This is a genomic window from Microbacterium sp. ET2 (genome assembly GCF_030347395.1).
GTDB lineage: Bacteria > Actinomycetota > Actinomycetes > Actinomycetales > Microbacteriaceae > Microbacterium > Microbacterium albipurpureum.
Map to the genome: position 1 here is coordinate 1586083 of NZ_CP128170.1, position 57671 is coordinate 1643753.

Sequence of the window (57671 nt, forward strand, 5' to 3'; positions counted from 1 at the left end):
TGTAACGCACACGCCCGCCGCGCTCCCATTGCTCCCGCGGGGGGTCGGCCACTAGCAACCCGGTATCGAGCATCTTCTCCAGCGCATTGAAGACGGTCGGCGAGGGGACCCCGAGCGCAGCAGAGATCTCAGCGCGAGACGAATTTGGATGCTCTCTCAGGTAGCCGATGATCCCGGTGCGTAGCCGGTTCCCGAACGCTTCGATGGGGTCCTCCGCGCGATCACTGTTCGCGGGGCGGGCGTATTTAGGCACGCCCCATTCTCTCGACAGACCTAGGGGTCCGTCCAGACAACCGCATGAAAAAATGCTTTGCTCAACTGAGTGTAGCTATGTACCATGCACTCATGTCAAGGTTCACGGCGCCGCCTCGAGCACATGATGCTCGACCGGCGCGCTCACCCTTGTCCCCCAAAAGACCTACAGACACCGCCATAAGGGCCGACATAACATCGGGACTCAACGCGACGATGCCGACCCCCGGAGCTCATCGCGCTCTTCCAATGCACTCAATAAATCCCAGATCAGAATTATTTTCACGATCCACTCCTTGCGTGCTTAGGATGCCGGGACAGCGTCTGTCACGACTCGTGACCTGGGTCAGCACATTCGCTGCTCCTAAAGGCGAGGAGCGGACTTGATGGCACGCACGAACCGGCGCAGCATCGCGTGGGCAGTCATCGGTGCAATCGTCCTCATCATCGGCATCGCGGCGCTCACAATCGCCTCGCTGAGCAATGCCGGCTCCACTCCCCCAAGTCCCGAGCCGACAACGACTTCCGCCAGCACTCCCGACCCAACTCCTACGCTCGCAACCGCAGTGGTCGACGAGTCCGTCATCACCCGCGGGTGGGTGCCCGAGCCGGTCACCACGGATCCCGAGACCTACGTCCGCGCGGCACTCGCCGCCGCGGGCACCTTCGACACCACGAAGGCCGAGTACGAGGAGTGGATCGCCTACCTCGGCACGTGGTTCACGCCAGACACGCGCTACGCCTCAGAAGCTGACCGGATCGCCGAACTTGAAGCGGCGAAGCTCGAGACGCGCCAAACCGTCGTTTTGCCTGAAGCAGAGTGGGATTCTCTGGCAGGCGAGAACGGCAGAGTCAGCTCTGTGACGACGGGGGACGTCTCCTTCTCGCCCGTTCCCGAGGACCAGTCGGGGGACATGTCGAGCGGCACAGCCGACATCACCATCACCTTCACGCGTTCCGACGGCGCCGGCGGCGAGGTCTCGTACGAGGAGCAGACCCGCCTCAGCGTGCAGGTGCTGTGCGGAGGGGCATCGGTTCCCACACCCGATTCCAGCCAAGCTGCCGGGGACTGCAAGGTGGTCCGGCTGTTCTCGGAGCCGGTGGAGCCCTGACATGCCGGCCCCGGTTACCGCGATCGCCGCCCTCGGCCGAACGAGGATCGGTCACAAGATCGCGATCGGGGCACTGACCCTCGTTCTTCTCATATCGGCGTTCGCTGCCACTCCGGTTATCGCCATCCCCCTCGCGATCGCGGGCAGCTCGGTCGCAAGCGGGCCTGACACCACACGCCCAGTTCCCGCGGCCAATGGCGATTGGGGCTTCCCTATGGCCGGCCCGTATTCCTTCGGTCGCGGCTTCGGGCACAACCCCGTCACCGGATGCGGGTTCTGCTCCGTCCAGCACAAGGGGTACGACATGTCCCAGGGCTGCGGATCGCCGATCTTCGCCGCCGGTCCAGGCACGGTGCTCAGCGCCGGTGCCCTCAGCGGGTGGGGCAACACCGTCCGCATCGACCACGGCGACGGCCTCATCACCCTCTATGGGCACATGCAGTGGGGCTCACTCCGCGTCAGTGAGGGGCAAGCTGTGACAGCCGGCACGCCCTTGGGCGCCGAGGGCAACACCGGCCGTTCGTTCGGGTGCCATCTCCACTTCGAAGTCATTCACGACGGGGTATCGATCGACCCCGTCCCGTTCATGGCCGCGCGCGGCATCCTCCTGACCTGACAACGAACAAAGGAACCCCTGTGACCGGCATCCTCTCGACCGACGTCGACATCCCCGACATACAACCCGACTTCTCTGCGCCCTTCTTCCAGGGATTCCAGGTCATCGCGTCCTACATCCTCGCCGGCGCGATGCTCGTCGTCCTGATCATGCTGATCATCGCAGGAGCGGCTCTTGCCTTCCGAGGGCTGGCCTCCGACCGAGTCCGCACATGGGCTGGAGAGAACATCCTCTGGATCTTCATCGCTGCCGCGGTCCTGGGTGCCGCGTCTGGGCTCTTCGCCTGGTTTGTGAACTTCGACTTCGGCTTCTGATGAAGCTCTGGCGCACCATCGCGGCTGGGGTGACCCTCGGGCTGACTCTCACGGTCGGCGCGCTGTCGCCTGCGCTGGCAGTCGAAGCGGATGCCGCGTCCCCGCGCGCCACGACAGCGACCGAAATCTCCGGCGAAACGTGGTCGGCACCGTCACACCCGGTCAAGTGCCTCAAGGCCGGCGGACAGATCAGCTGCACTCCCACTGACCCGTCACTGGTCAAACCGCAGCAGTGCTTGATTGGACTCATCTCCGATGGGACCCGCGCGACCGTCTGCACGACCTACGAGGGGCATGTTGATGCCCTCAAGGCGTCGGGCGGTAAGCCCATCACCGTTGCGTACGGCTGCAGCATCGGCGACGTCGTGTGCGTCACGTTTGAGAACGCCGGCCGAGGGATGGCGCTGAGCGCGACCGGAATGATGTTCCTCGTCGCTCAGAATATGCAGTTCGATACGAGCACGTTGCTATGGACAGCAGCGGTCAGCGAATGGTCGTTCTGGCAGTGGGCGATCCTCATGGTGCTCTTCGGTGCCATGGTGTGGGCGTTCGCGGCGGCGATAGTCTCCGGCGATCGTGAGCAGCTCGTCGGCGCACTCCTCCGGTCGTTCATCGCGATCCCCGCGGTTCCGCTCACGCTATGGGTCACCGGGCATCTCCTGAACGCGATCGACGACATGACGTGGTACATCCTCGGCGGGCAAGGCCCGTTCGAGATCTTCACGACCCTGCAAAGCGTCATGTGGGCCGGCGGGCAAGCGAACTACTTCTTCGCCTTCCTCATCCACGGCCTCTTGCTGATCGCCATGCTGCTCTTGGCGCTGGTCTTCGCGTTCCGCAACATCGTGTTGGCCGCACTGATCGCGGTGGGGCCCGTGGCATGGATGCTGTTCCCCGTCCGCGGGGTCGGGCCGCAGTGGGTCGTCCGCTACGTGTCCGCGGTTGTCGTTCTGCTGCTCACCGGCCCGTTGACCGTCGGATTCGTCACCCTCATCATCAACGGGCTCGCTTCGGTGAAGACGATCTGGGACCCGCAAGCGTGGCCACTGCTTATCGGACTCGCCCTCGTTGCGTTTTCACCGTTTGCGATCTTTGGACTGTTCAGCTTCGTTGGAGCGGTCGCCGCGGATGGCATCGGCAGCCGACTCGGCTCGGGTGCCGGGAGGGTCGCTTCCTCCGCCTCTCGCTCGGCCATGCAGCTGCCAACCCGACTCGGCTCGGCCCCTGCGGGGGTAAGCACGAGTGGGGGGCGTGCGACAGCCGGCACAGCACCCTCGGCGCGAGGGCCTCAGACACGTTCGGGCTCGACGCCGTCGGCCCCAACGACCACAAGCGGTCCAGCAGAAAGAAGTGCTGCATCCACGCCGCGACCCACGTCACCTGCGCGGCCGCAGCCCGCCGCACCACCATCAACTCCGCGCCCCGTTGAAAGGAGTCCGCGATGACTTCGACCTCTGACTTGACCCGCCCAGTCCGGCTCCCCCGTCGATCGCGGCAAGGCGTGGTGCTCGGCATGGATCCCTGGCAGCTGGCATTCATCGCCGCCGCTGGCGTCGTCATCCTCATCAGCGTCAATCGATTCGGGCCACTCGGGCTGTTGTGGATGGCCCCTCTCTATCTCGTACTCGGCGCGACGGCGCTGATGACCGTGCACGGCATCTCGGCACCTCGGATGGCGGGGACGTGGGCTATGAAGCAGGTGCGCCACGCGATGGGGGCGACCGCCTACACCTTCCGGCCCGAGCAGCCCAAGCTCATGGGCACGCTCAACCTGCCCGGAACGCGCGCGTCACTGCAACTTTGGGAGAGCGACGGCATCGCGTGCGTCTACAACCCCCACGACCGGAGCGTGTCGGTGACGGCCGAACTCGAGGTGCAGGGGTTCCTCATGCACGACACTCCAGAACGGTTTGATCTCGCGCAGCAGTGGTCCAAGGTGCTCGCTTCGTTCACACAGCGCGCCGGAATCAAGCGGATCACCCTGCAGGAGCGCACTCTCCCGACGACGATCCGAACGGCGCGCGACCACTATGACACGGTCGTCAGCCGCCGAGGACTCAACCCCGCATCGCCCGCGGCTGCCAACTACGAGGAAGTGATGAATCGCTCGGAGCGGTTCGCGGTCGCCCATCGCAACTACCTGACCTTCACCCTCGACCTCGTCTCTCTCGCTCCCCAGGTGAAAGCACTCGGGGGTGGAAAGGACGCGATCATCGACCTCGCGCGGCTAGAGGCCAGCAATCTCGCCGACGCCCTGCAGTCGGCGAAGGTCAAGGTGCGGCGCTGGCTATCTTCGCGTGACCTCGCTGCGCTCAGCCGCCTAGCCATGGATCCGGAGTCGGCGCCGAATGTGCAGAACCGGCCCGACATCCGTGGCGGCGTAGACCCCTCCGCCATCGGCCCCATGTTTCTGGAAGAGCCAAAGGGACGAAACGGAATCGTCTGCTCCGACTCCGGCGTGCACACAACCATGTGGATTCACGAGTGGCCACGCTCCGACGCGCCGGTGGGGTTCGTGGCCCCCCTGGTGTTCGCGCGGCATCCGCACACGCATGCGGCCGTCACCCACATCTTCTCTCTTGTTCTCACTCCTGTCCCCGTGGCGAGTGCATTGCGACGCATCCGCGACGAGAAGAAGGTGTGGCGCGGCAACGAGCGGCTTCGCGCCAAGCGAGGCGCGGATGGATCTGCCGCGGATGCGGCGGACTGGGCCGCCCTTGAGAAGCAAGAGGAGGAGATCGTCGCAGGTCACGGCGAGTTCCGGTACGGCGGATATCTCACAGTGAGCGCCCCGGACGAAGAGCACCTTGACCAGGCCATCGCCGGCATGCGCAACGCGCTCGCGCGTGCGGGGATGGAGGCGCAGATCTTGTACTGCCAGCAGGCGGAAGCGCTCATGGTGAATGCCCTGCCCATCGGCTTGGGGATGAAGTGATGGCTCGCCGTGCCGTCGTCTTTGCTCCGGCCGGCCTCACCGACGAGGAACGCCGCGCCCTCCGACGAGCCGTCTGGGACGCCGAACATAGGCGCCCGGATGCCCGCCCTCCACGACGCGAGCGTGGACTCCCCGAGCCAGCCGTCCCCGGTCCATTCGGCCCCGGCCTGGTAAACGACAATTACTGGAACCTCGTTCGTCCCTCCGTTCCACCCCATCAGGCGACGTCTCAGCACATCGCAGGGATTTACCCGTTCGTGGCCGACGCTGGCCTCGGCTCGCGTGGCCCCATCGTCGGAGTCGACTTAAACGCTGATTCCCTGTGGCACTTTTCCCCGTGGGAGTCCTATACCGACGTCACCGAGCGCGGATCGTTCTCAACCAACATCCTCGTGCTCGGCGCCTACCGGGCAGGGAAGAGCGCCGCCGTGAAAACCCTGGTCACCCGGTCACTCGCATTCGGACACCAGGCCGTCGTCCCCTCTGACGCGAAGGGTGAGTGGGTCGTCATCGCCGACGCCATCCCTGGTGGCACCGTCATCCGTCTCGGCGACGGCACCTCCGCCCGGCTCAATCCGCTCGACCGTGGCCCCCGGCGCAGCAACTCAACAGACGACCAACACGAACAGATGGTCCGACAACGCCGCATCGCAACACTCATCGCCCTCGTCGAGATGGCCCTGGGAAAGACCCGCCTCACCGCCGTCGAGCACGCGGCGATGCATGAAGCGCTTGGCCGCTGCATCCATGACACCAATGACCGCCCGACGCTCCGGGGCGTCTACGACCAACTCGGGCTCATGGTCGCCGACACCGGCGGCGATTTCCGGCTCTCCGAAGGCGCAGTGCAGCCGCGCTTCGTGCTGCGCCGATTCGTTGACGGCGACCTGTCCGGACTCTTCGAGGATGAATCCACGGTGTCGTTCGATCAAGATGCTCCGATCGTCGTGGTCGACACCTCCGAACTGTTTTCGCGTGGTGATCTCGTGGCACAGCTCACTCAGGTGTGTACGACGGCGTGGATTCAGGCGGTCGTCTCCGACCGCTCGGCGAAGCGCACGCGTTACGTCATCCGTGAAGAAGGATGGCGCGACATGACCTCACTGGCTGCTCTGCAGATGTATCAGCAGTGGCTCAAGCTCTCGCGCCACTACGGGATCAGCAACATCGTCATCTTGCACAAGATGGGTGACCTTGACGCTGTGGGCGACGCCGACTCGCAGGAACGGAACCTTGCGTACTCGATCGTCGGTGACATCGAGAACAAGTTCATCTTCCGCGTCAACCACCAGGAGCAGTCCAGCCTCCGCCAGCGCCTGAACATGCTGACCCCGCATGTCGACATGGCGAGACAGCTCGCCAAAGGACAGTTCCTCGCATACGTCGGTCAATACTCCTACCTCGTCGACTGCTTCGCGACGTCCACCGATTGGGAGTACGAGCTGTTCAAGACTGACGAAGCTGTGCAGACCGCAGACCGCCTCGATGCCAATGCTCCGTTGATGGATGCCGCGGAGCTTGGCACCGACTGGCTGAACGCAGCACGGGACGACCCAGACCGGCTAGCGCTCAGGCGGGAAGAGAACGCACGATGAACCAGGGACTGCTCGGCAAGCTGATCGCCATCCTCATTGCGGTTGTTGCCGTGGTGGGACTGGCGACGACCTTCATCGCGGACGCGATCACTTACTGGGTTTGCGGCGAACGGGGTCTGGGGTCGGGCCCGCTTTCCGGACTCTGGCTCGCGCTCACCGGCGACCTGTCAACCTACACCGCGCCCGCCGGGTGCGCGCTTCCCCTTTGGCAAATCCGCGTCGCCGACACGCTCGCCCTGTTCATCGTCGGCGTGCTGGTGATCCTCATCCTGGTCAAGGTTCGGCAGTACCAACAGTCGGATGCGTCTTTCATTGCGGATCTGCGCACGCGGCCCGGGTTCGCGCGCACGGGTGAAATCCGCGAGCACCTGTCCGCGAGGGCCGTTCTCAAGCGCGCTCGTCAGCTGCGACCCGATCTGACGCACCCGCTGCCGTCCGACGTGGGATGGCGGGTCGGGAAGTCGCGTGGCATGGACGTGTACGTGTCGATCGAAGACTCCGTTGCGCTCGAGGGGCCGCCGCGCTCGGGCAAGGGATACCGAGTGTTGATCTCAGCGATCCTCGACTGGTCGGGCCCGCTGGTCACGACCTCGACGACGAACGACAACCTCACCGCCACGATGCGCATGCGACAGAGCCGCGGCGATGTGCACGTCTTCGACCCCCAAGGGCTCTCCGGCATCCGCCACCCTCTCCGCATCAACCTGCTCACCGGGTGCGAAGACCCGCTCGTGGCGATGCAGCGCGGCACCGCGATCATCACCGGGACGGCACTCGGCACCTCGTCGACGAACGCCGAGTGGGCGCAGGCCTCGGGTGTCGTTCTCGGAAGGCTGCTGCACGCTGCGGCCGTCGGAGGGTGCTCGATCGGCGATCTCTACTCGTGGGGCAACAGCCCCACTCTCGCCCGCGACGCGATCGAATACCTTCGCGACGGTGGCGCACCGGGCTGGGCTGAGAGCCTGGAGGCGACGATCGCGGGCGACGACAAGCTCGTCTCATCCATCTGGTTCGGCGTCTCGGGAGCCGTCGCCCCACTTGCCGTCCCCCAGATCCGCGACGCACTCATGCCACGGCCGGGCGACCCCGTGTTCGACGCGCGCGAGTTCCTGCAGGCCCCCAACACCCTGTATCTCATCGGCTCGTCGTCGGGCGCGTCCGCGATGGGCGGGTTTCTCGGAGCGATCGTCGATGACATCGTCGAGGTCGCTCGAGTCCGCGCGCTCGCTTCGCCGGGTTCGCGTCTCGCTCTCCCGCTCGGACTGATCCTGGACGAGATCGCCAACATGTTCCGGTGGGGCAATCTGCCCCGCGTAATGGCCGACGGCGGAGGGCGAGGCATCTGCACCTTCGTCGTCCTGCAGGCCCTCTCACAGGCCGAGACGGCGTGGTCTCGCGCCGAGGCCGACACCATCTGGGCTACGGCGACCGCGAAGGTCCTGCTCGGCGGCGCGTCGCACGTAGATCACCTACGCGATGTGGAGACACTGCTGGGCTCGCGCGATACTCGGCGCACCCAACGGTCGTGGTCGACCCGCGAGGCGGGCCACAACACCAGCGAACAGCACGAACGCCGGCCGCTGATGTCGGTCGACGAGATTCGACGGATGCCGCAGACCACCGGCCTCCTTGCCTACCGCAATCGCCGCGGGGTGCTTCTCGACCTCGCCGGATGGGACGACCGCCGCGACGCGCGGGCAATCCAGTCCGGCAAGCGCGCGACCGAGCAAGAGCAGCAAGGAGTGTTCCGCGACACAGCCGACCGTCCGATGACGGGCCACTCCGCTGATGCCGCCGCAAAGATCGAAGCGCCCGAATGAGCAATCGCCGTGTCACGGGTGCCACCACCTATCGGTCCGATTACCTCCGGTCTCAAGCATGGTTTGCCCGCCGAAATCGGTGGTTCCTGACGGAACAGCGCCGCGGGCGGACCCCGATGTGCGGAGTCTGTGGGGGCGCGGCATCCGCATCGAATCTCGAACTTCACCATCTGGACTACGCGGGGGTGACTCTCGTCGCCGGGAGGTGGCGGGCACAGGAAAGGCACACAGACCTGGTGGCGATGCACCCGACTTGCCACGACCTGGTCCACCGCCTGATCGACCGTGACACAGTCCTTTCGCGCCAACGCACCCGGCGTGACGCGACCACGATCGCCGCTGCACGGATCCGTGATGCGCTCAAGTCCAAGGAGACGCGGTGACCGGCGACGACTGCCAGCCCAGCCGCCTGTTCGCCGACGACGCGGCGGGTCTGCCGCAGCTCCCTGACGACTACCCACGGCCGAGCCGCGGGCCATCGGCGATGATCGGCGGACGTGCGACGAACTGGCGCACCATGAGTGACGAGCAGGCACCCGCCGAGTGGGCAGCATTGCGTGATTGGACCGAGTGGTTCGTGCGTCGATACCGCGTCGCCGAGACAATCGTTCCGCCTTGCTGGTTCCGGCACGGCCAGCTCGTCGAGGAAATCTCGGCCCTCCACTGCGCCCATCGAGCAGCCTATGACCCCTCTGACAGCGGCAACGGTCCGATCGGATGGCACGAGCGGCTCGCTCTTGCGATGCAACGGCTGGCGAAGGCATACGCCGGCGGATGCAGCAACGGACACAGAGAGCATCCCTCCCGCCCGTGGCCGAAGGAGGCCGCCGAGGAGGAGTGGGACGCGTGGATCACACAGAGCCACGCTCACTGAGGCACCGCACGGTGTCACTACAGAAAGGAAGAAGGATGACCACGAAGATTCCCGTCACCATTGAGGGCAACCTCACCGGTGACCCTGAACACGGTGCGAGCGACGCCGGCAACGAGTACGCCCGCTTCACGGTCGCAGTCAATGACCGCCGTCTCAACGAAACGACAGGTCGTTGGGAGGATGCTGGCACGGTCTACCACCGCGTGGTGGTGTTCAGTCAGCAGTCGCGCCACGTCTCCGAGTCGCTCCGCAAGGGAGACAGCGTGATCGTCGCCGGCGATCTGCGGTTTGGGTCGTACACCGACAAGGAGACCGGACAGACTCGCGAGACGCGAGACATCGTTGCGGACACCGTCGGCGCCTCGCTCAGATACACGAGCGTGGACGTGGCGCGCGCCCCAAAAGCAACTAGCCCCGAGACTGGCGCCTCGGGGCCGGTAGCAACACCGGCCTCGTACGCCGGTGCTGGGGTTGCGCGCTGACCCATCAGGACAGGAGAGCGGCGCGGGAGTCATCGTACTCCCGCGCCGCTCTTTGCCTAGGCCTGCCCTCGGGAAACAAGCGCAGCTGGGAGCTTCCTCTCTGCGAGCTGAGCCACGTACACATCTAGAATCTTGGCCGGTTGCCGGCAGCGAGACAGGGAGGCTGCTCAGGTCCATGGCGTTCGGCGCGCAGATGCGTATCAAGCGGCGATGGGTCCGCTATGCGCGCATGTTCCTTGTCCCAACGACGCCACTTCGTCGGCGTGTCGGTCCGGAGTACTGCGGTGAACCTAACGAAGGACCTCGCCGTGCATGAGTCGTTGGTAGGCCGCTTCAAAGGGTTCGTCTACTTCGAGATCGAATAGAACCCGGAGGTGCCAACCAGCGTCAAGGGGGTTCACTCGCTCAACGTGAGCGTGGCACCGACCCGAATCTGAGCGAGTGAACGGTTCAACAAGTCGCGCGAGCCAGTTCGGGAGGTAGCCAATCGCGTCGCCGGTTGGGGTAACCAGGAGTGCAGCGGCAGGATCCCATGTGTTTCCGATCTCACGCGTGACGTGCAGTTCGTCACCGGCGTGGAGGTCCGAAAGCAGTCTCTCCAGTCCTTCGGCTGAGTAGCGACCACTCCGGGTGGAGCCCAGATCCACCTCCTTGAGCGCGAGATGCCTTACGCCGGCCACCATCGCACGGCAACCCCAGCCTGCAGATGTTTTGCGAGGAAAGGGCTGCAGCTGGAGTGTGTCGCCAGCCGACTCTCCGCCAGACCGTGTGAGCAACTCCCACGGCGTGGCGCGCTCCGGGTCTAGATCGAGCTCGGTGACATACCGGGCATAGTCTGGCCGGGAGGGGTCGAGGACTCGCTCCTTGAAAAGGGTGAAGAGAGCCGCACTTTCGTATTTCTTGTCGAGATCCGGGAACCCCATGAGCGGGCGAAAGCCTGCGAGATCGTGGACGCTAGACAGATAGGAGAAGCGGTAGACCTCGCCGTCGAAGGAGAGGACGCCGACGGGGCGTAGAGCCCGCGTCGATGGCTGCTGCCATTTAACGAGCAGCTGAGCAAGGTGCGTGTCAGCCGCAAAAGGTTCAGCGACTGCAGTCGATGGCATCAGCGATCCTCCTTGCATTGACGGTTAGTAGAGCTACTGCGAACATACGCGTGGCCTCGGACACTGCGTCGGACTGCGGCACCACGTTCTCAAAGTTCTCCGCCGCAACGTCGTCCACGAGCTGGTCCAGGCGACGTCTTCCGGCATCGCTCGTAAGGCGATACATCCGGGCGGCGACGCTTACTAGCGTATTTCTCCGGTCGCCGTCGAGGCGCTTCGCCAGTCCGTTGCGAGCGTAAGTCCGACACCCATCAAAAAGATGTCGCTTGCGATCGATGTCTCGCAGCTGGAACCCGAGCGAGTTTTCCATGTCGTATGAGGGCGCCAACGAGTCGTCCATCGGTGACTCGCCACGCAAGATGGACCAGTTCTCTTCATGACGGTCCCCGTTGGCGATGAGTGTATCCAAGAGCAGGAAGGCCGCGAACAGGTCCGACGCCGTGCACCCACCCCATGAGGTGGCTGATGGCGGCGGACGCAACCCGTCGAGCGCGACGATGATGTTATCGATGGAGTGACCGATCGTCGCGGGCCCGTCGTGAACTTCGCGCCGGAGCTCGATGCCGCGATCGAGCAGGGCCAATGTGCCGCTGTGCATCTCGTACCCCAGCGGGCGAACGTTTCTGACGAGAACACCCTCCTCGCCGTCACGTGACGCAAGGCGTGCTTCGGCTGAAGGCAACCGAAGCCGAGCGGCGACGAGAGACGCGATCACCTCGGTCCAATCGCCTACCTGGCGTGTACCGTTCGCGTGGGTATGGACCGGCTTGAAGAGCCACTCCGATTGTGGGTCGGTCCGGCTACCTCCGTCTTCGAGTAGCCAATTCTTCGCCGCCGCGCCACGCTGTTCGACGCGAAGCACCTCCCAGTCGTCGACAGACTGTCGCACAACGGGGTTCATGCTTTCAGCCTATTGAGCCACGGTGACTCCGACGACGCAACGCCGCGGTTCCGAATTGTCGCAGGCAAAGCACTACGGCGCTGAACGGTGAGCGCATCCGGCAGAACATGACGCGTCGGCGGGCTCGCATACTCGGCAGCAACGCGCATGAGCCGCAACCGACGCAGTGGGCACCGCGCGGACGGCTCCCAGAGGTACGCGAGTGGATCCCATGGGAAGACGAGCCCACCTCCCGCATCCCAGCCAAAGCTGACGGTTGGAACAACCGCGTCGTCACCGTCGATTCGGAAACCGCCGACGGTCGACGCAGCGTTGTCGTGTGGCGCAACCCGGTCACGCACCGCCCTCCCAAGTGAACATGGAAGTGATCGCGTGGCCTTCAGGTCACGACAGCCCCGGCGTCGGGCCACTTCGCGGCACCGTCGATCCGGCGAGGACGTAGGGCCCTTCCGAATCCACGAATCGCGCCGCCCGCCGCAACTCTGTAATCGCCGACGCGCGGGAGTCTTCGATCGACACCACAATCGGGCTTCGCGTCATACTCTCCGCGATGGCCGCGACAGCGGCATCCCTTGTCCGGGCGATAGCGATCGCCTCGTTGTGGACTCGACCGCGTGTCATTCCGACATACAGCCCCGACGCATCCACACCCGGACCGACGATTGAAGCATCGGTCGTCTCCCCTTGTATGCCGTGGACTGTGGACGCGTAAGCGAGATGCACGTGCGAGGCGGCGTATTCAGTGGAGATGCGACGGATGTCAGCGCTATCGGTGAGGCTGACGAGGTCGATGCTGCCGGGACGGATGCGACGGATGGTCCAGACCGCGCGATTCTCAACGTCCGTGGCCCTGTCGTTGCGGCGTGTCTGCACGACGTCGCCTTCAAGCAGTCGTTGCTCGCCACGTCCGACGGCCACCCGGTTCAAACGCAGCTGGCCGAGGTCCAGCCGCCGCTGTTGGATCGCGTCGTTGACGGCGTCTGCTTCCTCGTTCGTTTCGGTGACGAGCGCCGCTCGCTTGTGCCGACTCGCCCACCGAAAGTACGCCTCGACCATCAGGCCACGGGCACCGCTCTGGTCATCGACGCGATGTATGAGTCCTCGATCGTCCAATTCGGCGGCGACGGCGAGCGCAGCATCCATCGATCCTGGTTCCCTGAGCCGGAGTGTCAGCGCCGCGTACTCCTGGTCGCTGAAGCGATGCACTGCGCTGAGTTCGACGACAGAACCGCTGCGGCGAGCCATCGTCGCCATGGCACCCGAGTGGCCCACGGGCATGGCCTGGAGATGGTCACCCACCATCGCCAGGCCAGCGCCAGTCTCGAGAGCGAGCGCGGCGAGGGCGTTGGCCGTGTGGAGATCGAGCATGCCGGCTTCGTCAATGACGATGCGGTCGTCGTGGTTGATTGGGTAGCGGGTCGACCCCGGGTAGGGAGCGCCCGTGGTGGGGTCGATGTCGCCGGGGATGAGGCGTGTCCAGGTCTCCGCCCCGGCGGGGTTGCGCCCCCAGCGCCATCCATGGTCGGCAAGTAGCGCGTGTACCGACGAGGCGGGTGCGCCGACCTCGCGACCCGCAACCGAAGCCGCCTTCCGAGTCGGCGCGACAACGATGAGCCGACGACGCTGGAGGGTGAGTGCGGCGTACGCGACACGGAGCATCGTCGTCTTCCCCGTGCCAGCCGGTCCGGTGATGGTCACGAGCCGGTCAGTGCCGGCGATGGCACCAGCGGCCTCAGCCTGCGCGGAGTCGAGGACGACACCTGGTGGCAGTTCTGGCTCTGAGACCAGTCGCATCGCCTCGGGTGACAGCGCGGCTCCAACGATGTTGAGCGAGTCGAACCGGCGGGCAAGCTCGACCTTGAGCGCAGCGGTGAGCGCCGCCATGTACCCCTTGATGTGTTGAGGCCGGTCTACGGCGTCGTCGAGCAGGTCGACCGTGTGAGCGAGCGAACGCGATACGACAGCGTCGATCGTCGCCTGAAGCGCGTGACGGTGGGCGACGACCCCGGATGCCGCCACCGCACGCGTCGCTCCCGCGCGGAGATCGTACAAGCTAAGGCGCCCGCCGTAGCCCGCCGAGCGGTCATCGGCGTCCACGATCGCTCGAGCGGCGAGCAGATCGAGATCGATGTTCTCGACGTCGACAGCCCGCACTGCGACGGACGCGCGTTCCGCCAGCAGCCCGGGGTCGATCGCGGCTAACTCATCGCGGACCGTCTGCTCCCAGGCATCCTCCTTCAGTCCCTTCGGCTTGCCGGGCCGCTCCTTCGCCCACGCCCGACGATCGATCTGCTGCAGGATGTCACGGCTGGGTTCTTGTCCCGGGTGATGGTCGCGCCACTCGGCAAGAAGTGTCGCGCGGTTGGCTTCGATCTGATTGGACCGGCGTGACAGGGCCGGCCTGGCGTGTGCGACCTGCGCGACTTCCCCGTCAGCGCCGAGCGTGTAGCCGTGTCGCGCCAGGGCGGCGATCCACCCGGGGTCGGTGCGGGCCGCGACCTCTCCTTCAGCGTTGATGAGCGTGTGCAGCCGCATCGCCACGCGCGAATCGACGTTCGACCACTTCCCGTCGTCCCCGAGAACCTTGACGCTGAGCCAAAGGTGCCGGTGCACGTGCGGATCGAGTGCCCGTGACCGCCGATGCTGGAGCTCCACAACCTCGATCTGATGGAGTGGCTGTCGGATGCTGCCGCCCGCCCCTCGACGAGCGTTCAGCTCATGTTGCCACGTGGTGATGATGCGATGTCGCAAGCGGTCCTGCAGGGCCTCGAACTCGGCTGCCAGCTCTGGATGCAGCAGCGCGACCAGGCTGTACGACTTCGGGGCGTTGATCGTGCCGTCGAGCACGAGATCGGCGTCGGGTGACAGGAGCTCGCGTCCGCGGCGCTCGCCGGTGAGAGGGTCGCGCCCGTCGACCCAGTCGGCAAGCTGAGGACGATTCAGCTGGTCGGCGGCGACACTCCCGCCAGCAACAATGAATCGGGTGACCACTGCCTCACCGCCATACTCCGTCAACGCGTCGACGCCGCGCGACAGGCGCGATGTGGCGTCACACCCTCCTGTCAGCGCGTATGCGATCGCGGAGCGGATGCCGTGAGACTCAATTCCACGCTTCCATCGTTCGAGCCCGCCACGCATAAGGCCAGGGTACTTGTTTTTGCGATACCGCAACACTGATTCACGTAAAGTGCCTGCGTGCATCGTTGTTCTGGTGGGCTAAGGGGGCGGCACTGGCCGGGCTGTGTTTGGGACCTCGGGTTGCCGTCGGTGGCGCATGAGCGTCGATCTTCGACCGGCTGTTAGGGTTTCGATCTCATGGTCGACGATCCGATTGCAGACGGGGTGACCCCGCGCTGCCCCGAGTGCGGGGCCGTGCTGCGGGATGCCGGCACTGCCTACGCGTGCCACTCCTGCCGCATCGTCGTGGTGAGCACCATCCCCGTGTTTCCTCCCCTCAGGCGCCCGTCAGCAGCGGGGTGATCCAGCCGACCGAAGTCTCCCGTAACGGGAGAATGGCGGCACGAGGTTTCAACGTCCGCATGCCGCACCCTGATCGGTCATTGTTCCGTTCGGTCATACGTTTATGGCCGGGAACTGCCTACGGGATTAGCGCGCCCGACACGGGCCCGTGCGGTGAGCGACGCGTCTGCGAACACGGATATGCCGTTGAGCGTTGGACTCCCAAACCACCACTGGGCCGCTATCAGCACGTGCCGCCGCGTAGCGGGTGCCCTAATTGCCGCCAGTGCCAAGCTGTTTGACGAACTCGTCTGCGCCCACATCGATGGCTTTTGTGGTTGCGGCGGTCGCGCCTACCCAGAACAACTTCAGAGCGGCACCCCAGAATCGCTGGGCTCGAGTGGGGTTGTCCTTGGCGTCCTTGACCGCTTGTCCGAATAAAACGCCAGCTAGCTCAGTGCTCACTCGGCGCATGAGAGCCGTCCCGAAAACGTCGGCGTCGTTCAATGCTTGTTCCAGTTCAGTTGCCAACGCGAGCAGATATCCGCGCGACTCACGGTCCAGATCGGGGTAGTCCGTAAGCAGTGACCTCACGATGCCGATAGATTCACCCACCGTCGCGCGGAGATCTTCAGAATCGGGCACGCCGACGTTCATCGCGTGAAGGACGTCTGACAAAGAGCGCAACTGGCCGATGGCATTCTCATCGATGATGTGGCGCCCTTGGCTCGTCGTGCTTCTGAATGGGACGGTGTATCCGCCGATGGCTCCGTAGATCGCTGGCAGATGACGGCGATAATGACTTGTAGGACGGCCGTTCTGCTCCAACATACCGAGCGCTCGTTCGACCTCACGAACAAGATCGAGGGCCCGCGCGTGGTGGCTCCAGAACATCACATCGGTCGCGGGATCGCCAAGTTCCCGAACACCTTCTGCGGTTGCACCCGGTGGTACCACACGCCACTGTTCGAGAAGATCAGCGAGCGCTGCAGCCGCGTCTTCCATCATGACGGCAAGCCTAGCGAGCGTCGTAGTCACGGCACGGTTTACGAGTGCCGTTCCGTCGAGTTTGGTCGATCGCGACGACAAGACGAGAAAGCCCCAGCTCATGTCGCCACGCAAGTCTCAGCGAGCGCCTCGTAGTGCCGCCGCTTATCGGTCGGCCCCGTACCCGGCGCGTGCATGGATGCCGGCCGCGCGCCTGCCGCCGGGCCGCAACAGCACCTCGTGCGTGCAACTCCCGGTTAGCGATCGATCGGAGAGCAGTTCGTCGCACCTCACATCCACCTCGCGGATTCGGGTCCGAGGCGGCCAGGAGATCGCCGCGTCGAAGCCCGGTCACCGGCCAGGCATGGTGTGCTGAGATTCCATCGCGAGGGGGAACAGCATGCGCCTACGACGCCAAACGGTCCTGTTTCGGGACACAGCAATCGAGTCGCTGACTCTGAGCATTGAGTTGTTCAACCGACCATCGCCGCTGGCAAGGAATCACGCGGTAGTGATGATGCTGGCTCATGCATTCGAGATGATCCTGAAGGCTGTCATTTATCAGCGGCGGGGGCGGGTCCGCGACAAGGGCGATGAGCTAACGCATAGCTTTGCGCGATGTATCGCGATCGGCGTAGACGACCTGCAAGTCCTCTCGCACGACGAGAAGGCTCTCCTGCTCGCGGTGAAGCAAGATCGCGACTGCGCTACGCACGACACCATCGCGATGAGCGAAGACCTTCTGTGGATCCACATGAGGGCCGGGATCACGGTACTGCGACGTCTGCTCCGAGACGAGTTCGACCAGGAGCTCACCGAGCAACTCCCGGGACGCGTCATCCCCGTCAGTGCAGCTCCTCCACGAGACCTAGGTGCACTCATCGAGCAGGAGCTGGCTTCGGTCAAGGCGTTGCTGGCGCCGCGAACGCGAAAGACTCCTGAGGCACGAGCGCGTCTGCGACCGTTGTTGAGCCTCGACGGCGCTGCTACCGGGCGGGAAGACCCGCCTACCGAACAAGAAGTGTCCCGCGCGGAATCGGCCCTCCGAGCAGGGAAGGACTGGCACAACGTGTTTCCGGGCCTCGCGGAGCTGCATATCTCAGAACCTCGGCCCGGCACCGATGCCCAAGAGGTGGTGTTGCGTCTCGGGCAGGATCGCGAGGCCGTGCCAGTTCGCCGTGCAAGACCCGACGAAGCTGCGCTGACGTATCGGACAAGCAATCCATTTCGCGAGTTCGGGATCAAACTGAGCGACTTTGGCGCGAAGCTCGGGCTGAATCGTAATCAGGGTCTCGCTCTAATCGAGCACCTGAACCTGAAGGCTGACGATCGCTCCTATTTTGTTGAACGGACTGCGACCGGCAATGTTGCGTTCCAGGGCCTAAGCGCGCGCTCGCTTGAACTCGCTCGTAGCGCAATAGCGGCTTCGGACTTCGACATCGATGCGATCACCGCCACGTATAACGACGCTCGCCGTCACGCGCGAAATCGTCGGTGACGACGAGGTCAAGCAGATGTCTACCCGGGTGAGGGTGACAACCACTTCACATTCGCTACGACGATCTCGCTGTCCGATTCAGGCAACATCGACGAGAATCTCGAGGTGGACGAGGGCTTAGGCGACCGGCTCGGCGGTTGACGCCTGGCATTCGGTTCACCGAGTTTCATATACCGACCGGTAGCGGGTTCGCAGCTGAGCTCACGCTCGCTCGAGGGCGCCGGATCGTGCGCAAGCTGTTCACCACGGGCATTCCACTTTTGGGCAAGGGCGTGCGCGTCACGACCGGCTTACGTTCAGCGATCGAGGTTGGCTCGCGTCGCTCGCCCGGCGAGACGACCGGGTCGATGAGGTCTTCGACGATCACCGGCTACCCTCGGAGCGAGTCCAATCCGCGCCCCCGACGATCCGGGCCTGCCGCGGTCCGAGCGCGAGATCGGCTACCGTCGGGCGCGCCTTTCCGCCGCTCTTTCTGCACCTCGTCGGACGGTCGCCAAGGAACGTTCCCAGTCCGCGGCGAGCATCGCCCACGAGAACGGGAGTGGATCGTCGCCGAACGGCCAGCATTCCCCTAGATATCGCATGAACGTCTCTGCCCGAAGGATCCGATCCTCGATATCAAAAACATCGCGGATTTCGCCTCGGGTGGTCGGATCGAGGATCGGCGTGTCGACAATCACCGCATCGACGTACGGGAAATTGCTCGCCAGCTTTTTGTGCAGGTATCCGCCGGCCGGAGTGATCCGAACAAGTTGGCCAGTGTCTGCGTGATCGGAAACCTCGAGCAGGAGGCCGGCGAGCGCTCGTTCAACCCCGAACTCGATTTGCTCGGGCAGGTACCCTAGCGCCTGCAATTGGCCTGTCGTAGACCGCAGGTCAGTGAATCCGCCCGATTCACGCTCACCAGCTTGCTGGACTGTCGCAAGCAAGAGCGGCAGGAGGAAGTGCTCCTTGGCGTCGCTCGACGACACCGAGAAGAGATTCGGAACGGGGGAAGTGTGCGGGTCGTAGTACTTGTGATCGCCGTAGAGAATCGCGCGGATGAACTCGTGCAAGGGGACCACGTACGGACGACCGGTCTTGTGAGCGTCGAGCACTCGCGAAGTCTGAACGTACCCGCTACCAACAAAGGTGGACACAAAGTCGAGCGCGCGTCGGGTGTTCCCGGAACTCAGATTGTCGACCAACTCCACTAGAGGCTCATTATTTGCGAAGGCGTCGAGCAGGACGTCGATGTAAATGATAAGACTCTGCGAGTCGAGAGTGAGTCCAGCCGGAAAGCCAGGTAGCCGGCCCGCCTCCATGAGTTCCCTGCGTGCAAACTCAAGCCTCTTCGTGATCACGAGGTCGCTGCGCGGGGGTGAAACCGTGAACACACGAGGTTGGTATGCCGCGAGGGCGCCTGTCCGCCGCGATTCGTGGAAGGTATCGGGGCGCAGCGACATGAAGACGGAGATTGGCCAGGTATCCGCGAGCGACTGGCCAGCGATGAATATCTGGTCCTGAAACGAGGGCTGGTGCTGATCAACGTTGTCGAGGACGATTACGAAGTTCATTCGCCTCGAAGCTTGCAGATAAGTCAGCGCACGTCGCGAGTGTTCATACCTGTCGGACAGATGGCCCGAGAGCATTTCGATCTCTCGCACGCGGAACGCATCAGGGCTCGTCTCTGCGAGCTCCCCATATATGCCGCGGCCAAAATCTGCCAGCTCCTTCTTGTAGACCGCGCGAACGAACCCGCGCTCCTGAACGTCAATATCGTGGTCGTCACGCAACACCGATGAGACGGTGGTCACGATGTAATCGGAGACGTCCTCGACTAGACCTGAGTGCTTCAGAAAATCGACGTAGAAGACGATAGTGCGATCGAGAATGTCCTTTGCGTCGACTCGAAATAGATGCTTCAGGAAGATGCTCTTGCCCACCCCGACGTCACCGACAAGGACGATCGGGCGCCTCGTGATCGCACCGGCAATCACGTCGTCCGTCAGCTTCGAGTTCGGGCCCCTACGGTCTCTGGCCGACTCGGTGTTCACCACTCCGCTGAGAACCTGGTACCTAGTTCGGAGAATCTCCTTGCTGACCACTGCGTACTGCGAAAGCGCGCCGCTAGAGCAGTAGCACTGAGTAAGGAACTCGTCGGTGATAGTTTCCTCGCGTACGACATCTTGAATGAACAGATCGCCCAGGATTCGGAGGTCTGTCTCCATCTCGCTGCCGATCCGATACCCGGGATATGAGCTGATGCGACTTGATAGGGGTGGTGGCGGTGGTAGCGTCGCGACACGCGCCGAGAGTGCCCGCACGAGATCTCCACGCTGCACTCCCGGGTATGACAGGAAGTCCCACAGCTCATGGGCCACATTGAGCATGTCTTCGAGGCTTGCGTAGTAGATCGCGCGGCCTTGCGTCGGCCTTTGGCCGTCGGATCGGCTGCCCAGAAACAGCAGAAGTTGGTAGCCGTTGGAGAGTACCGCGATCCCGACCCCGGACTTTTGGCAGTAGCCGAGAACCTGATCGACCGCGTCCTTATTGGAGGTTGAGTACGCACGCACCGTACTCAGGTCGGTAGTTCCGGATGTGCTGCCTGCGGGCATCTCGAAGGTCCGACCGGTCCGCTTGGCCTCCAGGACAACTCGGGCGTGAGGAGCGCCGAGCGTGTAGTCCGTGTAGTCGCCCTCGACGTGCTCTTCACAGGAGACTTGGCCGTCCGGCCAACCGAGCACGTCCTTGAGGAGACCGTCGATGATGTTGCGGCGAGTCGTTGCTTCGTTGAGATCGACGTCTCCCAGGCGTTCCGCGAGCGCACGCAACGCCTCACGGCCCCGTTCGAACTCCGACACCGCTAGCGCTCCTCACTTCAAGTGCCCCGTCGAGCAGTGACGTGTGACTGCCGGACTGCAATATATCGTCCCCCGTATTCGGCATGATCCGGGTTGCTGCAATCGTGACGGCGTGTCGCTGCTTGGCTTTCTAACCTAGTCACGCGGAGCCTCGCCGCACGCGACGAATTGGTGCGCGGGAAGTGCCCGTAAGGGGATCCTGTCGACCCATCGGTTGGATCCGAGACTCATTCGACTCCTCGGTTACGTCCGCCCTCGGCCGGCGTGATCGGAGTCCGGCTGTGTCAAGGCGGTAGCGACCGCGTTCTGTGTCGTGCTCGTCTTGAGCGACGGGAATCGCAGTTTCAAAGGAGAGTGAAGTGAACGAGATTGAGACCTTCATACGCGCCGATCGTGTGCTCGCGGACGTCATCACTTACATCCCGCCCGACCTGATGAAACAATCTCTCCCCACCGGCTTCCCCACGCGCGACAACAGCACCTACACCTATCGGCAGATGTTGAACTACCAGGCCTACGACGAGGCGTGGATTCCCGACATGATGGCCGGCCGCACCCTCGACGATGTGGGTCAAGACGTTCATGGCGGACCACTCGACAACGATCTTCTCGGAACTGATCCGTCCGGCCGCTTCCGCGACCTCGTGGAGAAGTCCATCGCATCGGTGCGCGAACTGAGCGAGTCCGAACTCGACACCCGGACAGTTCATTACACCTATGGCGACTACCCGCTTCGGGAGGCGCTTTGGCACGCGATCGTCTTCCGAACGACCAGAGCCTTCGATTACGCAAGAGTGATCGGAGCGGGCGCCGTTCTACCCGACGACCTCGTCGAATCGGTGTGGGCAATCGTCGAACCCCACGCGGAGGAGTGGCGCAGCATCGGGGTCTTCGGTCCAGCCGTCGATATCGACGCACAAGCACCCCTCCAAGATCGACTTATGGCAATCACCGGGCGCCATCCGTAACGCCCGATCGGCCACGAACGAGGCATCAACGATCCGGGGCAACGCCCAGCATTCAATGCAGAGCCGACCCCGTCCGATCCACGCCCGATTAGGGATCGCAGCGCGCGTCAACTTCGCAGGTATCTCGGCCGATCAGCCTCGTTCACTCTCTTGTCGAGCGCACCTGCTCGCGGCGCCGTACGAGGCGGTTGAGACTCTCGGACATGAGCAGGCCCACACCGACCAATGAGGCGAGGAAGAGCGGGAAGATCCACAGGCCGGTCCAGGTCGAGATCACGCCGAAGAGCGGCGGGATGAACGTCGAACCCGTGTAGGCGGCGGCCATCTGGATCCCGACGATCGCCTGCGAGTTGCGACGGCCGAAGTTGATCGGGGTCGAGTGGATGATCGCGGGATAGATGGGAGCACATCCAAGACCGAGGATGACGAGTCCGACGAGCGCGATGGCATTCGGCTGCGGCACCGCGAGGAGCACGGTTCCCGCGGCAACGGCTAGGAAGCCGCCGCGGATCATCCAGCGGTCACCGACCCGGTCGGCGACGAACCCGGCGGTGAATCGACCTGCCGTGACCCCTAGGAGGAAGAGCGACGCGAATGCGGCCGCGGTCGCGACGTTGACCCCGCGATCGGTCACCAGGTAGGTCGATGCCCACAGGATCGCCGTACTCTCCAGCGCGCAGTAGGCGAAGAACGCGGTCAGGATCAGGACGACGCCGGGAATGCGGATCGCGCGCGCGAGGGGAACATGGGTATGGCCCCTCTTCGCCTCGCCGTCAGCGCCGAACCCATAGTCGGCCTCGTCGTCCGCAGCGGCAGAGGCGAGGGGATTGACCCTGCGCCACAGCGGGATGCTGATGAACAAGACGAACGTGAGGATGACCTGGAGGAGCCCGACGATGAAGTAGGCGCTCGACCAGCTGTCACCGCCTGCAAGCGCGAAGCTCATGATGAAAGGACTGATTGAGGCGCCGAGACCCCAGCAGGCGTGCAGCCAGTTCATATGGCGCGCGGCGTAGTGGAGGGCGACGTAGTTGTTCAGTGCGGCATCCACCGCACCCGCGCCGAGCCCGTAGGGGATCGCCCACAGGCACAGCATCCAGAACGAGTTCGACGCGGAGAATCCGACGAGCGCGGCCGCGGTCATCGCGACGCTGACCGCGGTGACCAGACCGACTCCGAAACGACGAGTGATCCTTTCCGATGCGAGGCTCGAGAGGATGGTGCCGCCCGCGATGATCATCGTGATGATCCCGGCGAAAGCGATCGGGACCCCGAGGTCTTGATGCATCACGGGCCATCCGGCGCCCACAAGGGAATCGGGCAGGCCAAGGCTGATGAAGGCGATGTAGATGATCGCGAGGAGCAGCGAATATACGGTTTCGGCGACTTTCGGTTATGCGGGAGCGGAGTGCGATCACGATGGCGTGACCATCGGGAAGGACTCTGTCATCGGCGCCGGATCCGTAGTCACCAAGGACATCCCCGCCGGCGTCGTCGCGGTGGGCAATCCTGCCCGTGTCATCCGCACGATCGGCCAGTGAGGTGCCGCCGCCAGACCGACCCGCAGGTTCTCGGCTCGGCCGCCGAAACGACCCCGACCGACGCGACCGGATCATCGACGCGTGCCTCGGAGTGCTGTCACGCGAGGGTGTGGCCGGCACCTCTCATCGAAAGGTCGCCGCCGAGGCCGGAGTTCCGCTCGGCGCGATGACCTACTACTTCGACAGCATGGACGAGCTCCTGCTGGCGGCGTTCACGCGATTCGCCCAAACGATCAGCGCCCGATTCGAGCAACGCATGGCCACCGCGACCGATGCGGCCGCCGCACGCGAGGCGGTCATCGCCATCATCCTCGAAGACGTCTTCAATGACGACCGCGAGCTCGTCCTCTCGCACGAGCTATACACGCTGGCTGCCCGTCGGCCCGCATACCGCTCGATCACCACAGCGTGGATGAAACGCAGCCGCACCGCGCTCGAGCGGCACTTCGACCCGGCCACCGCCCGCGTGCTCGACGCACTCATCGAAGGACTCACGATCCACCGCGCCCTCGATTCTCAACCAGGGGACAGCCGCGACGTTGAACTCGCCGTCACACGCATCGTGATGGAGTGAGACCTGGCCCCGGCGGTGGCCCATGCTGTCGAGCGTCCCGCCGGCCCGGAACGGCCCTCCCCACCGGCCGCTGAACCACCCCCGGCGCTTGCCCGCAGAGGGCTGCCATACGCACGCGGTCACAAGCACTCACCAGCCACCTCATCCGCGCCATGCACGTAAAGGGATCGAGAAGGGTCGACCGCAAGGAGTCAATCCGAGAATCCGTGGCACGGGGACGTCAACCGTTCGGCCCGATAGCAACTCGGCAGCCGCATTCCTGATCCCGCAACGCAATCCGGGCTCCCGCTTCGTGGTGTTCAGGTTATCGCAGCGATCCGCCATGAGGCGGTGTGGGTCGCTCCTGGTTCAAGACGAATTAGGCCGGTGTCGTAAGGGTAGAGGTCATCGTTCAAGGCGTCGGGGGCGCATGTCATGGGTTCGACGGCCAGTCCGCGCCGGGTGATCGCCGGGTCGGGGTGGTCGGCGGTGTGGATCTGCACCCAGGGGCAGGAAGTGTCCCATGTCATCTCGACCCCGGGTCCGTCGTCGCGAGTGAGGCGAACCGTTGCGAGATCGTCTGCGTTCCGACTCAGGCCGGTGTACGCGTGGTCGATTGCGCTGTCACCGATGAGTCGCGGAGCCCGGTAGTCGAACCGGTCCGGCTGGTGTGTCGCTACTGGCTGGAGGTCGGTTGGAACCAGTCGGTCAGAGGTGACGTCCAGGACATGGGTGGCGGCGAGGTGCAAGATCCATTCATCGATCGTCCCGTCGCCTGCCACCAGGTAGGGATGAGGTGCTGTTCCCCACGGAGCTGTCGTGTCCGTTTCGTTGCGTGCCGTCACTGATTGCCGAAGCCCATCGGAATCCAGAGTGAAGGTCGTGTCGACGACGACGCGCCAGGGATATCCGGTCTGAGGCTGGATCACCGTCCGCAGCATGACGTGGCTTGGTCCTTTGCCGACGGTTTCGTAGTCCCGCCACGCCGCCAGACCGTGAAGGGCATGGGACCGGTTGGGCTCGGTGAGCGGCAGCTGATGTTTGACGTCGCCGAATCGGTACTTTCCGTCAACGACCCGGTTGGGCCACGGGGCGAGGGTTGCGCCGCGATATGCAGGTCGAACCTCGTGAGCGCTGAAGGGTACGACGAGATTCGAGCCGCGGTAGGTGAGCGAGCGGAGGCTGGCGCCGATGCTGGTGACGAACGCCTGGTAGTCGCCGGCCCGTAGGGCGTGCTGTGCGCCAGAGGGGGACTGCATGGGCATCCTTCGCGCTCTTGTCGATACGAATGAAGTGGCTCCTAAGCTGGCGGACTTGAGCGCCGGCCCCGCGACGGTTGCGCGGGGCCGGCGGGCCGGTTGGGGTCCTCGGCCTTCGGCGCCTGGGGTACGCCGACTTTTGTAGTGAGCGGTGGCTACTGCTTGTAGACCTTGATCCCGTCGATGGAGCTCCATTGCCCGCCCGCCGCGTTCGAGTACAGCCCGATCTGGAGCTGACCGTTGCTGACGGGGATTCCTGAGATGGTGATCCTGCGCCAATGCGGGAATCCGGCTGAGGGGAGGTCGGCTTTCATCTCCGGCGCGCCAGTGGCGTAGCCCTTCGCGCTGAGGAAAGCTGCGCTCTGACCCCCGCTGCTCATTGCCCAAGCGGTCACGGTGTACGTGCCGTTGCTGAGGCCGGTGAGCGTCTGGGATGTGTAGACCTCGTACGGAGAGGATTTGGCATGGGTGAGCCGGTTGCTGCCCGTAAATCCGCTGCCCTCTGTGTAGTCGGCATCTGCGTGGGTGCCGGAGGCACCGGGCCACGTGGTCCATCCGGACGGTGTTCCCGTCGGACCGCTGGCATCGAAGTCGGCGTTGGTGACGTTGACTGAAGTGAGCGGCGCAGTGTGCGGCGTGGGATACGGCGCGAGCTCGATCCGGTCGATCTCGGCGTAGCTGCCATCCGCGGGCTTGGTGAGGCGGATGGTGTTGCTTCCCGCGTTCAGATCGACGGGGACCGCCACGGTGTTGCGGGAGAAGCTTCCCCAGCCAGCAGTTCGGGGCAACGGGATTCTCGCTGTGGTTGTGCCGTTGACGGCGAGCTGTGTAGCGCTGAAGCCGCCGGTTCCATTGGCGTAGTGAATCAGGAGCCGCTGCTCACCGGCCTGGGTAGCGCTCACAGCGAACTGGACGTAGTTCCCTGCGGCGTCGAGCCCTCCCACGTATTCGCCGCCGGAGGCAGAGCCTCCAGTCCGCACATCTCCACCGGCGATCGAGGCGTCTTCCGCTTCGTAGGTGACGGGGGTTTGTGAGACCCGGAACAGCTTCACATCGTCGATCGCGGCATACCCGTTGTTGGGGGAGGAGGGCATGTGGAGCCCGATCCGCGCGGTGCTCGTCCCGCTGACGAACTCGACGGACCGGAGCACCCATTCGCGGTCCTCGATCAGGGTGGAACCGACCACGTCAGCGAACAGCTCGCTTCCGCCGTTGGTGTCCAGGAACAGCCGCGCTGCGACGTCGGACTGCACGAACGCCTCGAGCCGATACCGTTGCCCGGGAACCAGTCCGCTCACCGTGGTGGCGAGCCTGACTTCGTCCACGCTGCTGTCGGTGAAGACGGTGCCCTTCCACTGACCTGACAAGGCCGTGCCGTTGTCCTCGGCGAAGGCGTTGGGTGATCCCGTGTCGGTACCGACGGTCGTCTTCGTCCAGCCGGCGAGAGTGCCGTGCTCGAAATCGTAGTTGTTGATCAGGATGTCGACGGGCGGGGCGATGTCCTGACCGTTGATCGTGTAGGTGGTGGCGCCGACACTTCCGCCGCGTGCGATGATCTGGTCTTCGGCGTTGGCTTGGTAGAGCGCCGCGAGGGAGTCCCAGGACTGGCTGGTCGGGTAGTTGGCGGCGATGAACGGATCGAATCCGGTCACGGTGTCGTTGATGTAGCGCCCGTTGCCGTTCTGGTAGATGCGGTCCTTGAAGGCTTGGGGCGTCCCGGCCATTCCCTTGATGATTCCCATGAGACCGCCGACGGTGGCCGCGGTGCAGTCGGCGTCATTTCCGCTGAGGGAGGCGATCTTGATGGTCTCCACGTAATCGTTGCCGCCGTAGAGGATCGCGATCATGGCGGCGCCGTTGTTGCGATCCGGGAGCGCCAGGTTGTTGTCGTTCTGGTAGACATTGCGCACGAATTGCATCAGCTGCCCTTGGGCCCACCGCCAGTCCGAAGGGTTCTGGGCATGCAGGGCGACGACCTTGTCGTAGATGGCGCGCGGCCATCCTCCTCGTGGCAGGACCTTGACCGCCTCGTGAAGGACGTCCCGCGCGTCGGTGGCGAAGTACCCCAGTGAGTACATCGTCGTGAACAGGGAGGCCCATTCCACGCTGTCGAACTCAGTGGTGATCTGCCCGAAGCGGTCGCCGAGCGCGCGGGCGGTTTCCGGCATCCCCGGAGCGACCATACCCAGCGTTTCGGTTTCGATATAGCCCTCGGTGAGCCAGAAGAACCGGTTGTACTCAGCCTGCCCGGTAGCCGGGGCGTAGAAGTTGTCCTGCCGCATCGTGTCGTTGGCGATCTTCCCGGGGCCGAAGTCGCGGACGTCGTGCTCGACCCATTCCCGCTTGATGTCCCCGAATGACACGTCCGGGCCGCTGGCGTCCAGGACATGCTGGAGGAAGAAGTCCACGTGGTAATCGTCGTCGCTGCCCAGCTCGTTGGATGCGAAGTTGGGCGCTCCGAGCCGGTCGTAGCCCGGGTATCCGTTCGGTGTCCAACATGACGCGGGCGCGTCGCCGGAGTATGGGCCTTTGGTGAGTTCGAAGCAGGAGTCCGGCATCGGGTTGGCCCCGTAGGTGGGGTGGAACTCGTACCCGGAGAGGAAGCCCCCGACCTGCCCGATGATGCCGGCGAGCGTCTTGTCGGCGTAGGACGCCTTTGTGATAGTCAGGGTGGCGGCGTCTGCTGGCTGGGCGGCTGGGGCCGCCACCAGCAACGCAATGCTGGCGGCGGCCGTGGCGGCGACGGCGATGGGCTTCTTCATTGAGGCTCTCCTTCGAGCGTCTAGTGGGGATCGGTGAGGAACTCGTTGGTGCGCTTGCCTGCGAACAGGTCTGCGTAGGTGCGGGCGTCCTCGAGGATGCGCTGCACCTTGTCGGGTGCGGCGCTGATGGAGTCCCGCACGAGGTTGAGCGTGGGGATGACTCCCTCGCGCACAGGGAGCCGCCAGGCGTCGACCCATCCGGCTTCGTGTACGCCGCTGGAGCCGAACGCAGGGTCGCCCATGCTGACGTGCCCGAACATCCGGTTGGTGCGGGTGAACAGGTCCGCGTCGGGTTCGTCGTGCAGGGTGGGCACGTAGTGGCGGTGGCCGGCTTGCACGAGGGGGATGTGGTCGGCGATCGCGTCGAACCACCCCTCGCCGCCGATCATGAGGCCCGGGATGGCGGCATGGATTCCGTCAACGAGAGCGCGCAGCCCTTCGGTGGTGTCTCCTGCGGGGTCGTTGCCGTGCATGGCGGAGATGTCGAGGAAGGCGGCGTCGAATCCGAACTGCTGGTGATTGCTGCTGATCTGGTCGATGAGGTGAGCGCGCCACGGCGCGTAGGCGGGGTTGATGAGCGCGCCGCCAGCGAAGTCGTAGGTGCGGGCGGAGTCCCAGTCCACTGATCCGACGGCGGGGAACCCGCCCGCCGTGCGCAGGATGCCCGGCTCGCCCCAGCGTTCGAATCCTGGGAGGTCGCGGGCGGCGATGTTGGCGCCATACATCGGCATGATGTGGACGCCGAGCTCGTGGGCGCCGTCGATGAGGCGCTGGTACCCGTCGTCGCCGCCGAGTCGAGGGTCGGCGCCGTATCGCCCGTACCAGCGGTAGTAGCGTCCCTCCCAGCCGGGAAGGTATGCCAGGACGCGGCTTCCGCCGATTTGCGCGCTGATGTCGCTGAGGCGGTCGAGCATCTCGGCGTAGTCGTGGAACACGTACCCGGTGAAATGACGGCCGTGCAGTCCCACGACCAGCGACACCTCATGCATCCAGTCAGGGACGTCGGCTCGCTCGCCCCATTCCGTCGCCGCGTATGCGGTCTGAATGTGGATTCGGTGCCGTTCCATCAGGGTGTCCAGCGACTGGCCTGCGGAGATGCGCCACGCAGGAGCGTCGAAGGCGGACGCCGCTGTCTGCGCGTCCGCTTCAACGTGCAGCTCGACGTTCATGCGGGTGGTGTCGCGGAAGTCCGGGATGAAGGCGAACCGTTTGATGCGGGGATGATCATCCAGTGAGCGCACGGCGAGGGAGCCGGGTGCATCGATCGCGAACAGCGGGCTGGCTAGGTCGAACCATCCGTCGGGGTACTTCAGCAGCCGGCCGCTGTCCGGGATTGAGAGGCGGCCTTCGCGGACGCCGATGATGTCTCCGACTGGCTGGTCGTGGATGGTGACGGCGATCGAGCGGATGGCGTCGGAGTGTGTGGCGCTCACCCGTACGTCGAGCTCACCCTCGAGGGGGGTGAGCAGCACCTTGAGGGTGCCGGGGGCAGTTTCCTGCCCGCCTGCCCAGCTCAGACGGTCCGCAGTGATCCGGGTCCCCTCGTCATCGGTCGTGGTGACCCGGACACTGTCGGGGTCGATGCCGAAGACGTTGTCGAACGTGTGCAGGCGCACGCTGATCTTTCCGACGGGTGTGTCGAAGAGAGGGTGGGGCCAGGGGAAGCTGAGGTCCATCATGAGCTGGGCAGGTTCTTTCGTTTCGGGTAGGGCGGGTGAAGGTCAGCCGCCGAGGCGGGAGTCGAACGCGGACTGGGTGGAGCCGATCGCGCCGTCACCCTCTCCGTCGATCACCCACGAGCGGATCAGCTGCAGGAAGGGACCGGTCGGGTCGATGAACACGGCGTTGTAGTACGGCGTGTTCGGGACGTCCGCGATGGCGATGAGCTCGTTGGCGATGACCCGCCGCGGGTCGGCGGCCGTGTTCGGGTTGTCGATCAGGTCGGAGCGGACGACAAGGCTTCCCGCCTCCGCGACGATGTCCGTCTGCACTTCTTCGCTCATGCTCCATTCGATGAAGTCCCAGGCCGTGCCGGCGTTCTTAGCGCCCACCGGGATGCCGACGACGTCACCGCCGACGAATGCTGCCTGGCCGCCGTCTTCACCGGGGATCGGGGTGACGCCGAAGTCGGGCCCGTCGGCGCCGAACAGTCCGATGCCGAAGCTGCCGAGGGACACCATGCCGATCTTGTTGGACTGGAACGAGGTCACCCAGGTGGCGCCGTTGTCGTCCTTGGCGCTGGGCGGGATGAGGCCCTCGTCCCACATCTGCTGGTAGAAGTCGAACGTTGTCGCGACGGCAGGGTCGTCGAGCGTCGCCTCGGTGCCGTCCTCGTTGAGAACGTTGCCGTCGTTGGCCCAGACCCACGGCAATGTGCCGTACGCGTTGCAGCCTGCGCAGTTACCGGCGAAGTAGAAGCCGTAGGTCTCATCTCCGAGAGCCGTGATGGCCCGTGCGGCCTCGAGCACCTCGTCATAGGTGGTCGGGGGTGCTTCGGGGTCGAGACCGGCCGCTTCGAACAGCTCCTTGTTGTAGTACAGAAGCGAGACATCCAGTTGGTGGGGCACGCCATAGACGGCGTCGCCCGCGCTCGAGATCTCGACCGCGGCAGGGGCGAGCCTCGTCGCGGTATTCAAGACCGTCCACCTGAGCGGTGATGTCCTGCAGCAGGTTCTCTGTGACGAGCGCCTGCGCGTTGGCGATGTCGACGACGGCGATGTCTGGGACGTCGCCGGAGCGGACGGCCTGAATGAATTTCTGCACGTACTGTGCGTCGGGGATCGCGACCAGTTCGATCTCCCGGTCAGGGTTCTCGGCGTTCCAGGCTTCGACGAGCTTCTCGTCGAGAGGGGCGTCGGCGGCGCGCACCCACAGTGTCGCGGGGCCGTCACCCTCAGGCTCCGTTGCTGCAGGGGCGGGCGTGGCCCCACCGGCGCATGCAGTCAGCAGTCCGAGTGCCGTGAGGGTTGCCGCAACGGCGAAGATGCGGCGGGTGCTGTGTGTTCTCATTGGTGTTCCTTTCGGGTGGGGTGGGTGACTGCGGTGTCAGCCCTTCACCGCGCCGGCGGTCAGACCGGCGACGTAGTAGCGCTGCAGGATGAGGAAGACGATGATGCAGGGGACAGCCGAGACGATCGCGCCGGCTTCGAGGACGCCCCAATTCAGCGTCCCGAATGCGCCCGACTGAAGGTTTGCAAGTGCGACTGGGAGGGTGAAGGCGTCCTGCCGGGTGGTGAAGATCAGCGCGGCGAGGAACTCGTTCCAGGCGTTGAAGAATGCGTAGATCGCGACCGTGGCGATTCCGGGGACGACCATGGGGGCCATCACCCGCACGAGGGTCGTCCATGTGGACGCGCCGTCCATGATCGCGGCTTCCTCGATGCCGTCGGGGATCGCCGAGAACGCGGCACGCATCGTGAAGACCCCGAACGGGAGGATGAACGACGTGTAGACCAGCACCAGCCCGAAGATCGAGTTAGTGAGGGAGAGCTGGTCGAGGATCGCGTAGAGGGCGGGAATGATCGACTGGAACGGGATCATCAGCGTGCTGAGCAGCACGATGAACTGCACGCCTGCTCCGCGGAAGCGGAACCTGGCGAATCCGAATCCGGCGAGAACGCTCAGCAGGGTGCCCAATAGGACGGTGCCCAGTGATGCTCCGACGCTGTTGAGGACGTAGCCCCACATTCCCGCGTCCGCCAAGAGCTGGTAGTTCTCGAGGCTCGGCCGTTCAGGCAGATAGGTGGGCGGCACCTGGGCGAACTCCGCGGTGCCCTTGAACGAGCTGATGAACAGCCACAGCAAGGGGGATGCGAACAGCAGCGCGACGATCGAGGCGACAACGTAGAAGCTCGCGGACCGAAGGAAGTGACGCGGTCGAGGCGAGCGCTTCGACGCTGGCGCAGTCACGGGCGGTGCGGCCTCTCGGGTGAGGGTGGCGGTCATCGGTCGTCTCCCTGGCGAAGGATGCGGAACTGGACGATGGTCAGAAGCAGAAGGATCACCATCAGCACCACAGACAGGGCGGCCGCGTAGCCCAAGTCGAAGTCGATGAACCCGGCCCGGTAGATCAGATAGACGACGGTGACGGTGGAGGAGTCCGGGCCGCCCTGGGTAAGGATGAAGAACTGATCGAAAGCCAGATAGCTGCTGATGACGGTGAGGATGAGCACCAGGGCGATCGTGGGCTTCAACAGCGGCAGAGTGATCGACCCCAGCCGACGCCACCAACCTGCCCCGTCGAGCTGCGCGGCCTCGTAGATGTCCTCCGAGATGGCGTTCATCCCGGACATCAGCAGCAGCATCGTCAGCCCGACCGTCTTCCAGACCACGAGGATGATCACGATGGTGAAGGCCAGGCCGAAGTCGCTGAACCATGAGATCGGTGACTCGATGAGGGCAAGATCTCCCAGCGCCGCGTTGACTACGCCGATCCGGCCGTCCAGGATCCACAGCGTCATGTAGCTGGCGGTGGCAAACCCGATCACCACGGGAACCACATAGACGGTGCGGAACACCGACACGCCGCGCCGAGGAGTCGAGACAAGCAGTGCCAAAGCGAACCCGACGATCAAGAGCACGACAGTGACGACGACGGTGTACAGCGTTGTGAAGCCGATCGCCTGGTACAAGCCTGCATCCGCGAAGGCCCTGGCGTAGTTGTCGACGCCGATGAAGGTGAGCTCACCGAGTAGGGAGTAGTCGAAAAACGAGATCACAACCGTCCAGATCGTCGGCGCGACGAAAAGCACGACAACCAAAGCCATTGCCGGGGCCACGAACAGCCACCCGGCCCGCTGCCTGCGTCGCAAAGGGTTGGTCGCTTTCGGCGTGCGCCGAGGACGAAGGATGCCCGGAACATAGGGCGTCGTTGCCATGGATGACTCGCTTCAGAAGGATTTACGAAATCGTTGTCGTAAGATGGACATGACAAGTAAGCCACGAAATCGTTATCGTGTCAAGCGGAGGTACGAATGCCCGAACAATTGTCAGCCGCCGCGCCGAGAAGAGTGACGCTGAAGGATGTCGCCCGCGCCTCGGGAGTCACGGCCTCGACGGTCTCGAAAGTGGTTAACGGTCGCCGGGACGTTGGTCCGGAGGCAAGGCAGAGGGTTCTCGACACGATCGATCGTCTCGGATTTCATCCGAACTCGGTCGCCCGGGGACTGCGCATGCAGCGAAGCGACACTCTTGCGATCGTGACCGACGACCTAGAGGGCATCTTCACCAATGCAATGATGCGCGGTGTTGAGGACGCCGCTTCCTCGGCCGGCTTCGGGGTCTTCCTCTGCAACTCGTACGGAGACCGGGACCGCGAGCAGCTTCAGCTTCAACGACTGCTGGACAAACGAGTGGACGCACTGATTTTCATGTCCGGCAACCGCGTCGGTCGCCGGCCCGAACCTGCGCTGCCCCTCCAGGGGACCCCCTACGTGTACCTCTACGAATACGGCGACGCCCAAGTCTCCACTGTCTTGCCAGACGACGTCGGAGGAGGAGCACTGGCCGCCACTCACCTCGTCGACGCGGGCGCGAGCAGAATCGCCTTCATCAATGGTCCGCGCGAGTGGGAAGCTACCGCCGACCGGCTGCACGGGTTCACGCGAGAGCTCACAGCGCTCGGCCACCCTTTCGACAGATCGCTCCTGCGATGGTCGCCCAGCTGGAACGCCGAGGACGGGTATTTCCTTGCGAACGAACTCATGGACATCGTTCCGGACCTCGACGCGATCTTCTGCGGAAGTGACGATCTCGCCACCGGCGCGATGGCGGCTGTCCATGACCGCGGGCTATCGATCCCCGATGACGTTCAGATCGTTGGCTTCGACGACCGGTCGCTCGCCGAACATCAACGGCCCCCGCTGACGACGATCGCCCTTCCTCTGCACCAGATGGGCCACCTGGCCGGCGAGCAGGCCCTTGCTTCCCTGGAGCGCACCACAGCGCCTGCCGTGTTCCGAGTTCCGTGCGAACTCGTCGTGCGCAAGTCGACGCGCGGCGGCTGAGCGACGCGACACGCGCGCTGTCACGGTGAGCGCGGCGGGTTAGCTGCGGCGGCAGATCCGGCCCACCCAGGAGGACCGTATGGCGCACGGTCGTTCCCGCTTCTGACTGACCACCGCACGTGGACGCCTCCCGGAAACCAAGACTTTGGCAGCAGGACAAACGCATCCTCACCCGCGTCGCAGTCGGCCTCGAAAGCGAACACTCGTAATCGAGAAGCGCCGTGCAGGCTGTCCGGGAATGAATGACCGGGGGTTCAGATGCCCGTGCACGGTGGGGATTGTGTGCGCATACCGGCCCCCAGGCGGCACGCCCATCCGATGCGGCATCGGCGGCCGATCGACGCGATCACCACGAATGCGCGACGGGCGTCCCCAATCGGGCCCAGGCCCGCAAGGGGATGCCAACCGCGGCCGCTCAGGCCGGCTCGCGACCCGCCCCGTACGGGCATTGCACGGATGGGGATCCTCGGTGCGGCACGTAGCGGGAGGCAGAGCAAGCCACCGAATCCGCGGTGCGTGCGGTCTAGCGTGCGGGGATCGCGCCGGGGTCGTCGCCGATTGAATAGACGATGCCGTGCAGATCGGTGAGCGCGTCGATGTCTTCCTGTGTGATGTTCACCGCGGCCGAACGGTTCCGCAGGAACTGGATCAGTTCATGGTCTGCCCACGTGAGCCTGTCGAGGTATGTGCTGAAGCTGCGTCCGCTGGCGCGGGCATAGGCGAGGGACGACTCCGTGACGTCCCCAGGCCTACGGCCGATGACTACCTCGAGGTCGATGTCACCGAGTTCTTGAACGTCGGGGTCTAGGTAACTGCCGAACACGCGGAGCCGTTCGATGAAGCGAATCCGCTGCGGGTCGGCGTTGTACGTCTTCGCGCGCTCGATCACTCCGCTGAGCAGCCGCTCGGCCGTTGCTCGCTTGATCGGTTTCCCGAAGCTCGCCATGCTCAGAGCGTTGCCTTTGAGTGTCGTCGTCCACCACATGCGGTTGTCGTTGTGGCTGGCGACTGGCTCGAGGAATCCTTCAGCGGCGAGGCCTTGGACGGCCGTTTCCGCATCGATGTCGAGGCCTTCGAGGTACGACGCGGCGGAGGCGGCGGTGCGTTCGACGAGGCGATAGCGACGCACGACGTCGCGGGCGATCGACGCTGGCAGCCCACCAATGATGTCGGACTTCTGAACCCGCATCAGTACTCCTTCAACACGTCGTTGCGTCTACTGCAAAGGCGCGACCATGTTCTCATCTCACACCTTCGCCAGCAGCGTTCAGGTTCGCCAAGTCCGAAGACTGAACAGCGCCCGTCGCACCTAGAGCCTCACGACCGCGGATGCGCGAGAGCGGCACCTCTTCCGTTCGTTGCCCGATTAGTGGATGGGCTTGCGGCCGCGCGGATCCGGATCGCGGCTCTCCGAGATCACGAACTCCGGCGGAAGAGTGGCTCGCGCTTACACTTGGGGCCATGCGTCCGCCCGCCATACCATCCGGCTGGCTCTTGAGCACCATTGCGCAGTTCGACGCACTCACCGACCTCGCCAACCTCGTGATCGCGCGCCTAGCGGAGGCTGCCGCGGACGGCAACTCGGCCGCGTCGAATGAGATCATCTGGCTGCGTGGCGGGTTGAGGGAAGTCGATCCGCGAGATGCGACCTCCATCACAACGCTTGCTTCTTCGTTGTCTCAACGCGCTGCCGAGTTGGGACCATGAGCGGCATCAACCCGGTCCCGTTGATCTTCGCCGGTACCGAACCGAGCCCCGCGCCGGAGCTCATGCTCGTCGTCGGACAACCGGGCGCGGGAGCACAGAGTCTGATTTACGCCCTACTCAGCGAGCACGCCCCCCGTTTTGCCAGCGTCGCCGCCGAGGACTTTGCCGCGTTTTATCCGGACTTTCTCGAGCTCGCCACTTGGCGCCCACTGGACGCCCCTGCGGCTATGGCCCCGCGAGTGGCTGAGTGGATCGGCGCGACCCTCGACTACGCGCGCACTGCTCGGCGGTCGCTGCAGTTCACAACGAGCGTGAGCACCCCGGCGCCTGCGATCGGCACGGCCGCGGCTTTCAAGGCGGACGGGTTCTCAACGCACCTTGTAGTTGTCGCCACTCCACGTCACGAAAGTCTGTTGTCAACAGCCTCCCGCTACCTGAACGCTCGCCGTCTGCGACTACCGGCCCGGTTCACGGATCGCGCCGCGCATGACCGCGGCTTCGCCGGCACCCAAGCGCTTGCCCGGGCAGCCGACGATTCCGCTGACCTGGACCGAGTGACTGTGCTCGATCAGACCGGCCGGCGACTATTCGACGCCACCCATCCGGATGGGCTGGCCGGCGTCGCTGAGGTGGTCAAGGTGGCACACGCTGCACCGGTTTCGGTCCTCGAGGGTGCCCGATGGTTCGGGGAGCTACGCGCGATCACCGACTTCGCGAGGCGCGCGCGTGAACTCGCGCCTCCCGTGGCTGAAGTGCTCATCGAGCTGCACGAACTCGCGCGGACAGAGGTCCTACCGCGCATGCCCGTGCCACCCGATTCGTCCTTTGTGGTCGAACAGGTGATGCGTTTGCGCTCCGAGATCGACGCGCTCTCGCGCGAGCTACCAGAATCCGCTCGATCGATCGAGCGGATGCAAGAGGCCGGGCCAGTGGTGTCGCCCGCACCGTCGCGGGGTGGGCCGTCGCTGTAGGCACCGTTGCTCAGTCGTCCCCCTCGCTCCGATAACCAGCTCGCCTAGCGGTCGGGCGGGGCGCAGTGCCCGAGAGCGCACGGTTGCTAAGCGGAGCCGGCGCGCAGCGTCGCGCGGAGTCTGCAAAGAGTGAGCGTCGGGAACGGAGCCGTGCGCGACCGCTACAGTCTCGCGTTCGGAGCGATGGTCGTAACGGGCACATCGGGTCGATGGCTCCGGCCCTTATCTGCGCCTGGCTATTCTCCTGCACTAGCGAACGCGGCCGCAGACGCCGACCCGCGCTACTGCGACCGACTCTCCCACTCCTCGATGAACGCGCGTCGGTCGGCGGTCGGGTTAGTGATCAGAAGCTGGATTCTGCGGGCCAGCGCCTCGGCATCAACTCCCTCTTTACTCGACAGCGGCTCGACGCACCACGCGACGTCCTCTTCTACGGTGTACCCGGGTTCAGTAGCCGACCGGGAAGGGTGGTAGCGGAAGGCGCATTCGGCGACGCGAAAGATGAGTTCCTCGACATCTGCGCGGTCGATCATGCAGGCTCCTTTGGTCGTTGTCATCGTCCCATCTCCCGAGTCTGCGCGTGACTGCGTGTGGGACGCGGAGCGTCGTCGCTCGCCCGGGGAGCGCTGCGCGACGAGTGGCGAAGCTGGTCGTTAATCGCACGCGCGATGGCGTCGAGTCGCTCGTCTTCTCGTTCGCGAGCAACGCTGGCGTCGGAGCGTGCTGTGGGTTTCGAACGCCCCGGAGCGGTGGAATGACGATACTCGGCGCGGGCGCGCGCGCAGTCTCGTTGAAAAGCGGCAAGCAGCTCGACTGGCGTCCCCAACTCCCCAAGCATCGTCTCAATCTCGGCGGTTGTCCGTGATCGCGTGAAAAACATCGTCGCGGCGAAGCGATTGGCGTCGCGTTCAGCCTTCGCGGTGCGATGAACGCGGTAGGCGGGAAGTCCCGCGTCGAGACGTCGCTTCTCTCTCGCTCGCCACACCCGCTGCTTCTCCAACTGCGCGTCACGGTTGCGGGCGTAGTACTCCCGGCGACGTGCTTTGACCTGCTCCGCGTGGTTCTCGTAGTAGCGGGCGGCACCGACGCGCTTCTGCTCCGGGTCGGCGCGGTACTTCTCGCGCAGCTTGGCATTCTCCCGATCCCGGTGCCCGTCGCGCCATCGCTTGTTCCGCTCCCGCTTCGCTAACCGGAAGCTATCGGGGTCCGCCGCGCGCTGTGCCGCCCGGTACTGACGCTGCGCCTCGAGGTGGCGTTCGCGGTTTTCCGCGTACCAATCGCGGGCCCGTGCGCGGGCTGCCGCGCGGCGCTCCTCATCAGCGCGTTCCTTGTCACGCCTGGCCCGGTCTCGTTCGCGACGCCGGGCCTTGCTTGCCTCGCTCCCGCGGTCATCGCGATACCGCTTGACCTTGTCGGGGTTGGCTTGCTTCCACTGCTTGAGTCGTTTAGCTTTGCGACGGGCGCGGGCCGCAGCATCTGAGTCACTGGCTTCCGTCGCCATGACGTGTCACACCCGCCCGATTGGCGAGCCCGTTGTCGGGCCGCAGTCCGGCTCGCCGTCGATACGAGCGGCGAGCTGAGTGAACAGGTCAGGCCGAAACCCCGACCAGTGCATGTCGGGATGCTGACCGACGACTACTACGGGCGCCTGTGAATAGCCGAGTGTTCGAGTCACCAGCTCCACCGCCGCAGGATCGGTTGAGAGGTTGACAACTTGGAAGTCGATTCCCAGTGCCGCCAATGCCCGACACGTCAGGGTGCAACGAATGCAGCCAGGACCAGTCGTGTACACGGTGACGGTTGCCATCATCGCCGCCGAAGGTTGCGGATGTCGTGCCGACAGATTTGAGCGTTGTCTTCCTTGAACTGCTCAACCTCCAATGCGTCATAGCGCACCGCTCGCCCAAGCTTGAAGAAGTTCGGGCCCCGTCGGTAGTAGCGCCAGATCGCGAGTGCATTCTCGGTCACCCCGAGCTTGGCAGCGACCTCAGCGGGGGTGAGTAGCCGACGCTCGTCTGCACTGGCCTTCCCCGTTGATGTGTTCGTCATTTCCAGCCTCCTTGCATACCCTTTCCAATGTTTGACATGAGTAGAGCATTATTTGCTATAGTCAGTCAAGGGCAATCTGCGTATGAACGACGCGGTCTGACAGACTGAGGAGGTGAAGGTCGATGTGCGCACACCTGACGGAGCGCCCATTACATGGGAAGATGCGACACTGCCCGTCGGTTCCGCGTTGCGGATTGCTCCTGCGTTTCGCGCAAGCGCCACTGACGAAGCTGTTGGTATCGAGACAACGTTGCACGCCCGATACCAGGCATCCGAGGGTCGCTACCTGGTCAGCGAGGTCAACAATCGTGCCCTCCGTGCCGACGTCGAGGTGAACAACCTCGCGCTTCGGCAGGTGCCGATCCAGGGCCTGATTCAGGCGGCGGCACCGCACTGCATCGCGCTCACTCTCGACAACGATGCTGATCCGACGGCGACGTGGACCACTGCCGCGGAATTGAGTAGCACCACCGGACGGATCATCCCCGAATGGCTAGCGAAGGACCTCGTCAAGCTAGCCAACAAGGATGCCCGGATGGACGCCATCGAGATCCTCTATGGCACCGCAGCCCTTGCCGGGCTGCCACCCGTGAGGGCCGTGCAGCACGAACTCGGAGTACCCCATCGCACCGCTTCTGACTGGATCAAGAAGGCTCGTGCCGCTGGGCGCCTGGAGGGCATGAACTACATCGTCGGCCGACAGGCGGATGGGTAGCATCCAGTCCTATTCCACGAAGGACGGCAAACGATACCTCGTCCGATACAAGAAGCCAGATCGCACTCACGGGGCGAAGCGAGGCTTCCGGACAAAGCGCGACGCCGAGGAGTTCCTGGCCAGCGTCACGGTCGCAATTAGGCAGCAGGAGTACGTCGACCCGAGCGACTCCCGCATCACTATCGGCGAACTGGGCGAGATCTGGCTCCAGGACCAGCAGGCGGTTCTCAAACCCTCGTCGATGCATCCCCTCGAGTCATGCTGGCGCGTTCACGTGCAGCCGAGATGGGGATCCATCCGTGTCAACGCCGTCCGCTACAGCGATGCCCGGAGCTGGGTCACTGAACTGAGCGAAAGACGCGGCGCATCCACCGTGATCCGCGCATATGGCATCCTCGCGTCGATTCTCGACGTGGCCGTGCGGGACCGTCGGCTCAGAGAGAACCCGGTGCGGGGGATCAAGCTGCCCCGCAAACAGCCCAAACGACGCGTGTACTTGACCCATCGACAGGTCGAGCTGCTCGCCAGCGAATCTCGATACCCAGACATCATCCTCTTTCTCGCGTACACCGGGTTGCGGTGGGGAGAAGCCACGGGGCTCCGCGTCCGCGATGTCGACCCGATGCGCCGGCGCGTGCACGTGCAAGAGAACGCCGTCATGGTCAACGGCACCGTTCACACCGGCACACCCAAGACTCACGCGGCCAGGTCCGTGCCCTACCCTGACTTCCTCGACCCGGCCATCCGCGCAGACATGCGGGGGAAGGCAGCTGAGCATCTCCTCTTCGGCGACGGCGACGAACACCTCCGGCTCCCCAGCTCCCAAGATGGCTGGTTCGCTGCCGCCGTCCGCCGCGCACGAGAGATCGACCCCGATTTCCCCTACATCTCCCCTCACGATCTCCGGCACACCGCTGCGAGCCTCGCTATCAGCGCCGGCGCAAACGTCAAAGCAGTACAGCGGATGCTCGGTCACGCCAGCGCGGCGATGACACTTGACACGTACGCCGATCTCTTTGACGACGACCTGGATTACGTCGCACAGGCGCTCAGCCGCGCTCGCGACACCCAGCGCACGATCACCGTTCCGGAGAGTTCGCACGCAGGACCCGCCGGTTATCGCGGGCCCGGGCGCAGCTACGGTCAACTCGATCGCTGACCATCGCGACGCGCAAGGCGCGCTGCGACGGAGAACCACGGCAGTTGGCAGAGCTCCCAGCGTCGAGCGCGCTGCGAACATACTTTTACCCATTCTTTACCCGCCTGCCCGGCGAAGGGTAAGACGAAAGCCCCGCGATCCCAGTGTTTACAAGGGTTCGCGGGGCTTCGACAATGGCGGTGACGGTGGGATTTGAACCCACGGTAGGGGGTTACCCTACACAACTTTTCGAGAGTTGCACCTTCGGCCGCTCGGACACGTCACCGCCGATGAGTCTACGACACGCCGCGGTCGGTCGCGAATCGCGGCATCCGATCCCTTCGCCTGGCGACAATGGTCGGGGCTTGCAGCGGATCGCGCCAGGCGAGCCGCGCGGGTACCTGCTCGCCTGTCACGGTGTGCGCCAGCCCGCAGCACACCGTGACAGGCGAACGGCCGAAGACGAGAACCGAAGGACGGATGCCGCGGGCCGACGACCACGGCCGCACCACTTACTCGGCGGCGAGACATCGGACCACACCCGCGCACCCGCGCTGGGAGACTGAGCGCATGGCGGTCATCGAGAACTCCAAGGTCACCATCGTCGGCGCCGGAAGCGTGGGCGCGAGCACCGCGTACGCCGCGCTGATCCGCGGCTCAGCCCGCCACGTCGCCCTCTACGACATCGCCACGGCGAAGGTCGACGCCGAAGTGCTCGACCTCGCCCACGGCACCCAGTTCACCGGTCGGAGCGACATCACCGGCGGCAGCGACATCGGCGTCGCCGAGGGGTCGCACGTCGTCGTCATCACCGCCGGCGCGAAACAGGACCCCGGGCAGACGCGGATCGACCTGGCGGGAGTCAACGCCGGCATCCTCCAACGCATGCTGCCCGAGCTCCTCGACGTCGCCCCAAACGCGATCTACGTCATCGTGACGAACCCCTGTGACGTGCTGACGGTCCGCGCGCAGCAGGAGACCGGACTCCCTCCCGAGCGCATCTTCGCCTCGGGCACCGTGCTCGACACCTCGCGCCTGCGATGGAAGCTCGCGCAGCGCGCCGGGGTCTCGACCTCGAGCGTGCACGCCTACATCGTCGGCGAGCACGGCGACACCGAGTTCCCGCTGTGGTCTCGGGCGACGATCGGCACCGTGCCGATCCGCGAGTGGCAGGCCGCGGGCCATCCGCCGATGACGCAGACCGAACTCGACGAGATCGCCGTGGATGTGCGGGATGCCGCGTACAAGGTCATCCAGGGGAAGGGCGCGACGAACCACGCCATCGGCCTCTCCAGTGCCCGCATCATCGAGGCGATCCTCGGCGATGAGCACGCGGTGATGCCGGTCTCGACCGTGCTGCGCGACTTCCACGGCGTCGACGGCGTTGCCCTCTCGGTGCCGTCGATCGTCAGCGCGTCGGGTGCGACCCCGGTGCGTGAGACCGGCTTCTCCGATCACGAGCTCGAGCTGTTCCAGCGTTCGGCCGAGGCGATCCACGACGTCGCGCGGTCGCTCCCCTGACCACGGCCTCTGACCCGAAGCCGCCCGCTCCCTCAGCCGAGGAACCCTCGCAGCAGGGCCTCGGAGCCGGCGAGGTGTTCGAGAGTGGCCGCCTCCGCGGCATCCGCTCGCCCGGCCAGAATCGCGGTGACGATCGCCTCGTGCTGGGCGTTGGAGTGCTCGATGTTGCGGGGAAGAAGCGGGAACGCGTCGAGCCAGACATTGACCTGCGCCCGGTTCTCGGCGATGAGGGCGACCAGCGAAGGTACCGCGGCGAGCTCGGCGATCGTCAGGTGCAGCAGCGTGTCGAGCCGGCGGTAGTCGTCCGTGCCGGCGAGCGCCGCCTCCTCGTGCCGAGCCCACAGCTCCGCCCGCGCCTCGGGGTCGAGGGTACGCCCGGCGGCGGTGCGAGCTGCGCCCGCCTCGAGCACCCGTCGAAGCCCGAGGACGTCTTCGAGCTCGGCTGAACCCACGTCGACCGCGGCCGGCTGCGGCAGCGGGTCGGCCACGAACGTGCCGCCGTACCGGCCGCGCCGCCGCACGAGGTAGCCGGTGTCGGCGAGCTCGCGGATCGCCTCGCGCACGGTGTCGCGGCTCACCCCGTACAGCCCCGCGAGCTCGCGCTCTGGCGGGAGCGACTCCCCCGGCGCGACGACGCCCAGCCGCACCGTCTGAATCAGGCGGGCGACCGTGTCTTCGAGGGCGTTCCCCCCGCGCACCGGCCGGTAGACCGCGCGCCGTACGGCGGGAAGGGGCACCTCGACGGACACGGCACTCGCCTACAGAGGTGTCACGTACGCGTTGGTGATGCCGCCGTCGACGACGAAGGCGGTGGCCGTGATGAACGAGGCGTCGTCGGAGGCGAGGAAGGCGACCGCCGCGGCCATCTCCTCAGGCTCGGCGAACCGGCCCATCGGCACGTGGATGAGGCGCCGCTGCGCGCGCTCGGGGTCTTTGGCGAAGAGGTCCCGCAGCAGCGGGGTGTTGACCGGTCCCGGGCAGAGCGCGTTCACGCGGATGCCCTGCCGTGCGAACTGGACACCGAGCTCGCGGGTCATCGCGAGCACCCCGCCCTTGGACGCGGTGTACGAGATCTGCGAGGTCGCCGACCCCAGCAGTGCGACGAACGACGCGGTGTTGATGATCGATCCCCGTCCCGCGGGCACCATGTGCCGCAGCGCTGCGCGGGAGCACAGGTACACGCTCTTGAGGTTCACGTCCTGCACCCGGTCCCACGCGGGCAGCTCGGTCGCCTCGATCGAGTCGTCGTCGGCGGGTGAGATGCCGGCGTTGTTGAAGGCGATGTCGAGGCGCCCGAGATCGCCAGCGACCGAATCGAAGAGCTGATTGACGGATGCCTCGTCGGCGACGTCGACCGGACGGAAGAGGCCGTCCACCTCGGCGGCCGCCCGCTCGCCCGCCGCGGGGTCGACGTCGGCGATCACGACGCGGGCGCCTTCGGCGGCGAAGCGGCGGGCGGTGGCGAGGCCGATGCCGCTCGCGCCGCCGGTGACGATGGCGACCCGGTCGGCGAGGCGCTGGGTGAGGTCCATGGGTGTTTCCTGTCTTGAATGTGGTGCGTTTCGTCTCGCTGCGCTCGCTCAACGACCGAAGCGGGTCAGTCGGTGGCGAAGAAGACGTTCTTGGTCTCGGTGAAATGCTCGGCGGCGTCGGGTCCGAGCTCTCGCCCGAGACCCGAGGCCTTCATCCCCCCGAAGGGCGTCGCGTACCGCACCGAGGAGTGGGAGTTCACCGACAGCACGCCGCTCTTGACGCCACGCGCGACGCGCACGGCGCGGCCGAGGTTCTCGGTCCACAGCGACCCGGCGAGGCCGTAGATCGTGTCGTTGGCGAGGCGGATCGCGTCGGCCTCGTCGTCGAAGGGCAGCACCGCGACGACCGGGCCGAAGACCTCCTCCTGGGCGATGCGGTCGCCGGGGGATGCGAGCACAACCGTGGGCGCGAACCAGAACCCCTCGCCGGCCGGCGCTGCGCCACAGAAAGCGACGTCGGCGCCGTCGAGGAAGCCAGCGACGGTGTCGCGGTGCGCGGCGGAGATGAGCGGCCCCATGTCGGTGTCGGCCGATCCGGGGTCGCCCACACGCCAGGCCTGCACGGCGGGTTCGAGCAGCTCGAGGAAGCGGTCGTAGACCGAGCGTTCGACGAGGAGGCGGCTGCGGGCGCAGCAGTCCTGCCCGGCGTTGTCGAACACCGATCCGGGCGCACTCGCGGCGGCGCGTTCGAGGTCGGCGTCGGCGAAGACGATGTTGGCCGATTTGCCGCCCAGCTCCAGCGTCACCGGCTTCAGCATGCGGGCACAGCCCGCCGCGACATCCGTCCCCACCTCGGTGGAGCCGGTGAAGACGACCTTGCGCACATCGGGATGGCTGACGAACCGTTGCCCGACGACCGAACCCGACCCGGTGACGACCTGGAAGAGCCCTTCGGGGAGCCCCGCCTCGAGGGCGAGTTCGCCGAGACGGATGGCGGTGAGCGGCGTCAGCTCGGCCGGCTTCAGCACCACGGCGTTGCCGGCGGCGAGCGCCGGCGCGAACCCCCACGAGGCGATCGTCATCGGGAAGTTCCACGGCACAATGATGCCGATGACGCCGTACGGCTCGTGGAACGTCACGTCCAGGCCCCCGGCAACGGGGATTTGCTGGCCGATCAGGCGCTCCGGGGCGCCCGCGTAGTAGTTCAGCACCTGGGCGACGTGCGAGGCCTCCCACCTCGCCGACCCGATCGGGTGGCCGGAGTTCTCCACCTCGAGGGCGGCGAGCTCGTCGACGTGCGCCTCGACCACGCGCGCGAAGCCGCGGAGCGCGTCGGCGCGGGCGCCCGGGGCCAGCGCGGCCCAGGTCCGCTGCGCCGCGACGGCGCCCGCGATGGCGGCGTCGACCTCGGCGAGCCCTGCGCGCGGGATCTCGCGGAACGCCCGTCCGGTGGCGGGGTTGACCAGGGTGATCGTGTCGCTCATGCCGACACCTCCTGAGCTGACTGCGCATCACGCGAGCGGGCGCGGTAGTCGGCGGCCTCGCGCACGAGCCCGGCGAACAATCGGCGGTCATCGAGGTTCTGTTCGGGATGCCACTGCACGCCGAGCAGGTAGCCGTCGCCGGTGCCCTCCACGGCGTAGGCCAGTCCGTCTTCGGTGCGTGCGGTGACGGCGAGCCCCTCGCCGAGGCGGTCGATGCCCTGGTGGTGGTAGCTGTGCACGTGCTGCGTGCCGGCCCCGACGAGCTCGGCGAGGCGCGAACCCGCCTCGACCTCGGCGGGGTTCGTCGCGAAGACCCCGCCGCCCAGCCGGTACCTCTCCGTGCCGAGCACGTCGGGAAGGTGCTGATGCAGGGTGCCGCCGCGTGTGACGTTGACCACCTGCATCCCCCGACAGATCGCCAGCACCGGCATCCGTCTCTCTTCCGCGCCCGCGAACAGCGCCAGCTCCCACGCGTCGCGGTCGGCGCGGGCGGGGTCAGTGAGCGGATGTCGCGGCGCGCCGTACAGCTCGGGCTGCACGTCGACCCCACCGGTGAGGATCAGTCCGTCGAGCCCGTCGAGGACCGCGGGCGCGGCGTCGTCGGGCGCGGGCTGCGGCGGCAGGAGCACCGCGATGCCGCCTGAGGCGGTCACGGCATCGAAGTACACCTCGGGCAGGAAGGCGGCCCGCACGTCCCACACGCCCTGTGCTGCCTGCTCGAGATACGTGGTGAGGCCGATGACGGGCCGCCTCGTTCGCGCGATGCCGATGCCATCAGAGCCGCTCGAAACCACGCACCCGCTCCCAATCGGTCACGGCGGCGTCGTAGGCCTCGACCTCGATGCGCGCCTGGTTGAGGTAGTGCTCGACGACCTCGTCGCCGAACGCCGCCCGCGCGATCGCCGACTCCTCGAAGAGCCGCGCCGCCTCGCGGAGGGTCGTCGGCAGATGGTCGACGCCGGCGGCGTAGGCGTTCCCGCGGAGCGGGTCGGGAAGCGGCAGGTCGTGCTCGAGCCCGTGGAGGCCACCGGCGATGATCGCGGAGATCGCCATGTAGGGGTTCACGTCACCGCCGGGCACCCGGTTCTCCACGCGCAGCGACGAACCGTGCCCGACCACGCGCAGCGCACAGGTGCGGTTGTCCACGCCCCACGCGATGCCGGTCGGCGCGAAGCTGCCCTTGGCGAAGCGCTTGTACGAGTTGATCGTCGGCGCGTAGAGCAGGGTGAACTCGCGAAGCGTGGCGAGGATCCCGGCGATCCACGACTGCATGAGCGGGCTGAACCCGTGGGGGCCGTCACCGGACATCACCGGCTCCCCCGACTCCGAGCGCACCGAGAGGTGGATGTGGCAGCTGTTGCCCTCGCGCTCGTTGAACTTGGCCATGAAGGTGATCGCCTTGCCGTGCTGGTCGGCGATCTGCTTGGCGCCCGTCTTGTAGATCGTGTGCTGGTCGGCGGTCTCGAGCACCTCGGCGAAGCGGAACGCGATCTCCTGCTGCCCGAGGTTGCATTCGCCCTTGACGCCCTCGCAGTACATGCCCGCCCCGTCCATTCCCAGACGGATGTCACGCAGCAGCGGCTCCAGTCGGGTGGAGGCGAGGATGTCGTAGTCGACGTTGTAATCGGTGGAGGGTGCGAGATCGCGATACCCCTTGGCCCACGCGGAGCGATAGCTCTCATCGAAGACCATGAACTCCAGCTCGGTACCGCTGAACCCGACGAGTCCGCGCTCGGCGAGGCGGGCGCGCTGTGCCTGCAGGATGGCGCGAGGGGACTGCGAGACCGGCTCGCCGCCCTCCCACCCGAGGTCGGCCATGACCAGCGCGGTTCCCGGCTGCCAGGGGATGCGGCGCAAGGTCGCGACGTCGGGCAGCAGCATCATGTCGCCGTACCCGGTCTCCCAGCTGGCCATGGTGTAGCCGTCGACGGTGTTCATGTCGACGTCGACCGACAGGAGGTAGTTGCAGGCCTCGGCCCCGTGGTGCAGCACTTCCTCCTGGAAGAGGCGCGCCGACACCCGCTTGCCGACCAGGCGACCCTGGGCATCGGCGAAACCGACGATGACCGTATCGACCTCGCCGGCCGCGATGGCGGCCGCCAACTCGGGCGGAGTCATGTTTCCCGGCATCCTTGCTCCTCACTGTGGTGCAGCGCTCCCCCGGCGTCAGGCGGCGGCGCCTTTGAACGATGGGCCTTTCGACCGATCGGTCGCCGACCGCTGGGGTCCGGTCGCGACCACTGTAACCGGGTCTGCCGAGATAAAGGTAGACACAGCCCACCATTAGGTCCACAATCATCCGCAAGGCGCAGACCTCGCCGCACCCGAGCGCACGGAGGACGGATGTCACAGTCGAGAAGCGAGTCGCAGAAGGTCGCTGGCGCGACCTATACCCGAGCCGGTCAGGAGTACTTCGAGAAGCGCGGACTCAAACGCGCCGCGGGAATCTGGGGCCTGTGGGGTCTCGCCGTCGCCGCGGTGATCTCGGGGGACTTCTCGGGGTGGAACTTCGGCATCGACTTCGCCGGCTTCGGCGGCATGCTGATCGCGTTCGCCGTACTGGTGCTCATGTACTACGGACTGATCTTCTCCATCGGCGAGATGGCGGCGGCGATGCCGCACACCGGCGGCGCGTACTCGTTCGCCCGCTCGGCGATGGGCCCCTGGGGAGGGCTCGTCACCGGCCTCGCGGAGACGATCGAGTACGTCGCCACCACCGCCGTCATCGTCTATTTCTCGGCGTCCTACGCCGACGCGATCACGAGCGAGCTGCTGGGGCTCTCGTTGCCGCCCTGGGTGTGGTGGCTCGTGCTGTACGTGGTGTTCATCGCCCTGAACTCCGCGGGAGCGGCGATCTCGTTCCGCTTCGCGATCGTCGTCTCCGTCATCTCGATCGGCATCATCCTCGTCTTCTCGCTCATGGCGGTCTTCTCGGGCGCGTTCCAGTGGGCGAACCTCTGGGACATCGCCCCCGACCCGGGCCAGTCCGCGTTCCTGCCCCACGGCGTACTGCCGATCCTGTTCGCCCTGCCGTTCGCGATGTGGTTCTTCCTCGGCATCGAGGAGCTGCCGCTGGCGGCGGAGGAGTCGCACAACCCGGTGCGCGACATCCCGAAGGCGGGCTTCTGGGCTCGCGGCACCCTCATCGTCACCGGGCTGCTCGTCCTCTTCCTCAACACCGGCGTCATCGGCGCGGAGGCGACGGGTGTCGCCGGTGAACCGCTCCTCGACGGCTTCCGCGCCATCGTGGGCGATGAGGCGGCGGCGGTCCTCGCCCTCCTCGCCCTCGTCGGTCTCCTCGCGTCGCTGCAGGGGATCATGTTCGCCTACGGGCGCAACATGTACTCCCTCTCCCGCGCCGGGTACTACCCGCGCTTCCTCTCCCTGACCGGCAAGCGCAAGACCCCGTGGGTGGCGCTGACCGTCGGCGCGGCGATCGGCTTCGTGGCGCTGGCGATTCTCGACACCCTTGCCGCGGTGAACGAGGGCGCCGGCGCGGTCGCCGGCGCGATCGTGCTGAACATCGCGGTGTGGGGTGCGGTGCTGGCCTACTTCCTGCAGATGGTGTCGTTCGTGCTGCTGCGGCGGAAGTTCCCGAACGTCACCCGCCCCTACAGGAGCCCGTGGGGCGTGCCGGGCGCGGTCCTGGCAGCGGTGATCGCGGCGATCGTCTTCGTCGGGTTCCTCCTGAACCCCACCTTCCTTCCGGCGATCATCGCGATCGTGATCGTGTACGTCGTCATCCTGCTCGGATTCGGCCTGTTCTTCCGTCACCGTCTCGTGCTTTCGCCCGAGGAGGAATACGCTTTGTCCGGGGGGCGCCACGGCGACCCTCAGGCAGAGGGATACGACGCCATGGAGTCTCAGGTCTTCGGCAAGGACGCCTGACCATTTCTCACCGGGGCGAGGTGCTGCGACTGGGGGGTTGCAGCGCCTCGCCGACGGAGAGCGGATGGGATGTCGCAGGCCCCGGCTAAGGTCGCAGCATGCCCCGTCGCACCGCCACCACCGCGCCGTACCGGTGCACGGAGTGCGGGTGGACGACGGCCCGCTGGGTCGGGCGGTGCGGCGAGTGCCAGCAGTGGGGCACGGTCGTCGAAGCCGCGGAGCAGACCGGCATCACGACGCAGATCACGCCGGTCGCTCCGGGTGCGCAGCGCGCAGCGCGACCGATCACCGCGGTCGATACGCGGGATGCTCCGCGGCGGACGACGGGGGTCGGCGAGTTCGATCGCGTGCTCGGCGGGGGCCTCGTGCCCGGCGCCGCCATCCTCCTGTCCGGCGAGCCGGGAGTCGGCAAGTCGACGCTGCTGCTCGAGGTGGCGGTGCACGCGGCGCGCAGCGGCCAGCGCGTGCTGTACGCCAGCGCCGAGGAATCACTCGCTCAGGTGCGCCTCCGCGCGGAGCGCACCGGCGCCCTCCACGACGAGCTGTATCTGGCCAGCGAGACCGACCTGGCCACCATCCTCGGTCACATCGACGAAGTCGCTCCCGACCTGCTGATCGTCGACTCGGTGCAGACCGTGTCGTCCGCGCTGTCCGACGGTGCGGCCGGGCACCCGAGCCAGGTCCGCGAGGTCGCTTCGACTCTCATCCGCGTAGCCAAGGAGCGGGCCCTGCCGACGATCCTCGTCGGACATGTCACGAAAGACGGCACGATCGCGGGCCCCCGCATCCTCGAGCACCTCGTCGACGTCGTCTGCCAGTTCGAGGGCGACCGGCAGACCTCGCTCCGATTCGTCAGGGCCCTGAAGAACCGGTTCGGCCCCACAGACGAGGTCGGATGCTTCGACATGACCGGCGAGGGGATCGCCGAGGTCCCCGACCCCAGCGCCCTGTTCCTCGGCCACGGCGACCCGGTCCCCGGCACGTGCGTCACCATCGCGCTCGAGGGTCGCCGGGCGATGCCGGTGGAGATCCAGGCGCTGACGATCCCCACGGCGTCGCCGAACGCACGCCGCGTCGTGAGCGGCGTGGACGGCGCCCGGGTGGCGATGATCCTTGCGGTCATCGAGAAGCGCCTGAATCTGAAGGTCTCGGCGTGCGACGTCTACGTCTCCACCGTCGGCGGGGTGCGCCTGCTCGAACCCGCAGCAGATCTGGCCATCGCGGTCGCGGTGGTGAACTCGATGCGCGACCGCGCGCTGGCGCGCGGAGTCGCCGCGATCGGCGAACTCACGCTCGCTGGCGAGGTCCGGCCGGTCACGCAAGCCGCGCAGCGGCGCTCCGAGGCGGGCCGCCTCGGCTACGCGACGGTCGTCGACGCGTCATCCGGTCATCTCGCCGCGGCGCTCCGCGACCTCGTGCCCCACGCGTCGGGTCGCCTGCAGGACGTTCCCGACTTCTGAGGGCGGCGCGGGACCAGGCCCCGTGCTCGACGCGCTGCCCAGCGGGCCGCGGGCCGCCTCGCGCCCGCGCGTGAGACTTCGCCCGGCCGCGGGCCGCGTCAGGCGTCGAGCGCGGCGATCTGCCCAGCGGGCCGCGGGCCGCGTCGCGCCCGCGCGTGACACTACGCCCGGCCGCGGGCCGCGTCGCGCGCTCGCCGGCTCGTCGCCTGCCGGCCGTCCGGACGTTGCCCGGGCTCGTGCACGCATTTCGCCCGCACACGGGAGGAGATCGGCACACCGGAGGCACCCTCGCCGCGCAGCAACCTCGCTTGCGCCGTTCTCCTCCCGTGCGCGGCGGGGCGGGCCCTGCGCTCAACACGCTGCCAGGGCCGGCGTGACAGCTGTCACGCTGCCGCCTCCGGGCCAGGCCGCGTCAGGCGTCGAGCGCGGCGATGAGATCGTCGGGTGACGCCTGCATCGGGTGCGGACCGGCTATGTCGAAGAACACTGTCTTGACCGCTTCGCGGTGGCGTCCGAGGAAGGCCCGCAGCCAGGCCGGCGACTGCAGCGCCACCGTGGGCGGCAGGCTCTCGGGCTTGTGAGCGGCATCGCTGAACAGCAGGAGGGCGAGGTCACCCGATTCGGGGTCGCGGTAGGTCCACACCTCGCCCGCGTCACGAGGGTCATCCCGCGCGCCGGCGCGCAACAGCGGGACGACGGTGGGTCCGTGCCGAAGGGCGAACGCCACCGCGGCGATGTCCTGCGTCTGGAGAGCGTCGCTGAGCGCGGTGTTGCGGAACTCCAGGTCGGGCGCTTGTCGAGCGCGCTTCTTCGCCGCCATCCGTCCAGCTTAAGGGAACGTCAATGGCCCTCCCGGAGAACCCCTGCGAGGAGAGGATCGGCGGAAGGGCCATGCCCATCGGGGCACGTCTGGACGCTCGCTGGGGACGAACTCGCTGCTGGGGACAACGACGACCGCTCACCCGATGGACCCCTCCAGGATACGTCGATGCATCGGCATTTCGCTGTCCCCCAAATGGGGGACACGCCGACGAAGAGACGTCGGGAGTCCCGCGAATTCCCTCGCCCGCGGAGAAGAAGAAAAATCTTGTCCCCCAAACGGTGGACAAGGCCGCTCGGCGGCGGCTAGTGTGATCACGGCGATCGAGCGGGGCTGGGGCTATCACAAGCCGCTCGATCCAACTGGGGAAGCTGGGAGCCGAGGGGGCATGGGGGCCGACTGATCGTTCACAGCATGTGAGTCCCCTCGCATCGACCGCATCGATGCGAGGGGACCGCAATCCCGTCTGAAGCACGATGACCGACTGGGGATTCGGACGGGTCGGCTATTTGGGGGACGCCGACCCGGTGCTGGGGACACCGAACGCGCTTCTTAGTCCAGGGACCAGCCAACTCTAACCCGGCCGCGGCGCCCACACGCCGCGGCCGGGCCGGTATATCACCCGGTCAGACGATATATCGGTTCCGACTTCCTGGGCGCCGACCGTCGCTCGCCGAGGCGGACCGCTCAGAGGAGCAGGAACTGGGCGGTGTTCGTCGAGTTCACGCCGCCGATCGAGACGTACAGGTGGTACGACGCGCCTCCCGCGGGCGCAGCCTGGCGTTCAGTCGCGCCGCAGGTTTCCACCGACGATCGCGTGCGGTCCCACGTGATCGGTGCCGCACTGGTGACGACCTGGTTCTCTTCGAGCAGCACCATCAGGTCGCTCGGCTCCGCCTGACAGTCGGTGGACTTCCACCAGGTGTCGTTGCCGCTCATCACCGTGAACACCTGACCCGTCGTGCCGACATTCAGCGTGCACGCGTCGCCGTTGTTCGTGAGCCGGATCGACAGCTGCGGGTTCTCCCCTGAGGCGTACTCGGTCTTGTCGGTGACGGCCTCGACGAGCAGATCTCCGGGTACGCACGGCTCTGCCGAGCTCGTCCCCGCAGCGTCATCCGGGGTCTCGGAGGTCTCGGCATCCGGTGCGGTCGTCGCGTCGCTCGGGCCCGGAGTCGGTGTTGCCGCGGATCCGTCGGACTCCAACGCGGGAAGGTCGCTGGCGACGGGGTCTCCCGTCGGCGTTGGAGATGCGACGGGTGCGGGACCATCAGCGGCCGAGCCGCGCCAGGGCGGTGCGACGACCAGCCACACCACGAGGGCGATGACGGCGAGCAGACCGAGGAGCACCGCGAGGCGCCGCCGGCGATAGACCGCCGGGGAATGGCGCCGACGCGTGACGGTTTCGGTCATGCGACCAGGCTAGGTCGCGGTCGCCGCCCGCCCGGGACGGCACGCCCTGGAGCCCTGGGATACGACAGCGCCGGCGCGCCGCCGTGAGGCGGGCGCGCCGGCGCGGAGCCGTCGGTCAGCGGGTGACGCTGCGGTTGCGCGTGACGAGGACGTAGATCCCCAGCACGATGATGGCGCCGATGATCGAGCCGATGATGCCGGAGGGCTGCAGGAAGCCGCCCATGGGGTCAGCGCCGAAGATCAGGAATCCGAGGAATCCGCCGACGAACGAGCCGACGATGCCGAGCACGATGGTCAGCAGGATGCCCATGCTCTGCTTGCCGGGGATGACGGCGCGAGCGATGAGACCGGCGATGAGGCCGATGACGATGAGGCCGAGAATGGTCCAGAGCATGATCTCTCCTTGTGGGTTGGGCCATGGGGCCGTGTGGGCGCTCCGGGTGGGACGCTCTCCCTATCTGAGCAGACGCTGGACGATTCCCTCGGACGCTTGCCCCGCCACCCGAAGGGCGGTATAAGGGCTCGGTCGAGATCAGAGACTCTTGAGCATTCGCGTGTTGCCGAGGGTGTTCGGTTTCACGTGTGCGAGATCGAGGAACTCGGCGATGCCCTCGTCGGGGCTCCGCACCAGCTGCGAGTACACGTCGGGGTCCACGATCTGCTCGCCGATCTCGTCGAACCCCCGGCTGCGGAAGAAGTCGACCTCGAAGGTCAGGCAGAACAGCCGGGTGAGTCCCAGCGTGCGCGCGTTCTCCTCCAAGCGGTCGACGAGCGCGCGGCCGACGCCGTGATGCAGCCACTCATCCGCGACGATGAGGGTGCGCACCTCACCGAGGTCCTCCCACATGACGTGCAGTGCGCCGCATCCGATCAGAACCCCGTCGGCACTCTCGGCGACGACGAACTGCTGGGTCGACTCGTACAGCACCACGAGGTCCTTGCCGAGCAGGATGCGTTTCTGCACGTATGGCTCCAGAAGAGTCTGGATGCCGCGGATGTCGGCGGTGCGCGCGGGGCGGACGGTGTACTCGGACATCGGGTCCACGATACGCCCCGTTCTCGGCACTGACAGACGAAGGGGCGGGCGCCGGATCCCCGGCACCCGCCCCTGTCGGTGTGACGCGCTCAGCCTCCGGCGACGATGTCCGGCGTCGCGGTGATCTCGCCGGCAGCACCGACACCCACGGCCACCTTGTCGCCGCGCGGGCCGTGCTCGAAGGCGAACTCGCCGTTCTCGACGTCGACCTTCACGTGGTCGCCGGGCTCGAGCTCGCCGTGGAGGATCTTCTCCGACAGACGGTCCTCCACCTCGCGCTGCATGGCGCGGCGCAACGGCCGGGCGCCGAGCGCCGGGTCGAACCCGACCTCGATGAGCTTGTCCTTCGCGGCATCCGTCAGCTCCACCGACATGTCGCGGTCGAGCAGACGCTCGCCGAGGCGCTTGGTGAACAGCCCCACGATCTGACGCAGCTCGTCCTTGTTCAGCTGCGGGAAGACGATGATGTCGTCGACACGGTTGAGGAACTCGGGCTTGAAGTTGCGCTTGAGCTCCTCGTTGACCTTGCCCTTCATCCGGTCGTAGGTCGTGCCCTGGTCGCCCTCCACCTGGAACCCGACGGGACCGCCTGCGATCGCCGAGGAACCGAGGTTCGTCGTCATGATGATGACGGTGTTCTTGAAGTCGATCACACGGCCCTGACCGTCGGTGAGGCGACCTTCTTCGAGAATCTGCAGGAGCGAGTTGAAGATGTCGGGGTGAGCCTTCTCGATCTCGTCGAACAGGACGACCGAGAACGGCTTCCGCCGCACCTTCTCGGTCAGCTGGCCGCCCTCCTCGAAGCCGACGAACCCGGGAGGGGCGCCGAACAGCCGCGAGACGGTGTGCTTCTCACCGAACTCCGACATGTCGAGCGAGATCAGCGCCGACTCGTCGTCGAAGAGGAACTCGGCCAGGGCCTTGGCCAGCTCGGTCTTTCCGACGCCGGTGGGCCCGGCGAAGATGAACGAGCCCGACGGGCGCTTGGGGTCTTTCAGGCCCGCACGCTGACGACGGATCGTCTTCGACAGCGCGGCGATCGCCTCCTCCTGGCCGATGACCCGCTGGTGCAGGGCCTTCTCCATGAAGACGAGGCGGCTGGACTCCTCCTCGGTGAGCTTGAACACCGGGATGCCGGTGGCCTGCGCGAGCACCTCGGCGATCAGACCTTCGTCGACGACCGCGTGCGACGCGACATCGCCGCTTCTCCACTGCTTCTCCAGGCGCAGCCGCTCGGCCAGAAGCGACTTCTCCTCGTCGCGCAGCGACGCCGCCTTCTCGAAGTCCTGTTCCTCGCTCGCGCGCTCCTTGTCCTCGCGGACCTTGGCGATCTTGTCGTCGAACTCGCGGAGCTCGGGAGGCGACGACAGGATCGACAGACGCAGGCGCGCGCCCGCCTCATCGATCAGGTCGATCGCCTTGTCGGGGAGGAACCGGTCGGAGATGTAGCGGTCGGCGAGGTTCGCGGCGGCGACGATCGCGCCATCCGTGATCTGCACCTTGTGGTGCGCCTCGTACCGGTCGCGGAGGCCCTTCAGGATGTTGATCGCGTGCGGCAGGCTCGGCTCCGCGACCTGGATCGGCTGGAAGCGACGCTCGAGCGCAGCATCCTTCTCGAAGTGCTTGCGGTACTCATCCAGCGTCGTGGCGCCGATCGTCTGCAGCTCGCCTCGCGCGAGCAGGGGCTTGAGGATGGATGCCGCGTCGATCGCGCCCTCGGCAGCACCCGCGCCCACCAGCGTGTGGATCTCGTCGATGAAGACGATGATGTCGCCGCGGGTTCGGATCTCCTTCGTGACCTTCTTCAGACGCTCCTCGAAGTCACCGCGGTAGCGGGAACCGGCGATGAGCGAGCCGAGGTCGAGGGAGTACAGCTGCTTGTCCTTGAGCGTCTCCGGCACATCGCCCTTGACGATCGCCTGGGCGAGGCCCTCGACGACGGCCGTCTTGCCGACACCGGGCTCACCGATGAGGACGGGGTTGTTCTTGGAGCGGCGCGAGAGGATCTGCATGACCCGCTCGATCTCCTTCTCCCGGCCGATCACGGGGTCGAGCTTGTTGTCGCGCGCAGCCTGCGTGAGGTTTCGTCCGAACTGGTCGAGCACCTGCGATCCGCCCTGAGGGCCCGAGGTCTGCTGCTCGCCGGCACCGGTGGACACGCCGGCGGGCTCCTTGCCCTGGTAGCCCGAGAGCAGCTGGATGACCTGCTGGCGCACCTTGTTCAGGTCGGCGCCGAGCTTGACGAGCACCTGGGCTGCGACGCCCTCGCCCTCGCGGATGAGGCCGAGGAGGATGTGCTCGGTGCCGATGTAGTTGTGGCCGAGCTGCAGCGCTTCGCGCAGCGACAGCTCGAGCACCTTCTTCGCGCGAGGCGTGAAGGGGATGTGGCCGGTGGGCTGCTGCTGCCCCTGTCCGATGATGTCCTGCACCTGCTCGCGCACGGCGTCGAGCGAGATGCCGAGGGACTCGAGCGCCTTCGCGGCAACGCCCTCACCCTCGTGGATCAGCCCGAGCAGGATGTGCTCGGTGCCGATGTAGTTGTGGTTGAGCATCTTCGCCTCTTCTTGGGCGAGCACAACCACACGACGGGCTCGGTCGGTGAATCTCTCGAACATCGTTCACTCTCCTCCAGGACGCTTCGGGTCGACTCTCCCCCTGCGTCTTACATCGAGGGTAGCCAGCGGGCCCCGGGCGGACGCCCGTGTTCGCCGTGGGCATAGCGTCGTCGCGATGGCGCTCGCCCACCGTCGGCGTACGAGGGTTGCGTCGCGACATCCTCTGTCTTATCGTTTTTCGATATTAACGTTTATCGATAGGATGCTGTGATGGCGGTGACCGCCCTTCTGACCTGGACACTCATTCCCCTGGCGACCATATGCTTCGCGATCGTCGTCATGTTCCGTGCACGACGAAGCGCCCCGCGCAACGGTGATCTCACGCGGGCCGAAAGGACGGTGGTCTCCGTGATCGCCACCGGCGCGATACTCCTCGGGGGGTTCGCGGTCCTCGGCCTCGTCGTGAGCGCGATCGATGTCTTCGGGTCCGACGAACGACGGGTCACCGACATGCCGGTCACGAGGGGTGAGCTGCCGGACTTCGTGTCCGGGGTTCCGGGGGTGGTGGCCGGAAGCTACGAGTCCGCTTGGATCGAAGTGATCGGATTGCCCTCCTCGACTCGCTGGCTGCTGTATCTGGAGGGTGCGCTCCCGGCGATCGCGACCCTCGCCATCGTCGTCGCGGTCGGGTGGATCGCTATGGCGCTGCTGGCCGGACGGCCCTTCACCCCGGCGCTGGCGAACGCGATCTCGGTCGCCGCGATCGGCGTCATGATCGGGGGCCTCGGATCGCAGATCGCCGGCGCCTTCGCCCGCGCATCGGTGGTCGATTTCCTGGGCTCCCGAGAAGTCACCGGCGGCGCCGATTCCGCGGGTCCGCGTGACGGCTTCGCCTTCCTGAGCTTGAACCTCGACCTCGCCTCGGTCGGGTGGGCTTTCGCCCTGCTCCTCATCGCGGCCGCATTCCAGACCGGCGCGCGCCTCCAGCGAGACACCGAGGGACTCGTGTGACCCCGGCTGAGGACGAGGGCCCCACCGGGGTCCACTGCCGCCTCGACGAGCTGCTCGAGGCCCGAGGGATGACGCTGACCCGCCTGTCGGAACTGGTGGGGGTGTCGGTGGTGAACCTGTCGGTGCTGAAGAACGACCGGGCTCGCGCCATCCGCTATTCCACTCTGTCGGCGATCTGCCGCGTGCTGGACTGCGAGATCGGCGAACTGCTGGTGCGCGCCGACTGATCCGCGCGCGAGCGCCGCGCGCACCCGGCCCGCGAATCCGGTTGTCGCATTCGGCTGTCGCCCGCGACAACGTGCGTCCAGTGAACGAGCGTGCCCGCCGTTCGCTGGACGCAAACGGCGAGCGACCGCGTCACTTTGCGACAAGCGAAGGGCTCATCCCTGGGCCCGAGCGGTGATGGCCCTCCGCACACGGGCGACAAGCTCTGCGGGGTCGGAGAACAGCTGCGTTTTCGTCACCCGGACGATGATCCAGCCGGCGGCGGTGAGGCGCTCGTATCTCGCGATGTCTCGGGCCCACTGGTCCGGATCGAGAAGGTGGTGC

Annotated in this window: 52 protein-coding genes, 1 tRNA gene and 1 pseudogene (2 of these 54 only partly in view); 23 read left to right on the forward strand and 31 right to left on the reverse strand. The window is 65.9% G+C overall.

Annotation, left to right across the window (positions count from 1 at the left end):
* Window positions 1-253 carry the 5' portion of a winged helix-turn-helix domain-containing protein gene (locus QSU92_RS07640; protein ID WP_289265582.1) on the reverse strand. The gene continues 65 nt to the left of window position 1, outside the view, so only the first 253 of its 318 coding nucleotides appear in the window; the start codon lies at window positions 251-253; its stop codon lies beyond the left edge, outside the window.
* Between the two features lie 385 nt (window positions 254-638).
* Here QSU92_RS07640 and QSU92_RS07645 point away from each other — a divergent pair, with 385 nt between their 5' ends.
* From QSU92_RS07645 to QSU92_RS07685, 9 genes are all read left to right on the forward strand, one after another.
* On the forward strand, window positions 639-1364 hold the full coding sequence (locus QSU92_RS07645) for a hypothetical protein (RefSeq protein WP_289265584.1): 726 nt from the start codon (window positions 639-641) through the stop codon (window positions 1362-1364).
* A gap of 1 nt (window position 1365) precedes the next feature.
* Window positions 1366-1980 (forward strand): M23 family metallopeptidase, encoded by a 615-nt coding sequence (locus QSU92_RS07650; RefSeq protein ID WP_289265586.1) that lies wholly within the window; start codon window positions 1366-1368, stop codon window positions 1978-1980.
* 20 nt (window positions 1981-2000) lie between these two features.
* Entirely contained in the window at window positions 2001-2294 is a 294-nt protein-coding gene (locus tag QSU92_RS07655; RefSeq protein WP_179559642.1) for a hypothetical protein, read from the forward strand.
* A complete protein-coding gene (locus QSU92_RS07660; RefSeq protein ID WP_289265590.1) occupies window positions 2294-3739 on the forward strand; it encodes a hypothetical protein in 1446 nt (481 codons plus the stop codon). Before QSU92_RS07655 ends, QSU92_RS07660 begins: the two co-directional genes overlap by 1 nt.
* 68 nt (window positions 3740-3807) lie before the next feature.
* The gene (locus QSU92_RS07665) at window positions 3808-5229 is read left to right on the forward strand and encodes an SCO6880 family protein (RefSeq protein ID WP_333783464.1); all 1422 of its coding nucleotides are present in this window, start codon (window positions 3808-3810) and stop codon (window positions 5227-5229) included.
* Window positions 5229-6824: a hypothetical protein gene (locus tag QSU92_RS07670; RefSeq protein ID WP_289265595.1), complete on the forward strand. Its 1596-nt coding sequence runs from the start codon at window positions 5229-5231 to the stop codon at window positions 6822-6824. The genes QSU92_RS07665 and QSU92_RS07670 overlap by 1 nt, the downstream gene beginning before the upstream one ends.
* The gene (locus tag QSU92_RS07675; RefSeq protein WP_289265596.1) at window positions 6821-8644 is read left to right on the forward strand and encodes a type IV secretory system conjugative DNA transfer family protein; all 1824 of its coding nucleotides are present in this window, start codon (window positions 6821-6823) and stop codon (window positions 8642-8644) included. The genes QSU92_RS07670 and QSU92_RS07675 overlap by 4 nt, the downstream gene beginning before the upstream one ends.
* A gap of 379 nt (window positions 8645-9023) precedes the next feature.
* A complete protein-coding gene (locus QSU92_RS07680) occupies window positions 9024-9518 on the forward strand; it encodes a hypothetical protein (RefSeq protein ID WP_289265597.1) in 495 nt (164 codons plus the stop codon).
* Window positions 9519-9553: 35 nt separating this feature from the next.
* Window positions 9554-10000, forward strand: a complete 447-nt coding sequence (locus tag QSU92_RS07685) for a single-stranded DNA-binding protein (RefSeq protein ID WP_289265598.1) — start codon at window positions 9554-9556, stop codon at window positions 9998-10000.
* 290 nt (window positions 10001-10290) lie between these two features.
* Here the strand turns inward: QSU92_RS07685 and QSU92_RS07690 are convergent, their stop codons facing one another.
* The 4 genes from QSU92_RS07690 to QSU92_RS07705 all read right to left on the reverse strand — a co-directional run bounded on the left by QSU92_RS07690 (window position 10291) and on the right by QSU92_RS07705 (window position 16474).
* Window positions 10291-11106, reverse strand: a complete 816-nt coding sequence (locus QSU92_RS07690) for an HIRAN domain-containing protein (RefSeq protein ID WP_289265599.1) — start codon at window positions 11104-11106, stop codon at window positions 10291-10293.
* Window positions 11084-12007, reverse strand: a complete 924-nt coding sequence (locus QSU92_RS07695) for a HipA domain-containing protein (RefSeq protein WP_289265600.1) — start codon at window positions 12005-12007, stop codon at window positions 11084-11086. The genes QSU92_RS07690 and QSU92_RS07695 overlap by 23 nt, the downstream gene beginning before the upstream one ends.
* Before the next feature lie 384 nt (window positions 12008-12391).
* A complete protein-coding gene (locus QSU92_RS07700) occupies window positions 12392-14998 on the reverse strand; it encodes an AAA family ATPase (RefSeq protein WP_289265601.1) in 2607 nt (868 codons plus the stop codon).
* 741 nt (window positions 14999-15739) lie between these two features.
* Window positions 15740-16474, reverse strand: coding sequence for a hypothetical protein (locus tag QSU92_RS07705; protein ID WP_289265602.1), 735 nt, complete (start codon window positions 16472-16474; stop codon window positions 15740-15742).
* A gap of 379 nt (window positions 16475-16853) precedes the next feature.
* Here QSU92_RS07705 and QSU92_RS07710 point away from each other — a divergent pair, with 379 nt between their 5' ends.
* The gene (locus QSU92_RS07710) at window positions 16854-17951 is read left to right on the forward strand and encodes a DUF3644 domain-containing protein (RefSeq protein WP_289265603.1); all 1098 of its coding nucleotides are present in this window, start codon (window positions 16854-16856) and stop codon (window positions 17949-17951) included.
* A 440-nt stretch (window positions 17952-18391) separates the two neighbouring features.
* Here QSU92_RS07710 and QSU92_RS07715 read toward each other — a convergent pair whose 3' ends face one another.
* On the reverse strand, window positions 18392-20794 hold the full coding sequence (locus QSU92_RS07715) for a site-specific integrase (protein WP_289265604.1): 2403 nt from the start codon (window positions 20792-20794) through the stop codon (window positions 18392-18394).
* A 359-nt stretch (window positions 20795-21153) separates the two neighbouring features.
* On the opposite strand from QSU92_RS07715, the gene QSU92_RS07720 reads away from it, so the two are divergent.
* Window positions 21154-21762 (forward strand): DinB family protein, encoded by a 609-nt coding sequence (locus tag QSU92_RS07720; RefSeq protein WP_289265605.1) that lies wholly within the window; start codon window positions 21154-21156, stop codon window positions 21760-21762.
* 142 nt (window positions 21763-21904) lie between these two features.
* Here QSU92_RS07720 and QSU92_RS07725 read toward each other — a convergent pair whose 3' ends face one another.
* Window positions 21905-23050 carry an MFS transporter gene (locus tag QSU92_RS07725; protein ID WP_289265848.1) on the reverse strand — a complete coding sequence of 382 codons (1146 nt, stop codon included), beginning with the start codon at window positions 23048-23050 and terminating at the stop codon, window positions 21905-21907.
* 133 nt (window positions 23051-23183) lie between these two features.
* Between QSU92_RS07725 and QSU92_RS07730 the strand changes: the two are divergent.
* Together QSU92_RS07730 and QSU92_RS07735 are read left to right on the forward strand one after the other, a co-directional pair.
* Window positions 23184-23303, forward strand: a pseudogene (locus tag QSU92_RS07730) (sugar O-acetyltransferase); the annotation flags it as partial.
* Complete coding sequence (locus QSU92_RS07735; protein WP_333783458.1) at window positions 23278-23877, forward strand: TetR/AcrR family transcriptional regulator; 600 nt, start codon at window positions 23278-23280, stop codon at window positions 23875-23877. The pseudogene QSU92_RS07730 and the gene QSU92_RS07735, both read left to right, overlap by 26 nt.
* A gap of 299 nt (window positions 23878-24176) precedes the next feature.
* Here QSU92_RS07735 and QSU92_RS07740 read toward each other — a convergent pair whose 3' ends face one another.
* From QSU92_RS07740 to QSU92_RS07770, 7 genes are all read right to left on the reverse strand, one after another.
* The gene (locus QSU92_RS07740; protein WP_289265606.1) at window positions 24177-25115 is read right to left on the reverse strand and encodes an aldose 1-epimerase family protein; all 939 of its coding nucleotides are present in this window, start codon (window positions 25113-25115) and stop codon (window positions 24177-24179) included.
* A gap of 155 nt (window positions 25116-25270) precedes the next feature.
* Complete coding sequence (locus QSU92_RS07745; protein WP_289265607.1) at window positions 25271-27877, reverse strand: ADP-ribosylglycohydrolase family protein; 2607 nt, start codon at window positions 27875-27877, stop codon at window positions 25271-25273.
* Between the two features lie 20 nt (window positions 27878-27897).
* The gene (locus tag QSU92_RS07750; RefSeq protein ID WP_289265608.1) at window positions 27898-29556 is read right to left on the reverse strand and encodes an alpha-amylase family protein; all 1659 of its coding nucleotides are present in this window, start codon (window positions 29554-29556) and stop codon (window positions 27898-27900) included.
* A gap of 42 nt (window positions 29557-29598) precedes the next feature.
* Entirely contained in the window at window positions 29599-30444 is an 846-nt protein-coding gene (locus QSU92_RS07755) for an extracellular solute-binding protein (protein ID WP_289265609.1), read from the reverse strand.
* Window positions 30350-30886, reverse strand: a complete 537-nt coding sequence (locus tag QSU92_RS07760; protein WP_289265610.1) for an extracellular solute-binding protein — start codon at window positions 30884-30886, stop codon at window positions 30350-30352. Before QSU92_RS07760 ends, QSU92_RS07755 begins: the two co-directional genes overlap by 95 nt.
* Before the next feature lie 36 nt (window positions 30887-30922).
* The gene (locus tag QSU92_RS07765) at window positions 30923-31822 is read right to left on the reverse strand and encodes a carbohydrate ABC transporter permease (RefSeq protein ID WP_289265611.1); all 900 of its coding nucleotides are present in this window, start codon (window positions 31820-31822) and stop codon (window positions 30923-30925) included.
* On the reverse strand, window positions 31819-32754 hold the full coding sequence (locus QSU92_RS07770; protein WP_289265612.1) for a carbohydrate ABC transporter permease: 936 nt from the start codon (window positions 32752-32754) through the stop codon (window positions 31819-31821). The genes QSU92_RS07765 and QSU92_RS07770 overlap by 4 nt, the downstream gene beginning before the upstream one ends.
* A gap of 96 nt (window positions 32755-32850) precedes the next feature.
* Between QSU92_RS07770 and QSU92_RS07775 the strand changes: the two genes are divergently transcribed.
* The gene (locus tag QSU92_RS07775) at window positions 32851-33882 is read left to right on the forward strand and encodes a LacI family DNA-binding transcriptional regulator (RefSeq protein ID WP_289265613.1); all 1032 of its coding nucleotides are present in this window, start codon (window positions 32851-32853) and stop codon (window positions 33880-33882) included.
* Window positions 33883-34405: 523 nt separating this feature from the next.
* On the opposite strand, the gene QSU92_RS07780 is transcribed toward QSU92_RS07775, so the two are convergent.
* The gene (locus QSU92_RS07780; protein WP_289265614.1) at window positions 34406-35071 is read right to left on the reverse strand and encodes a hypothetical protein; all 666 of its coding nucleotides are present in this window, start codon (window positions 35069-35071) and stop codon (window positions 34406-34408) included.
* Between the two features lie 272 nt (window positions 35072-35343).
* Here QSU92_RS07780 and QSU92_RS07785 point away from each other — a divergent pair, with 272 nt between their 5' ends.
* Complete coding sequence (locus QSU92_RS07785; protein ID WP_289265615.1) at window positions 35344-35589, forward strand: hypothetical protein; 246 nt, start codon at window positions 35344-35346, stop codon at window positions 35587-35589.
* On the forward strand, window positions 35586-36560 hold the full coding sequence (locus tag QSU92_RS07790; protein WP_289265616.1) for a zeta toxin family protein: 975 nt from the start codon (window positions 35586-35588) through the stop codon (window positions 36558-36560). The genes QSU92_RS07785 and QSU92_RS07790 overlap by 4 nt, the downstream gene beginning before the upstream one ends.
* Window positions 36561-36841: 281 nt before the next feature.
* Here QSU92_RS07790 and QSU92_RS07795 read toward each other — a convergent pair whose 3' ends face one another.
* The 4 genes from QSU92_RS07795 to QSU92_RS07810 are packed head-to-tail and all read right to left on the reverse strand — an operon-like array spanning window position 36842 to window position 38609.
* Entirely contained in the window at window positions 36842-37093 is a 252-nt protein-coding gene (locus tag QSU92_RS07795) for a hypothetical protein (protein WP_289265617.1), read from the reverse strand.
* A 20-nt stretch (window positions 37094-37113) separates the two neighbouring features.
* Window positions 37114-38061, reverse strand: coding sequence for a hypothetical protein (locus tag QSU92_RS07800; protein WP_289265618.1), 948 nt, complete (start codon window positions 38059-38061; stop codon window positions 37114-37116).
* Between the two features lie 6 nt (window positions 38062-38067).
* Window positions 38068-38370 (reverse strand): glutaredoxin family protein, encoded by a 303-nt coding sequence (locus tag QSU92_RS07805; protein ID WP_422880426.1) that lies wholly within the window; start codon window positions 38368-38370, stop codon window positions 38068-38070.
* Entirely contained in the window at window positions 38367-38609 is a 243-nt protein-coding gene (locus QSU92_RS07810; protein WP_289265619.1) for a helix-turn-helix transcriptional regulator, read from the reverse strand. The genes QSU92_RS07805 and QSU92_RS07810 overlap by 4 nt, the downstream gene beginning before the upstream one ends.
* 112 nt (window positions 38610-38721) lie before the next feature.
* Between QSU92_RS07810 and QSU92_RS07815 the strand changes: the two genes are divergently transcribed.
* Together QSU92_RS07815 and QSU92_RS07820 are read left to right on the forward strand one after the other, a co-directional pair.
* Entirely contained in the window at window positions 38722-39324 is a 603-nt protein-coding gene (locus QSU92_RS07815) for a hypothetical protein (protein WP_289265620.1), read from the forward strand.
* Window positions 39317-40483: a site-specific integrase gene (locus QSU92_RS07820; protein WP_289265621.1), complete on the forward strand. Its 1167-nt coding sequence runs from the start codon at window positions 39317-39319 to the stop codon at window positions 40481-40483. Before QSU92_RS07815 ends, QSU92_RS07820 begins: the two co-directional genes overlap by 8 nt.
* Before the next feature lie 174 nt (window positions 40484-40657).
* On the opposite strand, the gene QSU92_RS07825 is transcribed toward QSU92_RS07820, so the two are convergent.
* Window positions 40658-40748, reverse strand: a tRNA-Ser gene (locus QSU92_RS07825).
* Between the two features lie 284 nt (window positions 40749-41032).
* Between QSU92_RS07825 and QSU92_RS07830 the strand changes: the two genes are divergently transcribed.
* Complete coding sequence (locus QSU92_RS07830) at window positions 41033-41983, forward strand: L-lactate dehydrogenase (protein ID WP_289265622.1); 951 nt, start codon at window positions 41033-41035, stop codon at window positions 41981-41983.
* A gap of 32 nt (window positions 41984-42015) precedes the next feature.
* Here QSU92_RS07830 and QSU92_RS07835 read toward each other — a convergent pair whose 3' ends face one another.
* The 5 genes from QSU92_RS07835 to QSU92_RS07855 form a co-directional block, all read right to left on the reverse strand.
* Window positions 42016-42732 (reverse strand): FadR/GntR family transcriptional regulator, encoded by a 717-nt coding sequence (locus tag QSU92_RS07835; RefSeq protein WP_289265623.1) that lies wholly within the window; start codon window positions 42730-42732, stop codon window positions 42016-42018.
* A 9-nt stretch (window positions 42733-42741) separates the two neighbouring features.
* Complete coding sequence (locus QSU92_RS07840) at window positions 42742-43515, reverse strand: 3-oxoacyl-ACP reductase (protein WP_289265624.1); 774 nt, start codon at window positions 43513-43515, stop codon at window positions 42742-42744.
* Window positions 43516-43580: 65 nt separating this feature from the next.
* Window positions 43581-44939, reverse strand: coding sequence for an aldehyde dehydrogenase family protein (locus QSU92_RS07845; RefSeq protein WP_289265625.1), 1359 nt, complete (start codon window positions 44937-44939; stop codon window positions 43581-43583).
* Entirely contained in the window at window positions 44936-45733 is a 798-nt protein-coding gene (locus tag QSU92_RS07850) for a gamma-glutamyl-gamma-aminobutyrate hydrolase family protein (protein ID WP_289265626.1), read from the reverse strand. The genes QSU92_RS07845 and QSU92_RS07850 overlap by 4 nt, the downstream gene beginning before the upstream one ends.
* The gene (locus QSU92_RS07855; RefSeq protein WP_289265627.1) at window positions 45714-47069 is read right to left on the reverse strand and encodes a glutamine synthetase family protein; all 1356 of its coding nucleotides are present in this window, start codon (window positions 47067-47069) and stop codon (window positions 45714-45716) included. Before QSU92_RS07855 ends, QSU92_RS07850 begins: the two co-directional genes overlap by 20 nt.
* Window positions 47070-47282: 213 nt before the next feature.
* On the opposite strand from QSU92_RS07855, the gene QSU92_RS07860 reads away from it, so the two are divergent.
* Both QSU92_RS07860 and radA read left to right on the forward strand, forming a co-directional pair.
* Window positions 47283-48827 (forward strand): amino acid permease, encoded by a 1545-nt coding sequence (locus QSU92_RS07860; protein WP_289265628.1) that lies wholly within the window; start codon window positions 47283-47285, stop codon window positions 48825-48827.
* 98 nt (window positions 48828-48925) lie between these two features.
* The gene (gene radA / locus QSU92_RS07865) at window positions 48926-50287 is read left to right on the forward strand and encodes a DNA repair protein RadA (protein WP_289265629.1); all 1362 of its coding nucleotides are present in this window, start codon (window positions 48926-48928) and stop codon (window positions 50285-50287) included.
* Between the two features lie 412 nt (window positions 50288-50699).
* Here the strand turns inward: radA and QSU92_RS07870 are convergent, their stop codons facing one another.
* From QSU92_RS07870 to QSU92_RS07890, 5 genes are all read right to left on the reverse strand, one after another.
* Window positions 50700-51107, reverse strand: coding sequence for a dehydrogenase (locus tag QSU92_RS07870; RefSeq protein ID WP_289265630.1), 408 nt, complete (start codon window positions 51105-51107; stop codon window positions 50700-50702).
* Between the two features lie 687 nt (window positions 51108-51794).
* Entirely contained in the window at window positions 51795-52520 is a 726-nt protein-coding gene (locus QSU92_RS07875) for a hypothetical protein (RefSeq protein ID WP_289265631.1), read from the reverse strand.
* Between the two features lie 115 nt (window positions 52521-52635).
* Window positions 52636-52914: a GlsB/YeaQ/YmgE family stress response membrane protein gene (locus QSU92_RS07880; RefSeq protein WP_141935764.1), complete on the reverse strand. Its 279-nt coding sequence runs from the start codon at window positions 52912-52914 to the stop codon at window positions 52636-52638.
* Between the two features lie 138 nt (window positions 52915-53052).
* Window positions 53053-53556: an amino-acid N-acetyltransferase gene (locus QSU92_RS07885; protein WP_289265632.1), complete on the reverse strand. Its 504-nt coding sequence runs from the start codon at window positions 53554-53556 to the stop codon at window positions 53053-53055.
* 89 nt (window positions 53557-53645) lie between these two features.
* Entirely contained in the window at window positions 53646-56171 is a 2526-nt protein-coding gene (locus QSU92_RS07890; RefSeq protein WP_289265633.1) for an ATP-dependent Clp protease ATP-binding subunit, read from the reverse strand.
* A 210-nt stretch (window positions 56172-56381) separates the two neighbouring features.
* Here QSU92_RS07890 and QSU92_RS07895 point away from each other — a divergent pair, with 210 nt between their 5' ends.
* Together QSU92_RS07895 and QSU92_RS07900 are read left to right on the forward strand one after the other, a co-directional pair.
* Window positions 56382-57122, forward strand: coding sequence for a hypothetical protein (locus QSU92_RS07895; protein ID WP_289265634.1), 741 nt, complete (start codon window positions 56382-56384; stop codon window positions 57120-57122).
* The gene (locus QSU92_RS07900) at window positions 57119-57349 is read left to right on the forward strand and encodes a helix-turn-helix domain-containing protein (protein WP_141935772.1); all 231 of its coding nucleotides are present in this window, start codon (window positions 57119-57121) and stop codon (window positions 57347-57349) included. Before QSU92_RS07895 ends, QSU92_RS07900 begins: the two co-directional genes overlap by 4 nt.
* A gap of 153 nt (window positions 57350-57502) precedes the next feature.
* Here QSU92_RS07900 and QSU92_RS07905 read toward each other — a convergent pair whose 3' ends face one another.
* Window positions 57503-57671 carry the final stretch of an endonuclease domain-containing protein gene (locus QSU92_RS07905; RefSeq protein ID WP_289265635.1) on the reverse strand. Its footprint extends 794 nt past the window's final position, so the window shows 169 of its 963 coding nt (coding positions 795-963); the start codon falls outside the window, past its right edge; the stop codon is at window positions 57503-57505.

Coding starts and splice junctions, on each gene's coding strand:
- QSU92_RS07675 (WP_289265596.1), top strand. CDS start 6,821: ATGAACCAGGGACTGCTCGGCAAGCTGATCGCCATCCTCATTGCGGTT.
- QSU92_RS07785 (WP_289265615.1), top strand. CDS start 35,344: ATGCGTCCGCCCGCCATACCATCCGGCTGGCTCTTGAGCACCATTGCG.
- QSU92_RS07760 (WP_289265610.1), bottom strand. CDS start 30,886: ATGAGAACACACAGCACCCGCCGCATCTTCGCCGTTGCGGCAACCCTC.
- QSU92_RS07830 (WP_289265622.1), top strand. CDS start 41,033: ATGGCGGTCATCGAGAACTCCAAGGTCACCATCGTCGGCGCCGGAAGC.
- QSU92_RS07645 (WP_289265584.1), top strand. CDS start 639: ATGGCACGCACGAACCGGCGCAGCATCGCGTGGGCAGTCATCGGTGCA.
- QSU92_RS07695 (WP_289265600.1), bottom strand. CDS start 12,007: ATGAACCCCGTTGTGCGACAGTCTGTCGACGACTGGGAGGTGCTTCGC.
- QSU92_RS07820 (WP_289265621.1), top strand. CDS start 39,317: ATGGGTAGCATCCAGTCCTATTCCACGAAGGACGGCAAACGATACCTC.
- QSU92_RS07800 (WP_289265618.1), bottom strand. CDS start 38,061: ATGGCGACGGAAGCCAGTGACTCAGATGCTGCGGCCCGCGCCCGTCGC.
- QSU92_RS07685 (WP_289265598.1), top strand. CDS start 9,554: ATGACCACGAAGATTCCCGTCACCATTGAGGGCAACCTCACCGGTGAC.
- QSU92_RS07790 (WP_289265616.1), top strand. CDS start 35,586: ATGAGCGGCATCAACCCGGTCCCGTTGATCTTCGCCGGTACCGAACCG.
- QSU92_RS07845 (WP_289265625.1), bottom strand. CDS start 44,939: ATGAGCGACACGATCACCCTGGTCAACCCCGCCACCGGACGGGCGTTC.
- QSU92_RS07670 (WP_289265595.1), top strand. CDS start 5,229: ATGGCTCGCCGTGCCGTCGTCTTTGCTCCGGCCGGCCTCACCGACGAG.
- QSU92_RS07875 (WP_289265631.1), bottom strand. CDS start 52,520: ATGACCGAAACCGTCACGCGTCGGCGCCATTCCCCGGCGGTCTATCGC.
- QSU92_RS07890 (WP_289265633.1), bottom strand. CDS start 56,171: ATGTTCGAGAGATTCACCGACCGAGCCCGTCGTGTGGTTGTGCTCGCC.
- QSU92_RS07650 (WP_289265586.1), top strand. CDS start 1,366: ATGCCGGCCCCGGTTACCGCGATCGCCGCCCTCGGCCGAACGAGGATC.
- QSU92_RS07745 (WP_289265607.1), bottom strand. CDS start 27,877: ATGAAGAAGCCCATCGCCGTCGCCGCCACGGCCGCCGCCAGCATTGCG.
- QSU92_RS07725 (WP_289265848.1), bottom strand. CDS start 23,050: ATGCATCAAGACCTCGGGGTCCCGATCGCTTTCGCCGGGATCATCACG.
- QSU92_RS07710 (WP_289265603.1), top strand. CDS start 16,854: ATGCGCCTACGACGCCAAACGGTCCTGTTTCGGGACACAGCAATCGAG.
- QSU92_RS07750 (WP_289265608.1), bottom strand. CDS start 29,556: ATGATGGACCTCAGCTTCCCCTGGCCCCACCCTCTCTTCGACACACCC.
- QSU92_RS07770 (WP_289265612.1), bottom strand. CDS start 32,754: ATGGCAACGACGCCCTATGTTCCGGGCATCCTTCGTCCTCGGCGCACG.
- QSU92_RS07775 (WP_289265613.1), top strand. CDS start 32,851: ATGCCCGAACAATTGTCAGCCGCCGCGCCGAGAAGAGTGACGCTGAAG.
- QSU92_RS07740 (WP_289265606.1), bottom strand. CDS start 25,115: ATGCAGTCCCCCTCTGGCGCACAGCACGCCCTACGGGCCGGCGACTAC.
- QSU92_RS07870 (WP_289265630.1), bottom strand. CDS start 51,107: ATGGCGGCGAAGAAGCGCGCTCGACAAGCGCCCGACCTGGAGTTCCGC.
- QSU92_RS07805 (WP_422880426.1), bottom strand. CDS start 38,370: ATGATGGCAACCGTCACCGTGTACACGACTGGTCCTGGCTGCATTCGT.
- radA (WP_289265629.1), top strand. CDS start 48,926: ATGCCCCGTCGCACCGCCACCACCGCGCCGTACCGGTGCACGGAGTGC.
- QSU92_RS07885 (WP_289265632.1), bottom strand. CDS start 53,556: ATGTCCGAGTACACCGTCCGCCCCGCGCGCACCGCCGACATCCGCGGC.
- QSU92_RS07765 (WP_289265611.1), bottom strand. CDS start 31,822: ATGACCGCCACCCTCACCCGAGAGGCCGCACCGCCCGTGACTGCGCCA.
- QSU92_RS07705 (WP_289265602.1), bottom strand. CDS start 16,474: ATGATGGAAGACGCGGCTGCAGCGCTCGCTGATCTTCTCGAACAGTGG.
- QSU92_RS07795 (WP_289265617.1), bottom strand. CDS start 37,093: ATGATCGACCGCGCAGATGTCGAGGAACTCATCTTTCGCGTCGCCGAA.
- QSU92_RS07660 (WP_289265590.1), top strand. CDS start 2,294: ATGAAGCTCTGGCGCACCATCGCGGCTGGGGTGACCCTCGGGCTGACT.
- QSU92_RS07840 (WP_289265624.1), bottom strand. CDS start 43,515: ATGGACCTCACCCAGCGCCTCGCCGACCGGGTCGCCATCGTCACCGGC.
- QSU92_RS07810 (WP_289265619.1), bottom strand. CDS start 38,609: ATGACGAACACATCAACGGGGAAGGCCAGTGCAGACGAGCGTCGGCTA.
- QSU92_RS07690 (WP_289265599.1), bottom strand. CDS start 11,106: ATGCCATCGACTGCAGTCGCTGAACCTTTTGCGGCTGACACGCACCTT.
- QSU92_RS07880 (WP_141935764.1), bottom strand. CDS start 52,914: ATGCTCTGGACCATTCTCGGCCTCATCGTCATCGGCCTCATCGCCGGT.
- QSU92_RS07780 (WP_289265614.1), bottom strand. CDS start 35,071: ATGCGGGTTCAGAAGTCCGACATCATTGGTGGGCTGCCAGCGTCGATC.
- QSU92_RS07895 (WP_289265634.1), top strand. CDS start 56,382: ATGGCGGTGACCGCCCTTCTGACCTGGACACTCATTCCCCTGGCGACC.
- QSU92_RS07665 (WP_333783464.1), top strand. CDS start 3,808: ATGGATCCCTGGCAGCTGGCATTCATCGCCGCCGCTGGCGTCGTCATC.
- QSU92_RS07860 (WP_289265628.1), top strand. CDS start 47,283: ATGTCACAGTCGAGAAGCGAGTCGCAGAAGGTCGCTGGCGCGACCTAT.
- QSU92_RS07855 (WP_289265627.1), bottom strand. CDS start 47,069: ATGCCGGGAAACATGACTCCGCCCGAGTTGGCGGCCGCCATCGCGGCC.